The 57,671-nt window shown below is 37.5% G+C and carries 55 protein-coding genes (1 of these 55 cut by a window edge); 35 read left to right on the forward strand and 20 right to left on the reverse strand.

The genetic code is table 11. The annotated features are described in order from the left end of the window. The 5 genes from AAV97_RS18780 to AAV97_RS18800 all read left to right on the forward strand — a co-directional run. Window positions 1-361 carry the end of a glycosyltransferase family 25 protein gene (locus AAV97_RS18780; RefSeq protein WP_042089517.1) on the forward strand. Its footprint begins 419 nt before the window's first position, so 361 of the gene's 780 nt are visible here — the last part of the coding sequence; its start codon lies off the left edge, out of view; its stop codon occupies window positions 359-361. 12 nt (window positions 362-373) lie between these two features. Beyond that, window positions 374-1,147: a glycosyltransferase family 25 protein gene (locus AAV97_RS18785; RefSeq protein ID WP_042089516.1), complete on the forward strand. Its 774-nt coding sequence runs from the start codon at window positions 374-376 to the stop codon at window positions 1,145-1,147. Window positions 1,148-1,240: 93 nt separating this feature from the next. After that, complete coding sequence (locus AAV97_RS18790) at window positions 1,241-2,035, forward strand: glycosyltransferase family 25 protein (RefSeq protein WP_042089514.1); 795 nt, start codon at window positions 1,241-1,243, stop codon at window positions 2,033-2,035. A 102-nt stretch (window positions 2,036-2,137) separates the two neighbouring features. After that, the gene (locus AAV97_RS18795) at window positions 2,138-2,905 is read left to right on the forward strand and encodes a glycosyltransferase family 25 protein (RefSeq protein WP_042089513.1); all 768 of its coding nucleotides are present in this window, start codon (window positions 2,138-2,140) and stop codon (window positions 2,903-2,905) included. A gap of 86 nt (window positions 2,906-2,991) precedes the next feature. After that, window positions 2,992-3,999, forward strand: a complete 1,008-nt coding sequence (locus tag AAV97_RS18800; protein WP_046761409.1) for a capsular polysaccharide synthesis protein — start codon at window positions 2,992-2,994, stop codon at window positions 3,997-3,999. 14 nt (window positions 4,000-4,013) lie between these two features. Here AAV97_RS18800 and AAV97_RS18805 read toward each other — a convergent pair whose 3' ends face one another. From AAV97_RS18805 to AAV97_RS18820, 4 genes are all read right to left on the reverse strand, one after another. Continuing rightward, a complete protein-coding gene (locus AAV97_RS18805) occupies window positions 4,014-4,880 on the reverse strand; it encodes a lysophospholipid acyltransferase family protein (RefSeq protein WP_046761410.1) in 867 nt (288 codons plus the stop codon). A 10-nt stretch (window positions 4,881-4,890) separates the two neighbouring features. After that, entirely contained in the window at window positions 4,891-5,109 is a 219-nt protein-coding gene (locus AAV97_RS18810) for a hypothetical protein (RefSeq protein WP_046761411.1), read from the reverse strand. Window positions 5,110-5,247: 138 nt separating this feature from the next. Further along, entirely contained in the window at window positions 5,248-7,035 is a 1,788-nt protein-coding gene (gene aspS, locus AAV97_RS18815; protein ID WP_005030933.1) for an aspartate--tRNA ligase, read from the reverse strand. A 249-nt stretch (window positions 7,036-7,284) separates the two neighbouring features. Next, entirely contained in the window at window positions 7,285-8,055 is a 771-nt protein-coding gene (locus AAV97_RS18820; RefSeq protein ID WP_046761412.1) for a DUF4184 family protein, read from the reverse strand. Between the two features lie 121 nt (window positions 8,056-8,176). Here AAV97_RS18820 and AAV97_RS18825 point away from each other — a divergent pair, with 121 nt between their 5' ends. From AAV97_RS18825 to AAV97_RS18840, 4 genes are all read left to right on the forward strand, one after another. After that, window positions 8,177-9,436 carry an O-antigen ligase family protein gene (locus AAV97_RS18825; RefSeq protein WP_046761413.1) on the forward strand — a complete coding sequence of 420 codons (1,260 nt, stop codon included), beginning with the start codon at window positions 8,177-8,179 and terminating at the stop codon, window positions 9,434-9,436. 111 nt (window positions 9,437-9,547) lie between these two features. After that, window positions 9,548-11,650, forward strand: coding sequence for a zinc piracy TonB-dependent receptor ZnuD (znuD, locus tag AAV97_RS18830; RefSeq protein WP_046761414.1), 2,103 nt, complete (start codon window positions 9,548-9,550; stop codon window positions 11,648-11,650). A gap of 147 nt (window positions 11,651-11,797) precedes the next feature. Then, window positions 11,798-13,261, forward strand: coding sequence for a phospholipase D family protein (locus AAV97_RS18835; protein ID WP_046761415.1), 1,464 nt, complete (start codon window positions 11,798-11,800; stop codon window positions 13,259-13,261). 79 nt (window positions 13,262-13,340) lie between these two features. Next, complete coding sequence (locus AAV97_RS18840) at window positions 13,341-14,735, forward strand: tetratricopeptide repeat protein (protein WP_046761416.1); 1,395 nt, start codon at window positions 13,341-13,343, stop codon at window positions 14,733-14,735. 26 nt (window positions 14,736-14,761) lie between these two features. Here the strand turns inward: AAV97_RS18840 and AAV97_RS18845 are convergent, their stop codons facing one another. Continuing rightward, complete coding sequence (locus AAV97_RS18845; RefSeq protein WP_046761417.1) at window positions 14,762-15,208, reverse strand: hypothetical protein; 447 nt, start codon at window positions 15,206-15,208, stop codon at window positions 14,762-14,764. Window positions 15,209-15,375: 167 nt separating this feature from the next. Between AAV97_RS18845 and AAV97_RS18850 the strand changes: the two genes are divergently transcribed. Continuing rightward, window positions 15,376-15,873, forward strand: a complete 498-nt coding sequence (locus tag AAV97_RS18850) for an RcnB family protein (RefSeq protein WP_009585658.1) — start codon at window positions 15,376-15,378, stop codon at window positions 15,871-15,873. A gap of 152 nt (window positions 15,874-16,025) precedes the next feature. Here the strand turns inward: AAV97_RS18850 and AAV97_RS18855 are convergent, their stop codons facing one another. Further along, window positions 16,026-16,520 (reverse strand): phosphate-starvation-inducible protein PsiE, encoded by a 495-nt coding sequence (locus tag AAV97_RS18855; RefSeq protein WP_005030925.1) that lies wholly within the window; start codon window positions 16,518-16,520, stop codon window positions 16,026-16,028. A gap of 355 nt (window positions 16,521-16,875) precedes the next feature. On the opposite strand from AAV97_RS18855, the gene AAV97_RS18860 reads away from it, so the two are divergent. Then, a complete protein-coding gene (locus AAV97_RS18860; RefSeq protein ID WP_004827821.1) occupies window positions 16,876-17,220 on the forward strand; it encodes a hypothetical protein in 345 nt (114 codons plus the stop codon). A 64-nt stretch (window positions 17,221-17,284) separates the two neighbouring features. On the opposite strand, the gene AAV97_RS18865 is transcribed toward AAV97_RS18860, so the two are convergent. The 5 genes from AAV97_RS18865 to AAV97_RS18885 all read right to left on the reverse strand — a co-directional run bounded on the left by AAV97_RS18865 (window position 17,285) and on the right by AAV97_RS18885 (window position 25,445). Then, window positions 17,285-19,066 (reverse strand): acyl-CoA dehydrogenase C-terminal domain-containing protein, encoded by a 1,782-nt coding sequence (locus tag AAV97_RS18865; RefSeq protein ID WP_046761418.1) that lies wholly within the window; start codon window positions 19,064-19,066, stop codon window positions 17,285-17,287. Window positions 19,067-19,259: 193 nt separating this feature from the next. Further along, window positions 19,260-21,062 carry an acyl-CoA dehydrogenase C-terminal domain-containing protein gene (locus tag AAV97_RS18870; protein WP_010590750.1) on the reverse strand — a complete coding sequence of 601 codons (1,803 nt, stop codon included), beginning with the start codon at window positions 21,060-21,062 and terminating at the stop codon, window positions 19,260-19,262. Between the two features lie 759 nt (window positions 21,063-21,821). Next, complete coding sequence (locus tag AAV97_RS18875) at window positions 21,822-22,349, reverse strand: hypothetical protein (protein WP_046761419.1); 528 nt, start codon at window positions 22,347-22,349, stop codon at window positions 21,822-21,824. Window positions 22,350-22,515: 166 nt separating this feature from the next. After that, a complete protein-coding gene (locus AAV97_RS18880) occupies window positions 22,516-24,162 on the reverse strand; it encodes an acyl-CoA synthetase (RefSeq protein WP_042089500.1) in 1,647 nt (548 codons plus the stop codon). 233 nt (window positions 24,163-24,395) lie between these two features. Then, window positions 24,396-25,445, reverse strand: a complete 1,050-nt coding sequence (locus AAV97_RS18885) for an AraC family transcriptional regulator (RefSeq protein WP_046761420.1) — start codon at window positions 25,443-25,445, stop codon at window positions 24,396-24,398. 122 nt (window positions 25,446-25,567) lie between these two features. Between AAV97_RS18885 and AAV97_RS18890 the strand changes: the two genes are divergently transcribed. The 3 genes from AAV97_RS18890 to AAV97_RS18900 all read left to right on the forward strand — a co-directional run bounded on the left by AAV97_RS18890 (window position 25,568) and on the right by AAV97_RS18900 (window position 29,867). Beyond that, a complete protein-coding gene (locus tag AAV97_RS18890; protein WP_046761421.1) occupies window positions 25,568-27,334 on the forward strand; it encodes a neutral/alkaline non-lysosomal ceramidase N-terminal domain-containing protein in 1,767 nt (588 codons plus the stop codon). 12 nt (window positions 27,335-27,346) lie between these two features. Beyond that, window positions 27,347-28,621: a D-arabinono-1,4-lactone oxidase gene (locus tag AAV97_RS18895; protein WP_081409769.1), complete on the forward strand. Its 1,275-nt coding sequence runs from the start codon at window positions 27,347-27,349 to the stop codon at window positions 28,619-28,621. An 85-nt stretch (window positions 28,622-28,706) separates the two neighbouring features. Beyond that, window positions 28,707-29,867, forward strand: a complete 1,161-nt coding sequence (locus AAV97_RS18900; RefSeq protein WP_046761423.1) for an alanine racemase — start codon at window positions 28,707-28,709, stop codon at window positions 29,865-29,867. 60 nt (window positions 29,868-29,927) lie between these two features. Here the strand turns inward: AAV97_RS18900 and AAV97_RS18905 are convergent, their stop codons facing one another. After that, a complete protein-coding gene (locus AAV97_RS18905) occupies window positions 29,928-31,001 on the reverse strand; it encodes a hypothetical protein (RefSeq protein WP_046761424.1) in 1,074 nt (357 codons plus the stop codon). Window positions 31,002-31,257: 256 nt separating this feature from the next. Here AAV97_RS18905 and thrS point away from each other — a divergent pair, with 256 nt between their 5' ends. From thrS to AAV97_RS18940, 7 genes are all read left to right on the forward strand, one after another. Continuing rightward, complete coding sequence (thrS, locus tag AAV97_RS18910) at window positions 31,258-33,180, forward strand: threonine--tRNA ligase (protein WP_004827843.1); 1,923 nt, start codon at window positions 31,258-31,260, stop codon at window positions 33,178-33,180. Window positions 33,181-33,185: 5 nt separating this feature from the next. Further along, a complete protein-coding gene (gene infC / locus AAV97_RS18915; protein ID WP_080633117.1) occupies window positions 33,186-33,737 on the forward strand; it encodes a translation initiation factor IF-3 in 552 nt (183 codons plus the stop codon). A gap of 86 nt (window positions 33,738-33,823) precedes the next feature. After that, window positions 33,824-34,141, forward strand: a complete 318-nt coding sequence (locus tag AAV97_RS18920; RefSeq protein WP_009585718.1) for a hypothetical protein — start codon at window positions 33,824-33,826, stop codon at window positions 34,139-34,141. A 195-nt stretch (window positions 34,142-34,336) separates the two neighbouring features. Beyond that, the gene (locus AAV97_RS18925; protein WP_004827849.1) at window positions 34,337-34,954 is read left to right on the forward strand and encodes a glutathione S-transferase N-terminal domain-containing protein; all 618 of its coding nucleotides are present in this window, start codon (window positions 34,337-34,339) and stop codon (window positions 34,952-34,954) included. An 82-nt stretch (window positions 34,955-35,036) separates the two neighbouring features. Continuing rightward, complete coding sequence (locus AAV97_RS18930) at window positions 35,037-35,324, forward strand: hypothetical protein (RefSeq protein ID WP_004827851.1); 288 nt, start codon at window positions 35,037-35,039, stop codon at window positions 35,322-35,324. Window positions 35,325-35,358: 34 nt separating this feature from the next. After that, the gene (locus AAV97_RS18935; protein ID WP_042089491.1) at window positions 35,359-35,781 is read left to right on the forward strand and encodes a hypothetical protein; all 423 of its coding nucleotides are present in this window, start codon (window positions 35,359-35,361) and stop codon (window positions 35,779-35,781) included. Between the two features lie 343 nt (window positions 35,782-36,124). Beyond that, window positions 36,125-36,550 (forward strand): YqaA family protein, encoded by a 426-nt coding sequence (locus tag AAV97_RS18940; RefSeq protein ID WP_009585691.1) that lies wholly within the window; start codon window positions 36,125-36,127, stop codon window positions 36,548-36,550. On the opposite strand, the gene AAV97_RS18945 is transcribed toward AAV97_RS18940, so the two are convergent. The 3 genes from AAV97_RS18945 to AAV97_RS18955 all read right to left on the reverse strand — a co-directional run bounded on the left by AAV97_RS18945 (window position 36,547) and on the right by AAV97_RS18955 (window position 39,474). Continuing rightward, window positions 36,547-37,200, reverse strand: a complete 654-nt coding sequence (locus tag AAV97_RS18945; RefSeq protein ID WP_171249395.1) for an energy transducer TonB family protein — start codon at window positions 37,198-37,200, stop codon at window positions 36,547-36,549. The genes AAV97_RS18940 and AAV97_RS18945 overlap by 4 nt on opposite strands. Before the next feature lie 103 nt (window positions 37,201-37,303). Beyond that, window positions 37,304-38,089 carry a TonB family protein gene (locus tag AAV97_RS18950; protein WP_046761426.1) on the reverse strand — a complete coding sequence of 262 codons (786 nt, stop codon included), beginning with the start codon at window positions 38,087-38,089 and terminating at the stop codon, window positions 37,304-37,306. Window positions 38,090-38,223: 134 nt separating this feature from the next. Further along, window positions 38,224-39,474 carry an MFS transporter gene (locus AAV97_RS18955; protein WP_046761427.1) on the reverse strand — a complete coding sequence of 417 codons (1,251 nt, stop codon included), beginning with the start codon at window positions 39,472-39,474 and terminating at the stop codon, window positions 38,224-38,226. Window positions 39,475-39,698: 224 nt separating this feature from the next. Between AAV97_RS18955 and rpmI the strand changes: the two genes are divergently transcribed. After that, the gene (gene rpmI / locus AAV97_RS18960) at window positions 39,699-39,893 is read left to right on the forward strand and encodes a 50S ribosomal protein L35 (RefSeq protein ID WP_002054552.1); all 195 of its coding nucleotides are present in this window, start codon (window positions 39,699-39,701) and stop codon (window positions 39,891-39,893) included. Between the two features lie 11 nt (window positions 39,894-39,904). Beyond that, window positions 39,905-40,264: a 50S ribosomal protein L20 gene (rplT, locus tag AAV97_RS18965; RefSeq protein WP_004723060.1), complete on the forward strand. Its 360-nt coding sequence runs from the start codon at window positions 39,905-39,907 to the stop codon at window positions 40,262-40,264. A 44-nt stretch (window positions 40,265-40,308) separates the two neighbouring features. On the opposite strand, the gene AAV97_RS18970 is transcribed toward rplT, so the two are convergent. Continuing rightward, the gene (locus tag AAV97_RS18970) at window positions 40,309-41,178 is read right to left on the reverse strand and encodes a hypothetical protein (RefSeq protein ID WP_046761428.1); all 870 of its coding nucleotides are present in this window, start codon (window positions 41,176-41,178) and stop codon (window positions 40,309-40,311) included. A gap of 419 nt (window positions 41,179-41,597) precedes the next feature. Between AAV97_RS18970 and AAV97_RS18975 the strand changes: the two genes are divergently transcribed. The 4 genes from AAV97_RS18975 to AAV97_RS18990 all read left to right on the forward strand — a co-directional run bounded on the left by AAV97_RS18975 (window position 41,598) and on the right by AAV97_RS18990 (window position 43,752). Further along, complete coding sequence (locus AAV97_RS18975) at window positions 41,598-42,014, forward strand: hypothetical protein (protein WP_046761429.1); 417 nt, start codon at window positions 41,598-41,600, stop codon at window positions 42,012-42,014. A gap of 123 nt (window positions 42,015-42,137) precedes the next feature. After that, window positions 42,138-42,335, forward strand: a complete 198-nt coding sequence (locus tag AAV97_RS18980) for a hypothetical protein (RefSeq protein ID WP_046761430.1) — start codon at window positions 42,138-42,140, stop codon at window positions 42,333-42,335. 90 nt (window positions 42,336-42,425) lie between these two features. Next, window positions 42,426-42,956: an adenylate kinase gene (locus AAV97_RS18985; protein ID WP_042090121.1), complete on the forward strand. Its 531-nt coding sequence runs from the start codon at window positions 42,426-42,428 to the stop codon at window positions 42,954-42,956. 247 nt (window positions 42,957-43,203) lie between these two features. Further along, complete coding sequence (locus tag AAV97_RS18990) at window positions 43,204-43,752, forward strand: NADAR family protein (RefSeq protein WP_046761431.1); 549 nt, start codon at window positions 43,204-43,206, stop codon at window positions 43,750-43,752. 43 nt (window positions 43,753-43,795) lie between these two features. Here the strand turns inward: AAV97_RS18990 and AAV97_RS18995 are convergent, their stop codons facing one another. After that, window positions 43,796-44,833, reverse strand: coding sequence for a hypothetical protein (locus tag AAV97_RS18995; protein ID WP_046761432.1), 1,038 nt, complete (start codon window positions 44,831-44,833; stop codon window positions 43,796-43,798). 217 nt (window positions 44,834-45,050) lie between these two features. On the opposite strand from AAV97_RS18995, the gene pheS reads away from it, so the two are divergent. From pheS to AAV97_RS19010, 3 genes are all read left to right on the forward strand, one after another. After that, window positions 45,051-46,031 carry a phenylalanine--tRNA ligase subunit alpha gene (pheS, locus tag AAV97_RS19000; protein ID WP_004827876.1) on the forward strand — a complete coding sequence of 327 codons (981 nt, stop codon included), beginning with the start codon at window positions 45,051-45,053 and terminating at the stop codon, window positions 46,029-46,031. 128 nt (window positions 46,032-46,159) lie between these two features. Further along, window positions 46,160-48,541: a phenylalanine--tRNA ligase subunit beta gene (gene pheT / locus AAV97_RS19005; RefSeq protein ID WP_046761433.1), complete on the forward strand. Its 2,382-nt coding sequence runs from the start codon at window positions 46,160-46,162 to the stop codon at window positions 48,539-48,541. Further along, window positions 48,538-48,834 carry an integration host factor subunit alpha gene (locus AAV97_RS19010; protein WP_004827881.1) on the forward strand — a complete coding sequence of 99 codons (297 nt, stop codon included), beginning with the start codon at window positions 48,538-48,540 and terminating at the stop codon, window positions 48,832-48,834. Before pheT ends, AAV97_RS19010 begins: the two co-directional genes overlap by 4 nt. A 748-nt stretch (window positions 48,835-49,582) precedes the next feature. On the opposite strand, the gene AAV97_RS19015 is transcribed toward AAV97_RS19010, so the two are convergent. The 3 genes from AAV97_RS19015 to trxA all read right to left on the reverse strand — a co-directional run bounded on the left by AAV97_RS19015 (window position 49,583) and on the right by trxA (window position 52,176). After that, window positions 49,583-49,855: a hypothetical protein gene (locus tag AAV97_RS19015; protein ID WP_005030898.1), complete on the reverse strand. Its 273-nt coding sequence runs from the start codon at window positions 49,853-49,855 to the stop codon at window positions 49,583-49,585. Between the two features lie 381 nt (window positions 49,856-50,236). Further along, the gene (rho, locus tag AAV97_RS19020; protein WP_004827884.1) at window positions 50,237-51,505 is read right to left on the reverse strand and encodes a transcription termination factor Rho; all 1,269 of its coding nucleotides are present in this window, start codon (window positions 51,503-51,505) and stop codon (window positions 50,237-50,239) included. Window positions 51,506-51,849: 344 nt separating this feature from the next. Continuing rightward, a complete protein-coding gene (trxA, locus tag AAV97_RS19025) occupies window positions 51,850-52,176 on the reverse strand; it encodes a thioredoxin (protein ID WP_004827886.1) in 327 nt (108 codons plus the stop codon). Between the two features lie 293 nt (window positions 52,177-52,469). Between trxA and ppx the strand changes: the two genes are divergently transcribed. From ppx to AAV97_RS19050, 5 genes are all read left to right on the forward strand, one after another. Next, window positions 52,470-53,990 carry an exopolyphosphatase gene (ppx, locus tag AAV97_RS19030; RefSeq protein WP_005030896.1) on the forward strand — a complete coding sequence of 507 codons (1,521 nt, stop codon included), beginning with the start codon at window positions 52,470-52,472 and terminating at the stop codon, window positions 53,988-53,990. A 107-nt stretch (window positions 53,991-54,097) separates the two neighbouring features. Beyond that, entirely contained in the window at window positions 54,098-54,922 is an 825-nt protein-coding gene (locus AAV97_RS19035; protein ID WP_004827891.1) for an acetyl-CoA carboxylase carboxyltransferase subunit alpha, read from the forward strand. After that, entirely contained in the window at window positions 54,859-56,238 is a 1,380-nt protein-coding gene (gene tilS / locus AAV97_RS19040; protein ID WP_081409770.1) for a tRNA lysidine(34) synthetase TilS, read from the forward strand. Before AAV97_RS19035 ends, tilS begins: the two co-directional genes overlap by 64 nt. Further along, a complete protein-coding gene (proC, locus tag AAV97_RS19045) occupies window positions 56,235-57,065 on the forward strand; it encodes a pyrroline-5-carboxylate reductase (RefSeq protein WP_004827895.1) in 831 nt (276 codons plus the stop codon). Before tilS ends, proC begins: the two co-directional genes overlap by 4 nt. Before the next feature lie 25 nt (window positions 57,066-57,090). Continuing rightward, the gene (locus AAV97_RS19050; RefSeq protein ID WP_004827896.1) at window positions 57,091-57,660 is read left to right on the forward strand and encodes a YggT family protein; all 570 of its coding nucleotides are present in this window, start codon (window positions 57,091-57,093) and stop codon (window positions 57,658-57,660) included. Window positions 57,661-57,671: the final 11 nt, after the last annotated feature.

The following is a 57,671-nucleotide window of genomic DNA, read 5'->3' on the forward strand; positions in this document are numbered from 1 at the left end:
ATTAAAAAGTAAGAACTTAGGTACGGCTGGTTATATTTTATCTTTGCATGGTGCTAAAAGTTTATTAAGCTACATTCAAAAGTTAGATAAGCTAATCGCTTTAGATCATTTAATGTTTGAACATTTGATTTATGAAAATATTTTTTCAGTGTACCAAATGAAACCTGCTTTATGTATTCAGGATGTGACACTATATTCGTGCAAAGATAGTGTGAAGTTCGCAAGTCATTTGTACAAAGAGCGCTTAACAAGAAGAAAATATAATAAAAAGAAAGGTATGAATAAAATTATTTTAGAGCTTTATCGCATATTACATCAGCTAAAAAGCATCATTTTCTTTGGAACAGTCGGTTTTAAATAGTCAGAGTAATTTATGAAAAGTTTTGTGATCAGTTTGACGTCAGCAGAAGATCGAAGAGCCCATATCAAAGAGCAATTTGGCAACAAAGATATTCCCTTTTCTTTTTTTGATGCAATTGAGCCGATGCAATTAGATCATCAAGCACAGAAAATTGGTTTAGCGATACAGCAAAATAATCTGAGTCAAAATGAGTTGGCATGTTTATATAGCCATATTTCTCTATGGAAAAAAGCTGTAGATGAAAAAATGCAAGCAATCGCTATTTTTGAGGATGATATATATCTAAGTGCAGGCGCAGAACTATTTTTAAAAGATTCAAATTGGTTAACTGTTGACATTGTTAAAGTTGAAAAATCTTATAATCATGTAATTTTAGATTTAGAGAAAATACGCGTTTTTAAAAACCAAGATTTTGTACTGAGGAAATTAAAAAAAGCTCATCTTGGTGCTGCGGGTTATATACTTTCTTATAAAGGTGCTGTTGAACTTTTAGATTATATGCACAAGCAAGCGATTTTTGATCATGTAGATCAACTTATCTTTCGCAAGTATGTTTCAGATGGGGCTTTGGCTATATATCAAGTCAATCCGACTTTGTGTATTCAAGATTATTTATTAAATCCAAATAATCAAAAATTTAAGACGAGCTTGCAATGGCGTGATCAAGTTGTAATTAAACCAACTGGATTGCAAAAAATTTTTAGAGAAATAAGTCGCATATTTATTCAACTTATGGCTATTCCATTTAAAACAAAACTTATATTTACAAAAAGCTCAAAAGAATAGTTTATTTAAAATCAATCAAATAAATTTAATAGCAGTTCTAAAAGTGCTCAATTGTTATATAATCACTTTTGAATATATAGAGATCGTTTTTTTGTGAATTTTGTTATTAGTTTAGATTGTGCGCTTGAAAGGAGAGCACATATCGATTCAGAGTTTAAAAAACATTCAGTATCATTCAGTTTTTTTGATGCTATTACACCTTCTACGATTGTAGAAAGTGCCAAAAGCCTAGGTGTTAAAATAACAAACGCTGGTGTTTTAACACAGGGTGAGATTGCCTGTCTTTTAAGTCATGTCTCCTTATGGGAAAAGATTGTTGAAGAAAATATAGAATATATGGCGATCTTTGAAGACGATATACATTTTGGGGAAAATGTCCAAAGTTTTATCCATGATTTTTTATGGATTCCTAAGAATGTGCATCTCATAAAATTAGAGGCTTTTGATAGAAAGGTCGATCTTTCTTTTTTTCCAAAAGCTAGAGTGAATGATAGAGCATTGTATCAACTTAAAGCTAAGCATTTAGGTGGGGCAGGTTATATTCTATCTAATCAAGCTGCAAAATACTTTCTAGCATCTATACGTAATATGGATGAATTAGTTCCTGTAGATCACATATTGTTTGGTTGTAATGTAAAGTATGTAAAATATAAGACTTATCAAATGGTACCTGCTATTTGTGTCCAAGATTTTTATTTGCATAAAAAATATGATAATTTTCCTAGCCATTTGGAAGATGATCGTGCAATTCGACATGAAGCAGATCGAATAGAGCAATGTAGACAAAAAGCTGCGATGACTATAGGAAGTAAAATTCGAAGAGAAGTTTTCAGATTGCTTTATCAAGTTTGTAAATTGTCAGCATATCGATCAGTAAAATTTAAATAAATCTACTTTCTTTTTTTGGAATATTGATATAAAACAAAGCTTATTTAAACCAGAAATATAAATCATTCTGCTTTAATCCATATCTTGTTCCGGATGTAATATATGAATTTTGTTATAAGTTTAGCTTCTGCTAAAGAGCGTAGACTACATATCGTGAATGAGTTTCAAGCTCAAAATATTGAATTTATTTTCTTTGATGCGATTCAACCTGAACAGATTTCTTTGATGGAGGAGAAGTATGGAATTTCACTCATAAATAGTGGTTTGACTGCTGGAGAAAAAGCTTGTTTCTTTAGCCATGTAGAAATATGGAACATAGCTGTTTCTAAAAAAATGAAATATATCGCTATATTTGAAGATGATGTTTTTTTAGCTAAAAAAGCAAGTAGTTTCCTTAAAAATTGGGACTGGATACCTCCAAAAATTAATATTATTAAGTTGGAAATGTTTGAACAATATGTGTTAATGAGTATGAATAAAATACAATTGAAAAATGAAAGATTTTTGAGGGAGTTGAAAGAAAAACATTTAGGTACTGCTGGATATATATTGTCATTCGACGGAGCAAAGAATTATTTAAAATATATAAAAGATAAGAATATTGAATCACCTTTAGATCGATTAATTTTTGAAAATTATTTAAATGATGGATATGAAATTATTTATCAAATGGTCCCTGGATTATCGGCTCAAGCGGATAGAATTGGTAAAAGTGAATTTGAAAGTCAGCTTGAAATTGATCGTAAAAAAAATCAATTAACAAAGGATAAGCATAAACAAAAGCTTAGTTTAGTGCAAAAGCTGAAACGTGAAATTTTGAGGCTTGTTTATCAATTAAGACTAAGATTTTGTAAGATTGGGTTTTATTGATTTAATTTGATGGTTAAGTTTAATTCTAGATCTAAAATATATTTTAGATCTTAGGTGAAGTAGATTTTAAAATGAGTTGAAATTATATGGGCGATATATCAAATATTTTTAATTCAGAAACTAATTTTAAGAGTAATATTGATAGACTCAGTAAATTTCCATTCCGTATCTTTTATTTTACATTTGTTCCTAAAAGTTTTCGAAAAAAGCTCAACAGAAAAGCAAATATTTTGCAAAAAAAACATGTTGAATTATGTTGGGATATTTTCTTAGACTATTATTTTTCTAATCAATTAGAAAAGTATCAACTAAAAGAGAAAAAGCAATTTAATGATCAAAAAATTATTTGGCAATATTGGGGGCAAGGTATTCAAAGTGATTTACCTCATATTGTTAAATTATGTTTTTCTTCCGTTGATCAATTTAAAGCTGATTATCAAGTAATTAGACTTGATGAAAGTAATATAAAAGATTATTTGGATCTTCCAGATTTTGTTTGGGATAAAAGAAATAATTCTAAATTTAAACATGCCTTTTTTGCAGATCTTATCCGTCTTGCTTTACTCAATGTTTATGGTGGAGTTTGGTTAGATGCAACAATTTTATTAACCGCACCTATTGAAAGTGAAATATTAGATGCAGACTACTTTATGTTTCAAAGACATAGGGATACGCCAGAAAAACAGCTTTGGTATGATCGTAATCATGATTATTTTGATTGGTCCGATGAGCAAAATGTGAATGTTTTAAACAGCTTTATTGTTGGAAAAAAAGGCAATGAAGTTTTACAGATTTGTTTAGATGTTTTGCTGAATTTCTGGAGAACACAAGAGAATATTCCTCATTATTTTTTCTTTCAAATTATGTATGATGTTTTAATCAAAGATCGATTTAAATCCCAACAATGTGAAATTATAGATGACACTTTACCTCATTTGTTGCAATTTAAATTAAATGAGCAATTCAGCTCAGTGGAATACAATCAAATTTTACAACAGATAAATATTCATAAAATGAACTATATAGATAAAGTTGTAGAAAACTCATATTATGACTTTTTAACAAAACAGTTTTTGTCCAATGAGAACAGTTAATTTTATTTAATTTTTTATGGTTTATACAAATTCCGTTCACCCTCTAATTTACGGAAACGTTTATAGCCCCATAAATACTGTTCAGGTGCAACGTTAATCATTCGTTCCATTTCTTTATTGAGTGTATCAACAGAAAGTTGTACATCCTTGGAATTAATATCTGGAGACAATGCTGTAAAATGCAAATCAAAACCAGCGTAATCTGCACGACGAATACAGGTGAGTCCAACCACAGAACATTGGGTTTTCGCTGCTAGTTTAGACAGTAAGGTTGATGAAAAAGCCTTTTGTCCAAAAAAGTCCGAATATACACCGCCAGATTCTTTGGGAATATGATCTGGAAGTATGGCTGAAAAGCCACCTTGTTTTAAGTGTTTAAATAAAGCACGTACACCCGTATCATCTGTGGGAACTAATGTTGCTTTGAGTTGTTGTCTAGACTCTAGCATAAATCGGTCTAGATCTTTATTTTTACTCGGTTTATACATAATGACAGGATGTGTGTGCTGGTTCACCCAAGCATTCATCAATTCCCAATTCCCAAAATGAGGAACAACACCTAAAGTTCCATTGGGATTTTTTAACGCATTGAGAAAAATTTCAGCATTATGTACTTGTTTGATTTGATTTAAGGCAAATTCAGGAGGAGAGCCCCAAACTTTGATCGACTCTACATAGGTCATGCACTGACTTTTCAAACTGGCTTTAATCAATGCCTGGTGTTGCCGTTCTTCAAGCATAGGATAGGCAGCTTGTATATTGATTTCTGTAATTCGTTTTGCTGAGGAGTTACTGATAAATAATAAACTTCCTACTCCTCTCGCAATAGTTTGAATCATGCTTAAAGGCAAACGAGAAAAATTTTTAAGTAAGTTATACATGGATTAGAAATTAATCGCGATCAGCATTGCCTTTCAACACCAAATAGATCAGTGCCACAATAATAAAAAAACCAGCAATAAAACTACTCATACTGAAATAGAGAATACGTTGATAAGTATCTAAGTTAAATAACTGGTGATTGAGAATATAACGCATGAATCCCCATTGAACCACTGAAAATACAATGATAATGATTGTATGACGAAGTACATTAGGACGCATAGCCATCGGTTTTCACCTTAAAAGTTAACCTGCTCATTATGCCATTTATGAGAATTTATCTCAATTCGAACCTAAATAAATAAGATGCTACTTAAAAATAAAAAACCCTGTTAAAAAACAGGGTTTTTCATGCTGAATAAAGAATTAAGCTTCTTTGGTTTCAACTTTAGCTTTTTCACGTAAGCGAATACCAAGATCACGTAATTGATTTGGTTCTACTGGTGCAGGTGCTTGTGTAAGTGGACATTCAGCTGTTTTGGTTTTCGGGAATGCAATCACATCACGAATCGAAGATGAACCTGTCATCAACATAACCAAACGGTCAAGACCAAATGCTAAACCACCATGCGGAGGCGCACCGAATTTTAATGCATTTAATAAGAAGCTAAATTTCTCTTCAGCTTCTTCTTCGCCAATACCTAATGCTTCAAAAATCGCTTTTTGCATTTCTAAAGTATAGATACGAAGTGAACCGCCACCAATTTCAGTACCGTTAAGTACCATATCGTAAGCGACTGAAAGTGCTTGACCTGGATTGTTTTTCACCTCTTCAACACTTGATTTTGGTAGTGTGAACGGGTGATGAACAGAGGTCCATTTACCATCATCAGTTTCTTCAAACATTGGGAAGTCAACCACCCAAAGCGGTGCCCACTCACAAGTCGACATGTTCATGTCATGTCCGATCTTGATACGTAATGCACCCATTGCATCATTTACGACTTTGGCTTTATCTGCGCCGAAGAATACGATATCACCATTTTCAGCACCAACACGTTTTAATAGATCGAGTACGATTGGCTCGATAAATTTAACGATAGGTGACTGTAGCCCTTCAACACCTTTTTCAAGTTCATTGACTTTAATATAAGCCAAACCTTTTGCACCATAGATACCAACAAATTTTGTATATTCGTCAATTTGGCTGCGTGGTAAAGAACCTGCGCCTGGAACTCGTAGTGCAACAATACGACCTTTAGGATCTTTAGCTGGGCCTGCAAACACTTTGAACTCAACGTCTTGCATCATGTCGGCAACGTCTACAAGTTTCAAAGGAATACGCAAATCTGGTTTATCTGATGCATAGTCACGCATTGCATCTGCATAAGTCATACGCTGGAATTTATCGAATTTCACGCCAAGAAGTTCATTGAACATCTTCACAGTCATGCCTTCCATCAAATCCATAATATCGTCATCGTTTAAGAACGATGTTTCGATGTCGATTTGAGTGAATTCTGGCTGACGGTCTGCACGTAAGTCTTCGTCACGGAAACACTTAGCGATTTGGTAATAACGATCTACACCGCCAACCATTAACAATTGTTTAAATAATTGTGGTGATTGTGGAAGAGCATAGAAGCTACCATTTGAAACACGGCTTGGTACTAAATAGTCACGTGCACCTTCTGGAGTAGCACGTGTTAAAATAGGTGTTTCAACATCAAGGAAACCATGTTCGTCTAAGTAGTTACGAATTAATGTTGTTACTTTAGAACGGAAACGTAAGCGATCAATCATCTCTGGACGACGAATATCAAGGAAGCGATATTTCAGACGAATTTCTTCAGAAATGTTGGCATTTTCATCATTCAATGGGAATGGTGGGGTTTCAGATGCAGCAAGAACTTCGATTTCTTTACCTAAAACTTCAATTTGACCGCTCACCATATTGGCATTTTCAGTACCTTCGTAACGACGACGTACACGACCAACTATTTTTAATACATATTCTGAACGTGCTTTATCAGCGGTTGAAAATGCTTCTGGTGTATCAGGATCAATGACCACTTGAACGAGACCATCACGATCACGCATATCAAGGAAAATTACACCACCGTGATCACGACGACGATGTACCCAACCACACAGGGTTACAGTTTGGTCAATTTGAGCTTCGGTTAAAGAACCGCAATAATGAGTTCGCATCATAGCGTTAGAAATCCAACTATATGGGTTAAGGAAGCGAATACGTAAACAGCGCATCGCCTAAAAATGTAATGTGAGATTATGCCTCTTTGGGCGATGAGTCACAAGGACTTGTGCTAAAAACTACAACATTGCCTGATGAATTTAAGCCAATTTGTGTGAAATTTTGCTGACTCAACCTGCAAAGCTTAAACGAAAGTATTTAGTGTCTATTGACAATGCAAGCATGTATTTGTGACGTGTCAACAGACTCTAAACTGAGTCAAAATATTTTTTATGATTTAAATACAGAAAAAGACAGCAACCTAAGCTAAAGCAGATCATGGAAGCTTGAGTAAAAACTTTCATAAAGAAACCAATCAGTACATAAAGATCTGTTTGTTGGGGAATTATGCCACTTTCATTTGCTGTATGAATGTAATAAAGACAGCCACTAAAGAATGAAATTGCAAATAAAGATAGACAGAAAATGAATACTTTGCGGTTAAGTGGTTCAGAACTTCTATATTTAAAAAAATAGTGGAGTCCCATCCAGAATAAGAATGGTAAAGCAACAACTGAACAACCGATTTGTAGGACTTTATGCATTGGGTAAATATGGTCAAGGATTGAGACAGGTTGCGCTAAAAAGTCGTTAAAAGCAAAAGTTCTAAAATCTAAATGTGTTAAACCATCCCAAATAATATGGGTAGCAGTTCCTAATAGAATCGCCAATATCATCCAGAACAAAAATTTAAAGAAACTTAAAGCTGAATGGACATTAAGTGGCTTAGAAAGCCCCAAAAACTTGAACAATAAGGGGCGATACAGTACATACCACAATAGGCAAAATAACAATCCAACACACAAATCTGGATAAATTAGACCTTTAAACTGATGATTTAAATGGATTTCAGTTTGTACTAGCACACGATATAAATCAGGCGTCATTGTGCCAATTGCGAGTGCGGCAATTGGTAAACGATTACCTGAAAGTTTAGACAGTGGTGGCGCTAAAACAGCATGAGACAGTGTAAAAGGCATTGAAAATAGGTGGTTACAACTTATGGTAAAAAATTATTGGTTAATTTCATGTGTCTATCAATGAATTAAATGTAATTTCAAAGTAGAATATTACAAAAAATTGTGTAGATCTAAAGTGTCAATGTTAGAAAGTTATTATTTAATGATAAAAGATAAGAAACTTATTTTTTTAATTTCGATTCTTTTTTTTACTGTATTTTTTCATTATATTTTTAATGATAATTTTAGGCATTGGAATGTTTCTATCGCCTTTATTTTGATTTTTATTTATTTTTTTATAAAAGGCAGGGTGATAAAACCAAATTTTTACCTTATCGCATTTTGCTGTATAGGCTCAATCAGTGTCACATTGTTAAATCATTTACTTTTTCGACTCGATTCAGTTCCTGAAAATTTATTAAGTACTTATAAGAAAATTACCAATCAGTATATTTGGTTTATTCCATTTATTTTTTTACCCACAATTTATTATAAAAGTCACTTTAATGCTGAATATTTTTATCGGATATTATTTCTTGTTATTTTATTTTTGACACCATACTTATTGTATTGGGGGATAATGTTAGAGTTTGATCGAGGTCTTTTTAGTATCTTTTTTAATCCAGTGATTAGTTATGACATCGGCTTTATTTCTCTTACAATATTGTTGCTCTGTTATTCATTTTATTCAAAGGGTAAACAATCGTATTTATATTTAATTACCAGTTTACTCTGCATGTTTCTTTTAATCCTTCATGGTACTCGAGGTGCGTGGGTTGGGCTACTTTTTGTCTTTGCTTTCTTAGTTGTTTTTTATGCTAAGACGCAACTTAAAAAAATTATTTTAATGTTGAGCTTGGTGATTTGTTTTGTGGGGATCAATATGATTATTCCAAACTCACCATTACTGCAAAGGGTTGAAAATTTTCAATCAGATTCACTTAATATTCGAAATAATAACTATCAAAATAGCTCGGGAATTAGGTTATTCCTTTGGGGAAATTCAATTGAAATGTTTAAATCCAAGCCCTTCACTGGAATTGGAATGTACGACATTGAAGCTGAAAATTGTCGTCTCTATGAACGTGGTGATTTACCTCATTGTTTTCAACACATGCACAGTATCTATTTTCATGAATTGGCTGCCAATGGTTTGGTTGGATTGATTGGTTTATTGATGACTTTCTTGGTGGCTTTGATTTATTTTATAAAGAATATTTTTGTTAAAGATGGATTAATAAAAAATTTAGCAATTACGGGTGCATTATTTGTAATTTATTATATGTGTAGTGGATTGACCGAGTATTATTTATTTTTTCAAAATACCACCTATGTTTTTTACTGGATCGTTGCCTCACTTATGAGCTTTATCTATATTCATAAGCTTATGAAAGTAAATTAATTTTAGCTTTTACATAAAGGAAATCGATTTTGATTTCCTTTTTTTATTGCAAAAATATTGAAATGTTATAATATAACATAAATTCAAAACATCGAGCTTCGAGAGCACCTCATGTCTTTTTCTAAAAGCGTACTGACACTTTCAATAACAGCGATCATTTCGACCTCTATTTGGGCAGAAGATCAGACCAATACAGAGAAAAATCCACAACAATTAGAAACCATTACAGTTGTTGGTCATCCACTGGTTCCTTCTAGCCAAGATTTTGGTGCTGCAGATGAAACTGTTTCACGTGAAAAATTACAACAATCAGGAACAACTTTGGGGGAAGCGCTGAAAGATGAGTTAGGGGTTTACTCTAATACATTTGGTACAGGTTCGAGCCGTCCAGTCATTCGAGGTCAGGAAGGGGCTCGTGTAAAAGTTACACAAAATGCGACAGAAACGATGGATGTTTCTAGTTTATCGCCAGACCATGCTGTCACTGTAGATCCACAGCTTGCACAAAAAGTAGAAATTGTTCGTGGACCGTCCACATTACTTTATGGTGCAGGTTCAGTCGGTGGTTTAGTCAATGTGATTGATAGCAAAATCCCAACTGCAATGCCTGAAAATGGTTATGAAGGGAATGTGGGACTTCGTTATAACACAGGCAATGATGAAAAAATGGCACATGCAGGCGTCACCGTTGGACTGGGTTCAAATGTGGCTTTGCGAGTTGAAGGATTAAAACGTGATGCGAATGATTACATTACGCCAGACTATATGGTCACAGAGGAGCATGGTGATCACGCACATACAATGAAAGAACGTCGTGTAGGCAATACTTTCTCAGAATCGGATAATGTCAACGTCGGTTTGTCATGGATTGGTGAGCGTGGTTTCGCCGGAATTTCTTATAGTAATCGTAAAGATCAGTATGGTTTGCCTGGACACAGTCATGAGTATGAATCATGCCATTTGCATGGTTTATCATTACATTGTGGTGCGCATGATGATGGAAATGACGATGATCATGCTGGACATGATCATGGTGAAGAGGGTCATGATCATGCAGAAGCCGGTCCATGGATTGATATGAAAACGGATCGCTATGATTTCCGTTCTGAGTTAAATGAGCCATTTGCGGGCTTCAAGAAACTCAGAGCGCAGGCAAGTTATACAGACTACAAGCATGATGAAATTGAAGATGGTACGCCAATGACAACGTTCAAGAGCAAAGGCTATGAAGGTCGTGTCGAATTGGTACATAATCCCGTTGCTGCATGGGAAGGTGTTTGGGGTGTACAAGCAAGCCAACAAAAGCTAGATATTACTGGAGAAGAAGCTGTTCTTGCTCCAAATAAGACACAAAAATATAGTCTGTTTGGCTTAGAACACCGTCAATTTGGTGATTTCCATGTTGAATTGGGTACCCGTTTTGATCACCAAACTGTCGATGTCAATTCTGAACAAAAAGATTTCAATGGAAATGCATTCTCATATTCAGGTGCTGTAAATTGGGCTTTCTCACCGAATTACACGCTCTCTTTAACTGGTTCTCATCAAGAACGGTTACCTTTGGCGCAAGAGCTTTATGCGGATGGTAAACATTATGCAACCAATACATATGAATTGGGCAATGAAAATCTAGATAAAGAAAAGTCAAACAACGTTGAACTCGGATTACATTTTGACAATGACAAGCTCAGCTATCATGTGCATGTATACCACAATTGGTTTGACAACTATATTTATGCCAAAACGCTAGATCAATATGAAAACTTCCGTTTAATTAAATATAGCCAAGACAAAGCCAAGTTCTACGGTACAGAAGGTGAAGTTGCATATCAATGGAATGAAGTCTATAACACCAGTTTGTTTGGTGATTATGTTCGTGGCAAAATCGAAGATGAAAATGCTCCACGTGTTCCAGCAGGGCGTTTAGGTGCACGTGTAAATGCTGACTTTGACGATCATTGGTCTGGCTCTGCTGAATATTCGCATGTATTTAACCAAGACAAATTTGCGTCTTATGAGCAAGAGACCAAAGGTTATAATATGGTGAATGTCGGATTGGCTTATAAATACCCAATGTCAAATCAGCAAGAAGCAAAAATATTCTTTAAAGCAAACAATCTGTTAGATGAGAAAGTATATAATCACACTTCTTTCTTAGCGAACATTCCACAAATTGGACGTAACTTTGTGATAGGAATGGACTATAAGTTCTAAGTTATTTATTCTCATTCACCAAATCGTTATTGAAAAATAAAGGAATTCGACCTAGGCTCTAAGGGTCTGTTCATGATTGATCAATCTTTACTTAAACGTAAGTGATTGATCACTTGTACAGACCCTGAATTAGTCTAGGTCTTTTTTATGCGTATCTTTAATAGAATTCACAGCAAGCTGAATTGGTCAAAACGTCGCTATTTCGGCATTATTTTGAGTGTGTTGGCTTTGGGTTATCTCGCATCAGCGATTTACCACACCTATAAACCAATGCCGAAAGGTTTAAATTTTACTGGACCTTTGCGTCATGCAGATGTGAAATTCATTGCCGATGAAACCTATATTGATGCACAGGGTAAACAACAACTTGATCAGCATATTTTTGATCAAGTCTTACAATTGATTAAACAAGCAAAAACCACGATTGTCATAGATATGTTTTTGTTTAATAGCGAAGTAGGTGAATCAAAAGTTCAGCAACGTGCATTAACTCAACAGTTGACGCAAGCTTTAGTTAATCAGAAAGTTGTGAATCCAGCATTGGAAATTAAGTTTATTACTGATCCAATTAATTCGGTGTATGGTGGTATTCAACCTGAACAATATCGGCAATTACGCTTGGGGGGAATTGAGGTCATCGAAACCAATTTAACGCCATTACGAGCTTCGAATCCAGCATGGTCTGGGATTTGGTATCTGTGTTGTCAGGATATTGGAAATAATCCTGAAAAAGGATGGTTGAACAATCCTTTCGGTAAAGAAAAAATCACTGTACGTAGTTATTTAAACTTATTTAATTTTAAAGCCAATCATCGTAAAACCATAGTCGTGGATACGGATGAAGGCTGGAAAACGCTAGTCACTTCTGCCAACCCGCATGATGGAAGCTCTCGCCACTCCAATGTTGCTTTGTTGGTTAATGGTGCGATCGCAACAGATCTTTTGACATCAGAACAAGCTGTTGCGCATTTATCTGGTGCAGATACACCGTTTATTGTTTTTGGGAAATTGCCAGAAAACCCAAATGCTCCTCAAGTGCAAGTGCTGACTGAAAAAGCGATTTATGAGGCAGTTTTAAACATGCTGGCATCTGCAAAAGCCAATGATCAAATTGACTTAGCGATGTTTTATTTATCTGAGCGCAAGATTGTTCAAGCATTGATTGCTGCAAAACAACGTGGGGTAAAATTAAGAATTTTACTCGACCCCAATAAAGACGCTTTTGGTCGTCAGAAAAATGGTATTCCAAATCGACAGGTTGCTTCAGAATTACATAATGAAGGTATTGATGTCCGTTGGTGTAATACACAAGGCGAGCAATGCCATAGTAAGATGATTGTAAAACGCAACGCACAATCAGCAGAGTTGATTTTAGGTTCAGCCAATTTTACCGCACGTAATTTGAAAAACTATAATTTAGAAACCGATTTACGGGTCTTAGGCAATCCACAGCAGCAAGTATTTATTGATGCTGAACAGTATTTTAATACAGCTTGGTCAAATCTCAATGGTCGTCAAATGAGTGTGGATTACAGCAAATATGCGGATGATTCGAAACTGAAATATGGAGTTTACCGATTTATGGAGTGGAGTGGTTTATCCACCTTTTAAAAAAATATGTACCGAAATGAATGGTTTTCGGTACATAATCTTCAGCTGAGTATATTTTAATAACAAAGCTGAGCTTTTTATGAGAACTTTACAAACTTCATTTTTAAAATCCCTTTTTACATTTAGCCTTATTATTTCACCATTGAGTTTTGCTGAAAATCCTTTATTAACTCAAGCAAAAATATTGCAAACAGGTAGCCCAACTGTTTTAATCAATACGGATAAAGCAATTCAATTACTTCAACAGGCATCCGATCAAGGAGATGCAGAAGCTTACTTTTTACTTGCGAAGTATTATTCTAATTCAGCAGATTATCGGTTTTTACCTGAAAATAATCATTTATATAAAAAATTACGCTTAGAAGCTGCACAGCGTGGAAATTTTGATGCCTATTTATCATTGGATTTAGAAGCAGAAGTGGCTGAAGGCTTTGGTATTTCTAACGATATTAAGCAAAATTTATTAAAAATTCGCCCGAAAATTTTAAAACTTGCTGAACAAGGTGATACAGGTGCAATGCGTACTTTAGTTTATGCATTGGATAATGATGCTGACGGGTATAGTGATGAACAGTGTCAGTGGTTATTTCAGGCAGTCCAAAAAGGAGACACATTAAAAGCTGGAGCGCTGATTCAAAATTGTCCAGAGAAAATATTAAAAAGACTGGGGGCAAAGACTAAACAAGACTATGCAAGAGCTTATAAAGACAGTGATTTAGCTTATTTTAAAATGCTTCAGCAACGTTCTAATCAAGGCGATATTAATGCAAAAATCAAATTACTTGATGATTATGCTTCAGACTCATATTTATCAGACAAGGAGATTAAGCAACTAGAAAATTCAATTTTAGCACACTATGAAAAACAAGCTGCCAAAGGGGCAAGTGATGCATATTTGATGCTCGCATTAAAAAAAGACACAGATAAAGATAAGCAAGATTTGTATAGCAAAGCGGCTTTACTCAATAATCATGTTGCATTAACCGAGCTTGGATCTGATTATTTATTGGTGAATGATGAAGATCAAAAAGATATTCACAAGGGATTAGATTATTTAAAGAAAGCGGCTGCCCAAAACGATCCTGAAGCAATAAATTATCTTGGTGTTTGGTATTTCAATGAAGAAAATGAAGATTACGATGAAGTGCTTGCCCAAAAATATTTTAAGCAGGCTGCGGAATTAGGATCAGTCAATGCAATGGATAATCTTGCGCGTATTATGGATCAGCCTGAGGATTATCGTTGGGCGGTTTTAGCTTATGAAAACGGATCATCTGAGGAAGATACGCAAAGCAAAGCTTTAGAGGCGTATCAAACAGGTAAGGGAACAACGAAAGACCCCGTTAAAGCGAGAAAGCTTAAAACCTATATTCAGATGCGTGCGCAATTCAATAATAACCTCAGTGGTCTGATGAAAAGTTTGAATAATGATAGTGAGCAAGCTGAAACCGAATCTAAGAACCGAAAAAGATAGATTCGGTTCTCAGAATTTTACACAGATTATGGATTTGGCGGAATAATCTGATCCAAATCCTGATCAGAGACTTGATCCAACTCATGTAAATCGGTCTTTATTTTCCATTTTTCAAGGTCATCTACCGGCTTGGGTAAACGTGCTTCTAACCAATCACAGACCACATCTGGAGAAAAGTCTGAATGATTACATTGAATGACCCAGGCTAAAAACTGCTTTGCTTCACCATTCATATAGGGCGGTGGTGAAACAGGTAGAAACTGAGTAGGAAGTCGTTCATTTTTAGAAATGTAATTTAAAACATGACCCAGTTCTTGTACAGTTTGCCATGCGAGTGGATGGTCAATATTAATTTGAAACTTGAACCACCAAGCCTGTTTACCATCTGAACCATAGCTATCAATAAATGCTTCTTGCACACTTGGGACTTTGCAAAAAAATTGATGTAAACGGTCAAAGCACAGTTCAGCCACAATACAGCACTCATCAGATTAAAATCATATTTTATCAGATTGATGTCAGAATTTGCCCAAGTTGATGTATAAACAATTAAACAAGATAAATAATGCTTGTTATTTATCCATAATTTCTCTGGAATGATGTATTAAAATAATCTATCTGCTGAACTTTGGAGGTTGAAATGAAACAGATACTCAGTTTAAGTGTCTTGATGTGGATGCTTTCAGGTGTTTCGGCAACGACATGGGCAGATGGTAAAGATTGGGGCAACTATCGCAGTGTTGAACGCCCTCAAAAGAAATATCCGACCACGACGTACAAATACACAGATCAATATGGTCGACAAATGACGCAGGAAATTCCTGTCCGTCCACAATACCCGCGACCATATCCATCTTATCCAAGCTATCCAAATCGACCTTATCCTCATCCAAATCAACCCTATCCAAATTATCCACCACAAAATGGTGTGACGATTATTTATAACCATCAGTTTCCAACACGAACAGAGTATTCAGGCAATAGTTATGGTTATGTGAATGGAGAGGGTGGTCAGATTGAAAGCTCGCATTACACGTTAATTAGTGATTGGCGTCGTTATGGTTTACCTGATCCCCAGGTTGGAATGCATTGGATTTTTGAAAGTGGACGTTATTTACAAGTGCCGAATGACCGTTAATTCTGTTTACTATGGATTATGTTTGGAAATGAAATGTGAACACACTAATCTAAACATGATTGCAGCCTTCTTTGGCGATGTGAATCAAATTTGATGTTGATTTCACAACGCTGAGAAGGTTTTATTTCAGATATAGATAAAGAAATTTGATGTTAGGCTAACTCATCATCTTCGGGTCGTGGCGTTTTTCCATGTGCCAATGGTTTTTCACTATGTTTATCTCGAATCACAGAGGGATAAGTCCAAGATGCATAACGTACAATCAAGATTGCAATTGCCAAAATTAAAACTGAACCTGTAATAATCACCAAATCAATATCCGCTTTATGGTCATGTTGGATATCTGAAATCAATAATCGAGTCAGTGCTGTAATCGCGATATAAATTAAAAAACGCACAGGCATGTGATTGGTTTTAAAGTAAATCCCCACCATTGCCCCTAATTCTAGGTAAATAAATAAGAGTAAAATATCATCAATGCTGGCGTATTGTTTTACAGTCAAAATTTCGATGATGGTATGCACTGCGGACCATGCAATCATACAACCGATGATAAATAGGGCAATATAGTGAAAAGCTTCTACGGCAATATTGCCTAATTTATCGAGGAGGTTTTCTATTTTTTCTATACGTGGATCTTTGTTCATAACTTCCTCCATTTCTATGTTGTATTGTGAATTAAACATCATGCAAATTTCATGCACATCAAAGTTATATTTATTTTGTTTTTATCATGGATTTGTTTCAGCAACTTAAAGAGTAGGATCTATGATTACAAGTTGAAAATAAAGTTCACGTGATCAGCTATTTGATAAAATCGTCTTTCATTATAAATTCAATCAAAATAAAACAAACTTTTCACTATGGTGGAATCAGTGAAAATTCTTGTATCGTCTCAATACAAGACAAACCAATAGTGTAAAGTCATTAATATTCAGTCATGTTAGATTGTGATGTCGATAATTTTTTAAATTAAATGTTAATGATCAACGGATAGAAAAGATGAAAATAACCCGCATAGTTGCATGTTTCAATATTCTATTATTTAGCCAGTTTTCGAGTGCTGATACGATCAAAGTCCCTACAGTTGCAGAAGCAAAACAAGCCACAGCTGAGTTGTTGGGAACAGAAATCGGCGCAATGATTTCAGAAATAAAATTAGGTACATGTATTCCTGCTGTAAATCCTACACATCCAGAACAAATTGCATGTACGATTTCAGTCAAGTTAGGCGCTGCAACCAATGAAACACAATCTGATTTTTACCAAGACAAAGGTAAATGGGTTGCAATGCCTAGCGAGTCTCAGGATAAATTACCATTTCCAGATCCAAAACTACTTGAATGAATGATCAATGAAAAACGCCCGATGAATCGGACGTTTTGATTACTGGCTTCAATTCATTTTGAACTTAAGCTTGCGTCGTAAAATAGTCTTCACTGAAGTTCATTAATACTTCTGCACCTGCTTTGATTTTTGCAATACGTGCATGTAAATCAGGCAAAATACGTTGAATGAAGTAATGCGTTAATGCCAATTTATCTTGGTAGAACTGACCATCTTTATTTTTTGCAGCATTGGCAATGCGTGCAAACATATAGCTAAAGCTTAACAAGCCTACAGCGTGTAGATAGTCCACAGCAGTAGCATTAGCGAAATCTGCATTTTCTTTGGCACGTTCTAAAATGTGCTGAGTGATCATGTCCACTTCAGTCGCAACGTCTAAGGTTGCATCTTTGATGAAGTTAAGATCTGTGTCTAAATCATTAGCGAAATCACGGATTTCAGCAATATATTCGGCAATAAATTCGCCATTGCATTTAATGGTTTTACGACCGATCAAATCTTGTGATTGTACGCCGTTTGTACCTTCATAGATTTGGGCAATACGTAAATCACGTACGCATTGTTCCATGCCCCATTCACGAATGAATCCGTGACCACCGAAAACCATTTGCGCATCAATTACTGCATCAAAAGCAGTATCAGTTAAATAGGCTTTCGCAATTGGGGTTAATAGTGCAACTCGATTATTGGCTTTTGCTATCGCTTCGGCATCAGTAGAAAACTTAGTAATGTCGAGTTGTTGCCCAACATATACAGCAAAGGCACGAGATGCTTCATTATTGGCACGTGCATTCAATAACATGCGACGTACATCACCATGAACAAGGATGCTGTCTGCCGGTTTGTTTGGAGATTGAACACCATTTGCGCTGCGACCTTGCAGACGATCAGTCGCATATTGAGCTGCATTTTGATAAGCGTATTCAGAAGCACCAAGACCTTGAATACCCATCGACAGACGTTCGTAATTCATCATCACGAACATTGCAGCTAAACCTTCGTTTTCTTTACCGACCAAGTAACCTTTGGCAGCGTCAAAGTTCATGACACATGTTGCAGAGGCTTTGATTCCCATTTTGTGCTCAATTGAACCAGGACCAGCTGTATTGCGTTCACCTAATGAACCATCTGCATTGACAATAAATTTAGGTACGATAAACAGCGAAATGCCACGTGAACCTGCTGGAGCATTCGGTGTTTTTGCTAAAACAAGGTGAATGATATTTTCAGCTAAATCATGGTCACCACCAGTAATAAAGATTTTCGTACCCGTAATGTTGTACGAACCATCTTCATTTGGTTCGGCTTTAGTTTTGATGATCCCTAAATCCGTACCTGCATGTGGTTCAGTTAGACACATGGTGCCAGACCATTCACCTGAATAAATTTTAGGTAAATAGGTTTCTTTTTGCTCTTGAGAGGCATAGCTGTTTAACGCCATACCAGCACCCACAGAAAGAAGCGGGTAGAGCATGAAAGAAGGGTTGGTTGCAAATAGCATTTCGTCTGCAAGTACAGTCAGCATTTTCGGCATTGCCTGACCGCCCCATTCTTCATCTGCTCCTAAACCGATCCAACCACCTTCAGCGTATTGTTGGAAAGCTTCTTTAAAGCCAGCAGGTGTCGTTACTTTGCCATTTTCATAATGTGCGCCTTCTTCGTCACCAGTACGGTTGAGTGGAAGCGTAACATTTTGAGCAAATTTAGCCATTTCTTCTAAAATCGCTTCAGCCGTTGCTGCATCAACATGTGCAAGCTTTTCATTGGCTTGCCAGAATTGCTCTGCATTGAAAACGTCATTCAGAATGAATTTCATATCTGCAAGTGGCGCATTATAAATTGGCATGTTCGTTCACCTGTTTATTGTTTGAATCTGTAGACTCAGACCAGTCTAATCAACAATGATGAATGTTGTTAGATGATCTAAGTAAAATTACGGTCTATTTATAAAGAAAAAGGACTGTCAAAGCTATGACCGTCCTTTCTCTATTTCTGCACTCTTGAGTACAGTTTTTTTAATGTCTAATTCGACATTCTATTTAGAATGCAAAATCTTCAGCATCTAATGACATCAAAGGATCTAAGCCACCTGCAATCACATCTACATGTGAGCGAACACGTGGAAGAATCTTTTTGAAGTAGAAACGAGCAGTCTTGATTTTTGCGTTGTAGAAGCCAGTTTCGGTAGAACCTTCAGCTAATTTCTGTTGAGCAACAAGCGCCATGCGCGCCCACAAGAATGCAAGTGTTACATAGCCAGAGAAGTATAAGTAATCTACTGCTGCAGCACCCACTTCATCAGGGTTTTGCATAGCTTTCATACCGATCTGCATGGTTAAATCACCCCACTCTTTGTTCAGAGCAGCCAATGGTTCAACAAATTCTTTTAGATCAGCATTGTCTTTGTTTGCTTCTGCAAACTTATGGATAATCTTGGTGAAGTCTTTCAACATTGCACCTTGAGTTCCCAATACTTTACGACCTAGCAAATCAAGTGCTTGGATTTCAGTCGTCCCTTCGTATAAGCAAGAGATACGTGTATCACGTACAATTTGCTCCATACCGTGTTCAGAAATAAAGCCGTGACCACCAAAGACTTGTACACCATGTTTCGCTGATTCTGAACCTGTTTCAGTTAAGAATGCTTTTGCAATTGGTGTTAATAAAGACAAGATGTTGTCAGCGAATTTACGATCTTCTTCAGTAACGCCTTGTTCAACGATATCTGCATATTGAGACAAGAAGTAAACCAGTGCACGACCGCCTTCAGCAAATGCTTTTTGCGTCATAAGCATGTTGCGTACAGCAGGGTGAACGATGATTGGATCTGCTTCTTTCTCTGGTGATTTTGGACCAGAAAGTGAACGCATTGCTAGACGATCTTTGGCATAGGCAAGTGCGCCTTGGAAAGATGATTCAGATGCTGTTAAACCTTGAACCGCTGTACCGATACGTGCAGTGTTCATAAAGGTGAACATGCAGTGTAGACCTTTATTTTCTGGTCCAATCAAGAAGCCTTTCGCATTATCAAAGTTGATCACACATGTGGCATTACCATGGATACCCATTTTGTGTTCAATTGAACCACAACGAACGCCATTACGGTCTGCAATAGAGCCATCCGCATTGACATTGAATTTTGGTACGATGAATAATGAAATTCCTTTGGTGCCTTTAGGAGCGCCTGGTAAACGAGCAAGAACAATGTGAACAATGTTCTCAGCCATATCATGCTCACCAGCTGAAATGAAGATTTTCTCGCCAGAAATTGCATAACTACCATCTGCTTGTGGTTCAGCTTTAGAGCGGATGATACCAAGGTCAGAACCTGCATGAGATTCTGTTAGACACATTGTACCTGTCCATTCACCTGAAACCAGTTTAGGCAAATACGTTGCTTTTTGTTCAGCAGAACCATGGTGTTCGATAGTACGAACCGCACCATGAGAAAGACCAGGATACATGCCCCATGCCCAGTTTGCTGAACCTACCATTTCTGAAATAGCTGTTGCTAATGAGCCTGGTAAGCCTTGACCACCATGTTCTTCAGGAACTGAAAGAGAAGGGAAACCGAGTTCTACATATTTGTCATAAGCTGCTTTGAAGCCTGTTGGTGTAGTCACAACACCATCATCCCATTTACAGCCTTCACGATCACCGATCTGGTTTAAAGGAGAAAGTTCGTTTTCACAGAAATCCGCGCCAGCTTCTAAATACTGATCAATCAATTCACGGCTTACGGTTTCTTGGAACGCAGGGAGTTTAGCGTAATGTTCTTCTGCATTTAATAATTCATGCAAAACGAAGTGCATATCACGTAAGGGTGCTTTGTATTGTGGCATATCGGTTTCCTCAATACTGGTTAAACCAGATTTATAATCTTCATAAATACGATGTGTGTCTTCTATGACACATATTTGTTCTGCTACATCGTGCAACATCTTATAGTGACGTACAAGTATTTCATGGTTATTTCTCTGTGACTGTAAAGTCAAAGAAAAATAGCTTGAAACTTGTAAGTGCATTGAGTGTAAACAGTTTTCATTGAAAAATATGGATACAAATAGTCAAAATCGTAAAAAGTTGTGTCCAATAAAATGACTGTAAAAGTAGATGCTATTAGATGAAGGTTGGCTACAAAATAACTAAACTATTCAAGTAATGAAGAGTTTTATAAAAAACGGTGTTTTATGCTGATTTTGTGATGAGAACAAGCCATTACATTTACTCACTGATGTTACGCAGTAACTCTAAAATTAAATGTTGGAGCTAGAAGAATGTGGGTACGCGGAAACGTCATCCGCAATTGCTTGAGGCAGGACTCCTTCTAATAAGTAAAGTTTCTGCGAAACTTTGAATATTTTGACGATAGTGAACGAGTTCTGCGGTGAGCAGCGATGTCGCTGCTCAAGATGGTTGCCCTTGCGGAGCTTTGCTCCTCATGCCAAAACAAAAGTACCTTGAGCCGAAGGCTATTCCATAAATTTAAACTTTGGCTGTAAGACTCCGTCGTGTAAATTTAGCTTTTTCTTTTTCACCTACTTAATTTCAATCAAGTGCGTAACATCAGTTACTCATAGAATTTTTAAAATAGTTGAGCATTATTTAGATTTTTTAGCCCAGAGTTGTTCTACAATTTCTTCAGTTGAATATTCAAAGTATTTACCATTCTGATCTTTATTACGCTGAAATAGGCGATGATGAAAATATTTAAAATTGAGTTTTAAAAAATTATAGAAATAACCACCCGGAAAGACGGTGCGAATATAAAAAGAATGAATAAAATTATTTTTATGTTGAGTCGTAAAATCTGATTTTTTAATACGTTGTACAATTTCAGTTAGTTCTTGTTTTGAAATATCCTTAATGATTTTAGGCTCGGGTAGGCAAATATCAAAGCTTAAGTTTTCAATTCCTTCGGCTTCCCACCACTCCCAGAGATCATATTGGTTGATATCTTTAAGGGTGATTTGTGTAAGTTTTTCACTGAGTTTTTGATATTCCACGGAGTCTTCATCACCGAATTCATCACAAAAGCGGGTGTAATTTGCAATTAATTCGAGCACAGTCGGATAAAGTTGTTGTGCCGTTTCGAAGTCGGGTTCTATTTCTGTACGTAATTTATTCATGGCTTAGTATTTTATCGTATAAAACAAGGGACTAAAAAATCATCAACCTATCGGAGTCGCTTAGTCTATCATCAGGGCTTATCGTGTCCTCTCTTTTAGATCATTCACTTTGCTTAGACGAGCCAAAGATGATTTCTATGAAGAGAGAATCACGACATTTAAATCCTTACTGAAACTCACCTACAGCGCGTTCTTTTGCCCAGTCACGTAAGATAAATTTTTGTAATTTTCCTGTTGAAGTTTTTGGAATCTCACAAATCACCACACTCTTTGGTACTTTAAAACGTGCCAGATGTTGTTTGCAAAACTCAATCACTTCTTCAGGAGTTGTTTCTGCGCCTTGCTTAAGCTCAATAAAGGCGCAAGGCACTTCTTGCCAACGTGGATCAGGTTGAGCAACGACCGCTGCTGTCATAATAGCAGGGTGGGTATAGAGGATTTCTTCGACCTCTAAAGAGGAAATATTTTCCCCACCAGAAATAATGATGTCTTTTGAGCGATCCATGATTTTTGCATAACCATCTGGTTGGCAGACAGCTAAATCGCCCGTATGAAACCAGCCCCCCTTGAATGCTTCTTCAGTGGCTTGAGTATTTTTTAAATAACCTTTCATGACAATGTTGCCACGGAACATAATTTCCCCCATGGTCTTGCCATCATTTGGAACTGGCTGCATGGTTTCTGCATCGAGAACACGCATACCATCTTGCAAAGGATAAGGTACGCCTTGACGTGAATGTAATTGAGCTTGCTCTTGAATTGACAAATCACTCCATCCGGCTTGTGATGCACATAATGCAGAAGGACCGTAGGTTTCTGTAAGTCCATAAACATGATTCACTTGAACACCAATATGATGCATACCCTCAATAATCGCTGCTGGAGGTGCAGCACCAGCCACCATGACTTCAACATGATGTTTAAATTTAATTTGCTTATCTTTTGGTGTGTTAATCAACATTGACAAAACAATCGGTGCGCCACAGAAATAATCAACTTTGTATTGATCAATCAGTTGATAGACCAGTTCAGGATCAATTTTACGTAAGCAGATATTGGTGCCACCATTTGCTGCGATCGTCCAAGCAAAGCACCAACCGTTACAGTGAAACAAGGGAAGTGTCCAAAGATATTTACAACGAGGGGTCATTCCACAGGCAATAATATTACTCGCAGCATTGATATAAGCCCCACGATGGTGATAGACCACGCCTTTCGGGTTGCCAGTAGTTCCAGAAGTATAATTTAGGCTAATAGCATCCCACTCGTCTTGAGGTAAGTGCCATTCAAAATCAGTATCACCCCCTTGAAGCCACTGTTCATATTCGATTTGACCAATGCGAGAAGCAGAGTCATTTTTGTCATATTCAACGTCAGCAACATCAATGATATAGATATTCTGAGACAGCATGCCTACAGCTTCTTGCGCCAATGTCGCAAATTCAGGGTCAACCAAAAGCACTTTAGTTTCAGCATGTTCAAGCATAAATGCGATGGTTTTGGCATCTAAACGGGTATTCAAGGTATTTAATACTGCGCCAGCCATTGGGACTGCAAAATGCGCTTCAATCATGGCTGGAATATTCGGTAAGAGAACAGAAACCGTATCATTTTTCTCGATGCCTAGATTTCGTAATTGATGCGCAAATTGGCGACAACGTTGATAAGTTTCTCGCCATGAAATATGACGATGACCATGAACAATTGCATCCTGATCAGGATAAATATAAGCAGCGCGTTCTAAGTAACGTAAAGGTGATAATGCTACAAAATTTGCAGGTGTGCGTGGTAATTCGTCATATGCACTGACCATGTTGAGCTCCGTCTCTATTTGTTCTAATGTCCATGCTTAAAAGATAGGCATAAGATGATTAAAATTCATTTATGCTTTAGTCGAGTATTTGTAAAATGTAAATATGTTTACATAGTGTTGTCCTGTTGAGCGTTGGAAGTTTATTTTCAAAAACATGAATTAAATAAATATTTTAAGAAATTTTTGGCTGTTGGAACATGTGTATACTGTATGTATATTTACCTATTTAAATACTAAGAAACTGAACTTAAGAGTTTAGTTTTTTTATACTCACTTGGAGAAAATCCTGTCCATTTCTTGAATGCACGACGAAACTCTCGAAGCTCACTAAAGCCTAAATTAAAACTGATTTGGCTGATTGATTGATTGTCTTCAAGCCATTGTTTGGCTTTTTTTTCTAAGACTTGTTGCTTTAAGTGCTGAAAACTCAGACCATCATTGAGTAGTAAGCGTCTTAGGTGGCGTTCGCTTAAATGGAAATGCTGTGCAGCTTGGTGCATATCAAAACGCTCTGGCAAATGGCTCTCAATTAAATGTTGTAATACCTGAACTATGCTGTGTTGGTTGATTTGATTAAATTGCTTTAATGCTTGCTGACACATTTGAATCGCAATTTGATAGTTGACTGGACTATGATTTTTAAGTGTTTTGGCTAATAGGGTATTTGGAAATCGAATTAAATTCCTGTTGCTTTTAAAAAGTATAGGGCATTGAAAAATACGTTGATAATCTTGTGAATAAGCAGAATGATCATAACTCAGTTCTAAACTAATCAGTTCATAATCTCGATCTAACATCATGTTTAAACAGGTCATGATGCTGGCAAAAACTTCATCGCAAAAAAATGCTTTGAGTGGACCACAATCACTGCGTTCTATCAGCTCGATTTCACAATAGTCTTGACTCAAATGAACACTCAAATCCAAAACACTGCCTGAAATAGGGTGGTACTGCAAAGCTGTTTCCAGTGCTTCTGCAACAGTTTTACACGCTTGCATTGCAAAACCCAAAATACCAATAGAAATTTGACCCTCATGGCTACCCAGCAATAAACCTAAATGCTTTTGTTGAGTACAGTTGAGTGCATCTTGAATAACGCCACAAAGTTCCGAAAATGCAACGAAACCTTGCCCTTGGCGGATCTGTTCCAAATCAAGATTGTGTAATTTAAACCAATCTGCATATTGCCAATGTCGTTGTTCACCATAATGAATCAAACTCGTGAGTATCATTGGTGGGATGTAAAATTGTGAATTGCTAAATTCCGTTTGTTGTGAGCCCATAAAGTCCGTTTAGCCCCCCATATTGTTGTTGCTTTTACCCTAGCTGGTATCGCATATTTTTGATTAATATTCAATCTGGTTCTGCTGATGTATCACATAAAAAAGATAAAGGAATACCATATATGTTTAGGGTAGGCTGGGCAAAGCAAGAGATTGAAATCCAACCACAAGGTTATGCCATGTTTGGTTATGGCATGTGGTCACATCGCGCTTATGTAAAACGTACAGCCTTATTTGCACGAAGTTTCAGTATTCGCCGTTCAGACTCAGAACAACCCCTATTATTTTGCTGTTTGGATTTAGGTTGTATTACCTATGCAATGCGTGAAGGTGTAGTTAAAGCTTTAACTGAAAAGTTGAACGAACAATTTAATCCGCAACGATTGGTATTGATGGCGACGCATACCCATTCTGGACCAGGTGGCTGTGCCTATGAAGCATTATATAATATGCCGACGCCGGGTTTTGTTCCTGAGCATTTAAATGCTGTGATCAATGCTGCTTTGACCAGTATTCTTCAAGCGATTCAATCGGAACAAGAAACAGAAATTTTTTATCAAACCTGTCAATTCCCTCAAGATACACCAGTCGCATGGAATCGATCATTAGATGCCTATAATCGCAATCCAGACGTGATACATCGAACTGAGGCTGAAACACATCTTGCTTTAAATCGTGAAATGCAATTAATTGGATTTTATCGTGATCAGCAACTTGTTGCATTTATCTCATTATTTGGCGTACATGCTACCTGTTTGGGTAATCAACTCAATGCACATGATGGTGATAACAAGGGATATGCTGCGATACAGAGTGAAGAGTATTTATTGCAACAAGGTGTGCAAAATCCTGTTGCAATATTTGCACAAGCCACAGCTGGAGATGTATCTCCACATTTTCATGGTCCGAAACAAAATATAATTCGCAGTCGAATCAAAGGTGAAAAAGAATATCAATATGCCCAACAAAATGGGCGCTATCAAAGTGAGTTAGCCATCAAGGCTTTAACTAAAATAGATCTTCAAAATTCCGAGAATCAAAATAAAAGTGCGATTGGAAGCATGTGTCTAAAAGGCGGTATAGATGCCATTTTGAGTTATGTTGATTTAAGTCAGGTTGAAATCCCAAGCGAGTTCAGTCAAAAGTCTGAGAAGATGAGAACCAGTGCTGCTTGTCATGGTGTTGGATTTATGGGCGGAACACCCGTTGATGGTCAAGGTGCGTCAAAGCCTATCATTAAAATTTTAACACTGCTGTCAAGGCAAGTACGTAAGAAACGTTTAGCAGATCCAAATGCACCAGATTATGCAAAATATAAAGCATTGTATGACGCTCAATTTCCCAAAGATATTGTGCTTGAAAGCCCTGACAATCAATTATTGGGTAAGCCGCTGGATTTCACCCCGAGTTTTGTTGATCCTCTTATTGCAGAAATGAATCGACAAGTGAAAGCAGGTGCGATTCAGACCAGTCCACTTGTTCCGAGTGTTATTCCTTTACAGATTATTCACATTGGTGCATTAGCATTGGTGTGCTGTCCGGGAGAGATTACCACGACAGCAGGGCAGCGTTTGATTCAAACAGTGGCAAAGCAACTGACAACTCATCAGATGATTTCAACCACGGCTCTAGTGTCTTACTGCAATGATTATATGGGATACATTACCACACAAGAAGAGTATCAAGAGCAAGCCTATGAGGGCGCGCACACCTTATATGGGCAGTGGACACATGCTGCAATTCAATACAAGTTTCAATATCTTGCAAGCCAATTAATGATTGATGAGTCGCAACGCAAGTTTGATCAAGTCACTCGCCCTACAAAAATTTCACAACACGAAATAGACCTGAGAACAAATCATGGCAGTGTAAAAACCGCAGTACGCTAAAGGATCAGCATTATGAATCAGCAAAAATGGAACAATTGGTCTAGGTTTCAACATTCTCAACCAGAACATATTTTAAAACCCAGTAGTATAGATGAATTAAAAAATATTGTTCAAAACCATCATAAAATTCGTGTGGTAGGTGCTGGTCATTCATTTACCCCGTTGGTTTGTACCGATGCGACACTATTGTCCTTAGATCATTTTTCTGGTGTAGAGAACGTAAATACAGCATTAACACAAGCCAATATTTGGTCAGGAACACGTTTGTTTAATTTGGATCAATATTTAGAACCAATACAACAGTCTTTAATGCAACAAGGGGATATTGATCAACAAAGCTTGGCTGGGGCAGTATCGACTGGAACACATGGAACAGGTCTGAATTTGCACTGTATTTCTGCTTATGTGGAAGCCTTCGAACTCTTAACAGCTTCAGGAGATATACTGACGTGTAGTCGCCAAGACAATCCCAATATTTTTGAAGCAGGGCGTGTATCTTTAGGAAGTTTAGGAATACTCACCAAGATCACCATGCAAAACAAACCTCGTTATAAGTTGAAGGAGCATGTGCGACTTTGTTCAGTTAACGAATTTTTTGAAAATATCGATCTTTGGAAAACGCAACATCGCCATATTGAGTGCTTTGCATTTTCACACGCAGACCAATTGATATTAAAAACACTCGACATCACAGATGAGGATATTCAACCGAGAAAATTATCATGGCCATCAGAAGACGCCTTACTTACGATATGCTGTGGTTTGACGAAATCTTTTCCTGCATTGAATCCAAAATTGCAAAAATTATTAGGTGTCTTTGTCAAACCCACCACATTCGTCGATTGGTCCAGTCAAATTTTTCCGACTCCACGCGAAACAAAGTTTAATGAGATGGAATATCAGATTCCAATTGAGTCTGGTATGGAATGTTTAGAAGCAGTATTAACCGCGCTAAAAAATGCTAAAGCACAAACATTTTTTCCAGTAGAGTTTCGTTTTGTCAAAGGCGATGATATTTGGTTGAGTCCGTTTTATCAGCAAGATTCGATTTCAATTTCAGTTCATCAATATCACAAACAAGCTCCAAACCAATTATTTGATGAAATTGAACCGATTTTTCAGCATTATCGAGGTCGCCCACATTGGGGGAAAATGCATAATATGGGGGCTTCACAGCTCCAAGCCTTATACCCAAAGTGGGATGATTTTATGCAGTTAAGGGCTCAGTTGGACCCTACGCAAAAGTTTTTAAATCCGTATTTAGAAAAGTTATTCCTTACAGCGTAATTCAGGGTATTGGCGCAATGATGCATCAATAAGATTGAATCAAGTGGGTATACCGCAAATGAATAGTAAAATATAAGGATATGCGATGAATCATTTTTTTGAACAATTAAATCGTGATTTAAAACAATCCGCAGATGCGCTACCGCAATTGATCATTGATGGTCAAGCTTTGGAGCAAAATTTGCAATATGCAACAACCAAGTTTAAATACGCAACCCATTTACAACCTCGTCTTGTGGTCAAATCTTTAGCATGTATGGAATTGCTCAAGACGGTAAGTGCTAAGTTGTCCACACAACGTTTTATGGTTTTCCATTTACCTCAATTGCTGCCGATTTTGGAAAATTTTTCAGAAGCTGATGTTTTACTGGGAAAGCCGATGCCTGTAAGACTTGTACAGCAGTTTTATACCCAGCATCCTCAATCGGAACACGCCAATATTCAGTGGTTGGTAGATACCAAGGCACGTTTATTACAATATCTTGAAGTGGCGAAAGTTTTAGCAATTCAGCTTCAAATCAATATCGAGATAGATGTGGGTTTGCATCGTGGAGGTGTAGACTCAAAAGCGCAAATGATTGAACTACTCAGGTTGATTGAGCAGCATCCTGACAATTTAAAATTTTCAGGGTTGATGGGTTATGATGCCCATGTAACAAAACTACCATCCGTCATTAAGAAAGTTGAGGTGGCGTATCAGGAGTCGCAAGCAACTTACCAACGCTACAAAGATATCATTCAACAGCAATTTCCTCAGCTTTGGCATGCTCATCTTTGTTTTAATGGGGGAGGAAGTCCCACATTTTATCTGCACGTAAAACAGAGTGTGTGTAATGATCTTGCTTTTGGTTCAATGTTGCTTAAACCAAGTGACTTCGACAGTGAAGGGTTGCGTGTTTTGCAGGCGTGTCTATGGATTGCAACACCTGTACTAAAAGTATTGCCATATTCCCAATTACCGGGTTTAACGATCTTGAATAAGCTTCCACATCGGTCTAAAGCATTATTTGTTTATGGGGGCTATTGGATGGCTGACTATGTTTATCCTCAAGGTATTCATCCTCATGTGTTATATGGGCGCAGTACCAATCAAGAAATGGTGAATGTACCAAAAACAACTCAAATCGAAGTTGATGATTTTGTATTTCTACGACCGACTCAAAGTGAAGCCATTATTCCTCAGTTTGCTCAGATTAATTACTATCTAGATCGAAGTTTTAAAAAATGGCTAAGCTTTAGAGAGTGAATATATAAGAAAAACCGCCATAGAAATGGCGGTTTTAAAAATAACAAATGATAGATCAAATCAAAGTGCTTGATTTAGCGCATCCGCTAAAGTTTGTACTGCTGTTTTATTGAAGTAAGTTTCTGACATATCAAGTTTGTCTTCTAATGGATCCATTTGATCCTTTATTAAATCTCCAGAAATAACTTGATATGCTTGATATATTTTTCCATTCATTTCTACGCCAGTATAGTTATCAACAAAGCTCTTGGAGATACCTGTAGTTGGATTGATTGGATAGACAACTTTATAACCTGCAAATTGATCTTTATGCCAAATGTATCCAGATGGAAGTTCAGTGTTATCAGTAAACTCTTCTAAGGATTTATAATCAGTTAGATCACTGTCATTAAATGTAATTGTAGGTGTATTAAATATTGATTGTTCAACATAGCTGAGTTTAGAACCAGAAGGAAACTTTGTTTGATTTGCTAATAATTTTTCTAAAGAACCTTTATGGTTGTTGATTATAATCTGGGCTAGGTCTGAATTTATATAACGCTCTACATTACCAGCATTTGGATAGTCGTAATATTTAAAGAGATCAGCAATGGTCATTCCCGAAATATCGATGTGTTTTAAATTTAATTTAATTTGATTTTCTATATGAATCGTACACTTATCGGTAAAACTATTGAATACTACTGAGTTGTCATCTTGGCTGATGAGATACCCTAATGGAAAGCCAATCGTCAAATTGTTTTGTTTAAAGCTTGTATCGAGTTTAGATTTCGTTAAAAGATATGATTCTAAAAAATCAATATTTATTTGCTTTGGTTGATTTTTAAGTAAGGTCGTGAGATTTTGGTATATCACACCATTCGTAAGCTTATTTGAATATAATACGATAACATCATCATCACCACTGTCATTGGGTTGTGTCTCTAGAGAATAGATTTCATCACTAAAAAAGCCTTGTCCAGTCGTTTTAAGATTTTTGGGAAGTCCATTACTACATTCAATTTTTTCAGATTGGCTTTGTGTATTGGCTATATTTGATGTTTGTTCGTTATTGCTAGAACCTCCACCACAGGCTGTTAATGCCAAGCCAACGAGTATTGCTGAACTAAGTTTAGTTAAGTTTATCGAATTCATTTAGTTATCCATTCGTTTTATGTTTTTAAAGTCAATAAAATGTCACGCGGCGATGATAAATGACTGTTTCGACAAAATCAAAAACTAAAATTTAGATTAATTGAAGACAAAGGTTTATAAATATTCAGCAAAGGTGTAAAATTTGACACACTTTTTATTTTGTTCCACCGATTTTATCTTGAGGATCTTCCTCGATCATAATCTCGCGGTGACATGCTCCATTGTACGGGGCATCACTCCTTAAGGATTTTTAAATATGCCTATTATCACATTGCCAAATGGCGATCAGAAAAGTTTTGATCATGCTGTTTCCGTTATGGAAGTTGCTCAAAGTATTGGACCTGGACTGGCTAAAAATACAGTTGCAGGGAAAGTAAATGATCGCTTAGTCGATGCAAGTGATTTAATTACCGAAGATTCAACATTACAAATCATCACTCCAAAAGATCAAGATGGTGTCGAGATTATTCGTCACTCTTGTGCACACTTGGTGGGTCATGCGGTAAAACAACTCTTTCCAGAAGCTAAAATGGTGATTGGTCCTGTCATTGAAGAAGGTTTCTACTATGACATTTGGATGCCTCGTCCATTTACATTAGATGACATGGCTGCGATCGAAGAGCGTATGAAAAAGCTTATCGATCAAGATTACGATGTCATTAAAAAAATGACGCCTCGTGATGAAGTCATTGCTGAATTTACTGCGCGTGGTGAAGATTATAAATTGCGCTTGATTGCAGACATGCCTGAAGAAACTCAAATGGGCTTGTACTATCATCAAGATTATTTAGATATGTGTCGTGGTCCACACGTTCCAAATACTAAATTCTTAAAATCATTTAAACTCACTAAAATCTCTGGTGCATACTGGCGTGGTGATGCGAAGAATGAACAATTACAGCGTATTTACGGTACAGCGTGGGCAGATAAAAAAGAATTAGCTGCTTATATTAAGCGTATCGAAGAAGCTGAAAAACGTGATCACCGTAAAATTGGTAAAGCCTTAGACTTGTTCCATATGCAGGAAGAAGCGCCAGGTATGGTGTTCTGGCATGCCAATGGCTGGACGATTTACCAAGTGCTTGAACAATATATGCGTAAAGTTCAGCAGGATAATGGCTACCAAGAGATTAAAACACCACAGATTGTAGACTTTACACTGTGGGAAAAGTCTGGTCATGCTGCAAACTATGCAGAAAATATGTTTACGACACATTCAGAAAGTCGTAACTATGCTGTAAAACCTATGAACTGCCCATGTCATGTGCAAGTGTTCAACCAAGGCTTAAAGTCTTACCGTGATCTTCCAATTCGTTTGGCAGAGTTTGGTTCATGTCACCGTAATGAACCATCAGGTTCGTTGCATGGCATTATGCGTGTACGTGGTTTTACCCAAGATGATGCGCATATTTTCTGTACAACTGAACAAATTGGTAAAGAAGTTGCAGACTTTATTAAACTCACATTAGATGTTTATAAAGACTTTGGCTTTGAAGACGTTCAAATGAAGTTGTCTACTCGCCCTGAAAAACGTGTCGGCGCCGATGAACTTTGGGATGTCGCAGAAAAATCTCTAGCAGATGCGCTAGATGCTGCGAACCTAACTTGGGAAGAACAACCCGGCGAAGGTGCTTTTTATGGTCCTAAGATTGAATTCTCACTGAAAGATTGCTTAGGACGTATCTGGCAGTGCGGTACAATTCAGTGTGACTTTAACTTGCCGTTACGTTTAGACGCTTCATATGTAACAGAAGATAACGATCGTGACCATCCTGTGATGTTACATCGTGCAATTCTTGGCAGTTTTGAGCGTTTTATTGGTATACTAATTGAACACTACGCAGGCTTTATGCCACCATGGTTGGCTCCAATCCAAGCATGTGTCATGAATATTACAGATTCTCAAGCGGAAGCTTGTGAACAAGTCGTCGCAAAACTCAAAGAAAATGGAATTCGAGCAATTTCAGACTTGAGAAATGAGAAAATCGGCTTTAAGATTCGTGAGCGTACATTAGAGCGTATTCCGTACTTATTAGTACTCGGAGATCGTGAGGTCGAGGAAGGTACTGTGAATGTCCGTACTCGCTCTGGAAAAAATTTAGGTACTATGTCGATAGATGCATTTGTTGACCTAGTGAAAGCAGCCGTAGCCGAACGCGGCCGGTATATTGTGGAGTAAGAAAGATTAAACAGCCTGACCGTAACCAACAACAAGGTGCTAAAAGCAATCGTCCTGCATTAAATGATGAGATCAAAGCTAAAGAAGTGCGTCTCGTTGCTGCAGATGGAGAGCAAAAAGGCATCGTTTCACTTGCTGAAGCTTTGCGTGCTGCTGAAGAAGCTGATCTTGATCTTGTTGAGATCGTGGCGAATGCAGAGCCACCTGTTTGTAAAATCATGGATTTCAACAAACATTTATTTGACCTGAAGCAAAAGCAAAAAGATGCGAAAAAGAAACAGCATCAAGTTCAAGTGAAAGAAATTAAGTTGCGCCCTGGTACAGACGTTGGTGATTACAATGTTAAGTTGCGTGCTATTCTGAAGTTTCTTGAAGAAGGCAACAAAGTCAAAATTACTCTACGTTTCCGTGGTCGTGAAATGGCTCACCAACAGTTGGGTCTTGCGCAATTACAAAAAATTGAAGCAGACGTCGCTGAATCAGGTGTAGTTGAACAAGCACCAAAAATGGAAGGTCGTCAAATGGGTATGTTACTTGGACCTAAAAAGAAAAAGTAATGTTACATTTGTAGAAAAGAGCACTGCTTAAAGCGGTGCTTTTTTTATTATTGAAAAGAAAATATGTTAAATGTTGAGGAATAAAGATGTCATCAATCCAAAATTCAAACCAACTATCGAGTATTAACCAGAAAATTATTCAAGAGGGTGAAGTTCTCCCAGCGGTTACTTTGAAAGATGGGACTAAAGTGCAAACAGGAACTGTAGCGACCATGTTGCACAATATTGATTTATATAACCAAGGTTTAAGAGGGGAAGTTGAACAAGAACTGATACTTGCCATTCCAACTTTGATCAAAGTTGGATTATTTGATTTATTTAGTCCTGATGAATGGATGTCAGGAGATAATTTAGGACGTCGCTTTGTCGGAGAAAAAGCCAAGCAATTTTTAGCATCACAATGATCAAGATATTTTAAATATAAATGTCATAGAATGAGAAATCATCTTGTTAAGAAAAAGCGAATAACTGAATTTAAGAATAGATTATTAAAATAATCTATGTCTATTGCCTACAGATGACGAAGAATTCATGTTATAAAAGAAAACCATTAACGTAATAAAATTCAGAAAATACGTGAAAATGAAGAAGGACGGAATATGATTGATCTCTATTATTGGGGAACCCCCAATGGCCATAAAATTACCATCGCGCTTGAAGAAATGGGATTGGATTATCAGATTTTTCCAATTAACATTTTAGAAAATGATCAATTTCAACCTGATTTTCTGCGTATTTCCCCAAATAATAAAATTCCAGCGATTGTCGATCAAAATGGTCCCAATGGCGAAGCTATTTCAGTTTTTGAATCAGGTGCAATACTACAATATCTGGGTCGTAAAACAGGTTTGTATTATCCAAGCAATGAACAAGACCGTGTTGAAGTGGAACAATGGCTGATGTGGCAAATGGGTGGTTTTGGACCCATGTTGGGGCAAAATCATCATTTTGGAAAATTTGCCAAAGAAAAAATACCTTATGCAATTGAGCGTTATGTTACTGAAACAAAACGTTTATATGGTGTTTTAAATAAACAACTTATCGGACAAAAATATGTTGCAGGCGAATATTCAATCGCCGATATGGCAATCTTACCGTGGGTTTTGCGTTATGAATGGCAACAAATCGACTTAAATGATTATCCGTATGTGAAAGAGTATGTAGAACGTTTAACTGCTCGACCAGCGATACAGAAAGCACTCTCGATCAAAGTGTAAAATTCATTTTATGTTAAAATAAGAAACCACCTTGTGTGGTTTTTTTTAGATGTAAATTTTTGCACAATTGAAAGGTTTGGTCATGAAAGATTTCTTTTTAAATTTTACGAAAATATTAGAGACCAATCCAAAAATTTATTGGAGTGTCATTGTTGGTATCGTTGCTTGTCTGATTTTATATATTGCTGAAATTGTGCATATTCAAAATATACTGGGTCAAATGCAGGGGCAGGATGTTCAGTTGATCCGAGCTGTAATCGATCCCATTGCACAACGGTATCAATGGTCACGTATTGCATTGATTATTGTTGCTTTAATAGGGGCAATTTTTCAGTATCGTAAAACCAAAAAAATGCTAAATTTAGCATGATTAAACTGTTAGTCGTATATTCATCAGGAGGAGTATGAAGCAAAAATTTGTTTGGCATTTCCTTATTTCTTTGGGTGTAATGTTAATCACAGCAATGCTTTGTGGTATCTTGCAGTATCACTCTGCATATGATTACTTCTGGTTTATTATTTTGAGCATTGTGAGTGTTTCAGGCTTGGTTTTTGCTATTCTCTTTGGCTTTTTTCAAAGTACATTAAAGCAAAGTCTTTTGAATACCACGATTTTAGTCGTTTTGCTTTCGCTTTATTTTATTGTTTTATTTTACGGTTTTATTCATATTAAAATCGATTGGCAAGCGATTTCAGAGGGTAAAGCTCAACTTACATTGGTGCAGAAATTTTTTAAATCAGAACTTTCATTTTGGTTGGCTTTTCTTATTCCCTTTATATTGTCATTCTTGACTTATACCTTAAAACCTAAACCCAACTTTAACTAAGGGCTGTGGACATTTCATAAATGGCTTGCGTTGTAGGTTAAAATTGAGCAGGTATGAGGAGTATACTCCGCAAGGAAATGAAGAGAATAGCGAGACTATTTTTAAGTTTCATAGCGTAGCCTGAGATAATTTTAGCCACAACCTTGAGCAAGAACAAAGCACTGCTTTGTTTGCAGCGCAAGGCGCAGCGGGGACTAGCGTGTTTTTTGTCGCTTCGTCGTTCCCTTGCGAAACAGTGTTTCTCATCATTTAGAATGACTAAATTTCGTATTTCGCGCCTAGAATCGCCTAAAAAACACATCTAGTCGCAAACATAGACGAATTGTCCACAGACCCTAATCTTATGGCTTATTTGCTGTTATTTCTTTCTGCATTTGGTGCAGCGACGCTATTACCTTTACAGTCAGAAGCCGTGTTGGTTGGGCTCCTAGTACAAACACAGTATTCCGTGTATTTGCTTCTAATCGTCGCAACCATTGGAAATGTATTAGGCTCATGTGTGAATTGGTATTTAGGACTGAAAATAGAACAATTCAAAGATAAAAAATGGTTTCCTGTTTCTGAGAAAAATATGCTCAAAGCGGAAAAAATATATCAAAAATATGGTTTTTGGTCCTTACTATTCAGTTGGACCCCTGTGATTGGTGATCCAATTACGCTTATCGCAGGATTAATGAAAGAAAAATTTTGGCGTTTTTTGTTGATTGTAACAATTGCTAAAGGAGGTAGATATTGTGTGATCTACCTGATTTTTAGTGGATGGATTTAGTTGCAGTCTTTAGGATCGAAACTGATATAGTCTTGATGTGTCGTTTTAAAAATTTGCCACCACTTTTTATCTGATGTGATTTGAGCATTCATAAAAGCAGAAATAACCTCAGTATCAATTTGGTTAATTTGGGTGCTGTGAATCAATTTAACATCAGAAACTTTATCTTTTCTTGACAATTTAAAAGAGAAATCAATATGCCGTTTTTCCCCATTTAAAAGTGCTGGATTAACTGCTAAATAGGGTTGTTTAAGATAGCGAAAGCTGGTTGGTTTTCCCTTTGTTTGAGCTTGCCAAACCTCGCTATCAAAACGAAAGAAACAACGTCTTGCTGATGGGTTAGATGAGTTTTTAACTGCTTCAAAATTAAAGTCTTGTCTAGCCCATATCGGAGAGTTTGTGGGTTTAAATGATGCCTTATGTACAGCATATACAACCTTATCGTCTAAACTAGTTAAGCCAGAGCTTTGGATAATTTTTACGTCTGTCACACGTCCGCTAGGATCGGCTGAAATAAGAAGATCGATATAGCGACTTTGTCCATGTAATTCGTAGTCACGAATCTTTAGTTTAGGTAATTTATGCCAAACTGCTTCATCATCTGGGTAAGTAGCGGGCGTTTTTATGTGCGTTTGTTCAGCATATCCCATAAATAGACTACTCAGAGAGAGTAATATGACAGCAAGATAAAGTTTGTTCATTGTATTATTTAAATTTTTGAAATAAATAGATTGATCAACTCAAACAACAAATCTATTTGAGTTGATGATTAAACTCGTTGCAATCGTTGATTTTAAATTGAATTTCATCATTAAATGAACGTGGTTTAAAAGTCCATAAGGTTCGATAAGAGCGTTTTACTTGTATTTGAGTTTGCTCAACAGCTTGGATAACCTGTTGGTCAATCGCATTTACACCTGATAATTGAGTTAATTTGACACGCTTTATATTGCCTTGTTGATCAACTTTAAACTTAAATTTGACTGTTCGATCTTTGTTTTTGAGTAAAGCTGAGTCAAGCGAGAGCTGAGGCTGTTGCGTATAATGAAAGGCAACTGACTTATCTTGAGTTTGCTTTATCCAGTGTTTTGAATTAAACGCAAAGGTACATTCAGACAGTTGTGCATGAGCCTGTGTATTGTCTTGGGCATTATCCATATTTAAAGTAAACGTTTGATAACCCACAATCGGTATGGCTTTACCATTTTTACTATATGGTTTTACCTTGGCAGCCTCTACAGCATCAATGAGTTTTTGATCGAGAGCCGTGATTCCTGTACTTTCTTGCACTTCAGCATCTGTGACTTGTCCTAAACTGTTGGCGCTCACGCGGATGATGGCAGAACGATCCTGTGTTTTTAATTCTGCTGTTTGATATTGGACTTGAGGAAATTTAACCCATTGTATACGTGTCGTGAGGTGTAATGGGGCATTGCGGTCAGATTGTTCTCCTTTAACTTTTATTGTTGGGAGTTTTTCTGCGCTATGTCCATAAGTTGAAAGGCACATCAGACCAGTGATTAAAAGAGCTTTATTCATAAGTTTAGCTTTCCATGCAACTGAGTGTGCATGAGGTTAATTTAATTGCGCAAAGTATTTATCGAATTTGCTCATCTCGCAATAGAAAATGCACCCTAAGGTGCATTTTTTACGATTATTTATGTCAACAATCGCTATTTTTGCCCTTTGGTAATATCGACTGAAAACAAATCAGCGGTTTTAATCCAGCTGATTGCAACGACTGCCATGGTCATGCATCCGCCAAATATCGTTGCTGTGATCGTTCCTAAGTACTTGGCGGCAAGCCCTGATTCAAAAGCACCCAGTTCATTACTCGATGAAACGAACATCCCATTCACAGCTGCAACTCGACCACGCATATTTTCAGGAGGGTAAACTTGTAAAATAGTTTGGCGCACCACCACGGAAATACTGTCACATGCGCCAGTCATGCCTAAGGCAAACAAGGAAAGCCATAGATTGTTTGAACATGCAAAAATGATGGTAAAGATTCCGAAACCAGCAACCGCAATCAGCATATTTCGCCAAGCGTGATGTGTTGGTGGGAACTTAGTGAGTGCAATCATCGTGATGAGCGCGCCGATCGATGGCGCTGCACGTAGATATCCCAAACCTTCAGGACCTACTTTCAGAATATCTTCAGCAAAGATCGGAAGTAAGGCGATGACACCACCAAACAACACTGAAACCAAATCCAGCGAGATCGCCCAAAGTACAATCTTAGTTTTCCAGATAAATCGAAAACCTTCGCTTAAACTGTCCCAAAGATTGTCTTGTTCCATGGTCGGGAAAGTACGCTTTTTTAACAGTGTGATTAAGCAAAAGCAGATAAATAAAAGCATGGATACAGAAAGTAAGCTATTTTCCCGTCCAATTCCAGCAAGCATAAAACCGCCCAGCATGGGACCAATAATGACACCACTTTGCCATCCGATCGTGGTCCAAGTTGCACCATTTGCATAGAGTTCACGGGGAATTAAAAATGGTTTTAATGATGTTGCAGATGGATTATAGAAACCACGAATAGTACCCAAAGCAAAGATCACAGCATAAATGCCCCAAGACAGGGTGGTGACATCAATCTGTCCATGATCGTAACTGTGAAATAAGTACCAAAGCACTAAGGGTAAAGGGAAAGAAAAGAATAAACATACTTTCATAATACTTTGTTTATTCAGCTTATCGGCAAAATAACCACCCCATAGGGACAATGCGATAAAAGGAATCGCCTCAGCCAATCCAATCAAACCGAGTGTAAGTGGATCTTTGGTAATTTGATACAGTGAATAGGCGACAATAATTTCTTGGATCAAAATTGCCAGTGTTAAGCAAAATTGATTGATCGTGACGATGGAGAAATCTCGATAGCGAAGCGCAGCAAAAGCATCCTGTGCAGGGGTCATAACTGTCCAGTTTTATCATGATGTGACGATTATAAAGATTAAATACAGATTTTCCTTATGAAAAATGATGAAATTTTCATCGGAAATTACACTGAATAACTGATAAATAGTGCAAGGTTTTGCTTTTGTTTTGTACAGAGATGATTTAGAATATTGCCTCCCTTACCTGCAGGTCGTACTCGCAATGGTGCGAACGTACCGAACAGGTGTTTAAAGAGGTTGTTATGGCTAAGTTAAAAACTCGCCGTGGTGCAGCTAAGCGTTTCAAAGCGACTGCTAACGGTTTCAAGCGTAAACAAGCGTTCAAACGCCACATTTTGACCAAAAAATCTGCTAAACGTATTCGTCAATTGCGCGGTTGTGTCATGGTTCACGTAAGTGACATGAATTCAGTTCGTCGTATGTGCCCATACATCTAAGGAGATTATAAATGGCTCGTGTAAAACGTGGTGTACAGGCTCATCGCCGTCATAAAAAAATTCTTGCTCGTGCTAAAGGTTACTATGGCGCGCGTTCACGTGTTTATCGTGTAGCGTTCCAAGCAGTAATCAAAGCAGGTCAATACGCTTACCGTGACCGTCGTCAAAAGAAACGCCAATTCCGTGCTTTATGGATTGCGCGTATCAATGCTGGTGCTCGTCAAAATGGTTTGTCGTACAGCCGTATGATCGATGGCTTGAAAAAAGCTCAAGTGATCATCGACCGTCGCGTACTTGCTGACATTGCTATGCATGACTCAGTTGCATTTGCTGCTTTAGCTGAAAAAGCTAAAGGTGCATTAGCTGCTTAATCATCTTTGATGATTGAAAAAAGACCGCTTTGTAGCGGTCTTTTTTATGCTTGAATGTTGGCGTTTGAGTAGTGATTTGCCGCATTGACAATAAGAGATGGATAAAAATTATTTAAGGCTTGTACGGCTTGATCAAATAACTGTAGTTCATGACGAGTTGCTTGATTACACCAGGCTTGATCATTTCTCGTTTCACTTTCTAGTAGATAATTTTTATAAAGATTTTCAGCATGAGTTAATAAGCTTGCTGCATAATTGTTTGTGAAGTCCTTTGGGAAAAGATCAAAATGTGTATTGTAATTTTGATGGTCCTTAAATTGAATATTTGCAAGGTGTTCAATCTGATTTGCAGATCCCAATGTAAAAGCGACTTCATTGATATAAACGCAGTCAAAATAAGATTGCGAAAAATGTTTCCAGTCTATGGCTTTTAATTCTCCCAAATTCTCAATAAAACTTTCATTTAAGTCGAACAGTGTATAGGTTGCGATTCTGTCTGTGAGCGCATTGACATTGTTAAAATAAAAATCAGCATCATTGTTCTGGTGGTGTAGATACCATAGCTCTTTTTCCTCACAACCGATTAAAATTTGTGGGTGATCATGCCGGTACTGAATTAAAATCATATAGTTATAAAAGTGATCAGACAGATAAAAAATAGGGGATTCTTGTATTGTCGATGCTAATCGGGGCGCGTGGATCAAACTTAATTTATACGCGCCTTTGTGCTTTAAGTGATAAAGCATGAGTTGTAATGAACCCGCCAAAAGTTGACCACAATGAAAATCTCTAAGAATTGGATGTAAAATTTGAAAATGAGGCATTTTGTTTAAATCATCTTGAAGATGATCATTGAGAAATTGGTTGCCATAAATCACCAAAGCCATTTGTCTATAAATTAAATTGAAGTTCATGATACTTCCTTATGCAATTTTTCTTACTTATTTGACCAGATGGAGAGGAAAATAATAATAAGGGTGAATACAACAAATCTGGCAATTTCATAATGTGTTACTAGTCAAAACGCACCGTATAAAAGCCCAATTGTGATAGCACAAAATAAGATCAAGTAGAATATAGAGGTGACAATAAAACTTGATTGGTCTTCACGAGTTTCCAAATCACGGACCAGAAATAAGCGATTAGTCGCTGAACATCATGGATGCTGGCGATGGTGTTCACTCCTTGGTTGATTCAAGTAAAGTTGGGCATTATGTTGTAAGACGAAATTAAATTGCCAATAGTTATTTTGCATGGCAAACGAATAAGCTTAGGTTTATTGTTGAGCTATCAATATAGCATTAATTTTTAATCAGAAGGTTACGGAGCATCTATGCGTAGGCAATACCATTTCCGTCTTGTGGGTACAGACACATATATTTGGGATGTACACTGTTTGGTTAGATTAAGCCGATATTTGCCCATTCATGAGGTTTTATTATCCGAGATACAGGAACTGAACGAACCTTATTGGTTTCCAGATAAACATCCCACGACACAGCAAATAATTGAACATTTCCAACTGATCCAAGAGGCTGATTTAGCTTATCCTATTATTCTGTCAGCAGATGGAAGAGTCATGGATGGAATGCATCGAGTTGCCAAGGCAAAATTACTCAACCACCAAAACATTAACGCTGTTCGATTCGATATTACGCCACCACCGGACTATATCAATGTGGATGAAGATGATTTGGATTATGAGGATGAATTGATTGATGAACCAGCTAGACATAAGCCTTCTGAATGATGAATTTGAATATTTGCAGTTGAAATGTACCGTTATTACATAATTTCAACGTGAAATTATTATCGATTTTAAAATAGCTCGCATAGAGTAGAATGATAAAAGTGAAAATATTCTGGAGTATTTATGCGTGTAGAAATTGCGGGTTTACAGCAAGGTGCTATTGAAGTCGAATTACAATTATTGCCAAGAATTGGTGAAACTTTAAAAGTGATGTATGGTGCAGATGCTGAGGTAAAAGGTGAAGTAACTGCTGTAGAACACTATATCAATCAACATGCCAATGACCATAAAGTGATTTTGACGATTCGTCCACTTTTCTAAAAGTTGATCATTCAGCTCAGAAAAATTTTTAAAATCTTGGTGATAAAAAGTAGCTGTCAGGCTACTTTTTTATTTAAGAAGTGAATTCCAATGAATAAAATTAATGTGGTGGGCACCTCTGCTGTTGGTAAAACCACTTTTGCAAAAAAGCTTGCTGATAAATTACAACTTCATTATATCGAACTAGACGATTTGTTTTGGTTAGATGATTGGGAGGAAACTTCAGACCATGCTTTTTTCTTAAAAATTCAACAGGCAATTGAATCGGCAAAGCATGGTTTTGTAATCGATGGAAATTATACGCGAACAACACATGTTAAATGGCAGACCATTGATACTGTTATATGGTTAGATTTTCCTTTTCATATCAATCTTTACCAATCTATAAAACGTGCCATATCTCGGGCAGTTTTTAACAAGAAGTTGTGGCAACATTCGAATAATCGGGAAAGTTTTGGCAAAATGTTCAGTGCTGACTCAATTATTTGGTGGATGATCAAAACTCATCAAAAAAATCGCCAGCAATATATTACAATGATGAATGATCCTCAATATTCACATATTCAGTTTATACATCTGAAATCTCGAAAAGATTGCGATCAATTTTTACGCTCGCTCTAAGTCCTTTATGCTTGGCTAAATTTTATTAATCATCCTAACGGGCTTGATGATGAAGGATTTTAAATAATTTTTGTGATTTTTTGATTTGGAAATGATCTGTATGTTTTATTGAGATGCATCAAATACCATAAGTGCTGGTTATTAAAGCGATATATTGAAACAGACGTTGGATGAGTGACTTATAGCGATTATGATGATTGCGTGATATCAGTTAAAAATAGAAGTGAAAGACAGACAGGAAAATAAAATGAGTGATTCTCAGTTATTAACAACTTTACAAGAACATATAAAGCGTGGACAAAAATATAGTTATTTGTGTTTTTGGGGGCATCGTCAAAAGACACCGGAAAAGATAGACAAGAGCTGTTTAAGCCAATGGTATCCTGCAAAATTTGAAATTGATGGTGTGGATTATCAAAATACCGAACTGTACATGATGGCGCAAAAAGCTAAACTGTTTAAAGATGAAAATATTTTTCAGCAAATTCTTCACACTGATGATCCGAATAAAATAAAAGCATTAGGTCGTCAGGTCAAAAATTATCAAGATGAAATTTGGATTGCACATCGTTATGAGATTGTGGTTCAAGGAAATCTGGCAAAGTTTTCCCAAAATAACCATCTCCAACAATTTTTGTTGAGTACCTCTGAGCAAATCATTGTTGAGGCTTCACCTGTAGATCAGATTTGGGGGATTGGACTAGCTGCTGATCATGCAGATGCGATGAACCCACTGAAATGGAAAGGTTTAAATTTATTAGGGTTCGCATTGATGGATGTGAGAAAGCAACTTTAGGGTTACTTTCTCATGAGTACAGATTTTATTTGGATGTTAAGCCTTATAGTCCAAAATAATAAGCAGCCAGACAGATAAGAATAGTCACGATAATTAAAGCAAAAACGCCTGTCTTTGCTGGTTTGTGCTCATGCTGTGTATGGGATGGATGAGAACTAAACGATTGGCGTTTGTCTGTCTTTATATCCTCAATATTGTCAAATGGAGATGCAATAGCTTTCGGGGTTAAACGCGCAGATTGATAGTGATTGGCAACTTTGACAATAAATTTTGCTTTTAAATCCTCAATCTTTTGCAAGAAGTGACGCAAATTCATTTGTTGTTCTGGGCTCAGACTTTGTTCACTCTCATCAGAGGGATGTTTTATTTTTGCCGAAATAAATTCTTCGAGCGCATCGAAACGATACAGTGTTTCATTGGCATAATCTGCTTGATCATCGCTAGGAATAAGGGCAAGTTTAAGACTACTATCATCTACAATATATTCGCTACTATTTAAGCCATAATAAGGTAAGTCTTTGTTGATTGGTTCAGGAAAACCTTTGGCATATTGGCTATCAAATAATTCATTGTCTGTATAAACCTGAATATCATCCCAATTTGGGGTCACAAGATCTTGTTCAATACGCTTAATGAGTTTCGCATTAAGATCATAACGCCAAAATATTTCTGTTCGAATATTTGGACGTTGTTGTTCTGGTGCCTCATAGTCATTGTCAGCGCTATACCATTCCGGTAATTCTTTACCAAAAATCCAAGCAGTTTTCTTTTGAGATTCGTGACTGACAATAAAATGAGGAATCGCCAATAACTCAACATTGGCATTGGGGTTCTGCTCATCATTCAAAAGACTTGAGCTATGTAAACTGATGCGATTTACCCCTTGCTTTTTTAGACCTTCAAGCCAAATTTGAAAGTGTTGTGCTAGAAGATGTTGGGTGGTTAAATCTCGAAAGCCAAAAGCGTGGTGATTAAAAATGGCATGATTGACCCAACGAGAAAAACTAATTTCTTGGGTCAGATATTGATTGCCATAAGTGACGAGTGCAAGTTGACGTTTCCAGATTTGATCAAGTGCCATTTTTTATAGATCTCAGCGACATTGGATTTATTTTATACCGTTTATAAATCAGAGTTCTAGCGTTTCAACAGTATTCGCACAGGGAAATATACAAATTATCGAGAATTAGTTGTGACTAATCGTATTTTTCGTCAGGAGGAAACTTCATCCAACTGCATAAAAACTGTTAGAATATGCAGTTATATTATTTTTCTAAAATATTGCTTTGAGAGTTACTATGTCACTGGAAGCCCTGACCACTGAAGCGCTCGCTGCGATTGCAGCAGCTCAAGACCTTGCAACACTCGATCAAGTACGAGTGCAATTTACAGGGAAAAAAAGCCAGCTTGCGGAACAATCTAAGGCACTGGGTAAAATGGACCCTGAAGAACGTAAAGTTCAGGGTGCAGCAATTCATGCTGTGCGTGAAGCCATCTCTACAGCATTGACTGAGCGCCAAGATGAATTACAAAAAGCAGCGCTAGAACAAAAGCTTGCAAGTGAAACCATTGATATTACCTTGCCTGGTCGTGGACAGGTTGTAGGCAGTATTCATCCTGTTACTCAAGTTCAGGAACGTATTTGCCAATTCTTTACCAAAGCTGGCTTTACTGTTGCAACAGGTCCAGAAGTTGAAGATGACTATCACAACTTTGAAGCACTCAATATTCCAGGGCACCATCCTGCACGTGCAATGCATGATACTTTTTATTTTGATGCCAATCATTTGTTGCGTACGCATACTTCAGGTGTGCAAGTCCGTACTATGGAAAACAATCAACCTCCGATTCGTATTGTATGTCCTGGTCGTGTTTATCGTTGTGACTCTGACCAAACGCATTCACCTATGTTTCATCAAATCGAAGGTCTGTACGTTGCTGAAAACACCAGTTTTGCTGAATTAAAAGGCTTGTTGATTAACTTGTTGAACGAGTTTTTTGAAAAAGACTTAAAAGTTCGTTTCCGTCCTTCATATTTCCCGTTCACTGAGCCAAGTGCGGAAGTGGATATTATGGATGAGCGTGGTCGCTGGTTAGAAGTTTTGGGGTGTGGAATGGTACATCCTAATGTATTGCAAGCCGCGGGTATTGATCCTGAAAAATATAAAGGTTTTGCTTTTGGTTTGGGGGTAGAGCGTTTTGCAATGTTACGTTATGGCATTAACGATTTGCGTATGTTCTATCAAAACGATGTGCGTTTTTTACGCCAATTTGCTTAACAAATTTATACCTCTCCCTAACCTCTTCTAAACAAAGAGGGAATGTCCTAGACAAAAGACGAAGGGTTCTCCCAATTTTCAAAGGGAGTTAGAGAGGAATTCATAAATATTGAATATAGGTTTTAGAAATGAAAATTAGCGAAAATTGGCTTCGCACATGGGTTAACCCAGCAATTGATAGTGATACTTTATCTGACCAACTCACGATGTTGGGACTTGAAGTTGATGAGCTTGTACCAGCCGCTAAACACTTTACTGGTGTTGTGGTGGGGGAAGTTTTAACGGTCATTCAACATCCTGATGCAGATCGTTTACGTGTAACCACTGTAAACATTGGTTCAGGAGAACCTCTACAAATCGTATGTGGTGCACCGAATGTACGTGTTGGCATGAAAGCACCGGTTGCGACAATTGGTGCAGTACTTCCTGGTGATTTTAAAATCAAGAAAGGTAAGCTACGTGGCGTTGAATCACAAGGGATGCTATGTGGTGCTTCGGAAATTGATCTTGAAGATAAAATTGATGGGCTTTTAGAGCTTCCTGATGATGCACCGGTTGGTGTAAACATCCGCGAATATTTAAATCTGGATGACCATGTCATTGATATCAGTATTACCCCGAACCGTGGAGACTGTTTTAGTATTCGTGGTGTAGCACGTGAAATTGGTGTAATTAATCAACTTCCAGTGACAGCGCCTGAAATTACAGAAGTGGCTGCAACCATTGCAGATCAAAAACAAGTCCATGTCAGCACTGATGGATGTCCACGTTATTTAGGTCGTGTTATAAAAAATGTAAATACCAAAGCAGCTACCCCTGAATGGATGGAGCAGGCTTTGGCTCGTTCAGGGATTCGTCAACACAGTATTTTGGTGGATATTACCAACTATGTATTGATGGAACTAGGACAGCCTTTACATGCTTTTGATGGTGGTCAAGTTCAAGGTTCAGTCCATGTACGCCAAGCAACAGCAAATGAAAAACTTGTTTTATTAAATGAGCAAGAAATTGAATTGACTGAAGATGTTATGGTCATTGCTGATGATGCTAAAGCGCTCGCTATTGCAGGGATTATGGGGGGATTATCTTCTTCTGTAACAGATGCAACGACAGAGATCTTTCTTGAGTCTGCGTTCTTTGCACCATTGCATATTGCAGGTCGTGCGCGCCGTTATGGCTTACATACTGATGCTTCTCAACGCTATGAACGTGGTGTGGATTTTGAATTGCCAATGATCGCGATGCACCGAGCATCACAATTGATTCAGAGTTTAGCGGGTGGTGAATTTGGTCCAATCACTGTGGCTGAACGTACCGCGCTTTTACCTAAACGTGAAGCCATTGAATTAACTCAAGCACAAGTTGATCAATTACTTGGTTATTCTGTTGAATCAGCATTTATTACTGATGCACTTCAACGTTTAGGTTGTGTTGTAACAGTCAAAGCTGAAGGCGAGTGGACTGTTGTACCTCCATCACATCGCTATGATATGGCAATTTATCAAGACTTAATTGAAGAAGTTGCTCGTATTCATGGTTATGACAATATCCAAATTAGTTTGCCTGTGATTGATGTCAAGCTTGCTAAACATCAAGATCAGTTTGAATTGCCACAATTACGTCAAACACTGGTGACTTTGGGCTATCAAGAAGCAATCAGTTTTAGCTTTGCTGATTTAAAGCTGGAGAAGCAATTAAATTCTCAAGTTAATCCATTGGCATTGGCAAATCCAATTTCAAGTGATTTGGCTGTAATGCGTTCTACTTTGCTTTCAAGCTTAATCCCTTGTGTTCAATACAATATTAACCGCCAACAAAGCCGTGTGCGTTTCTTTGAGTTAGGTTTACGTTTTGATTATCAAAATGCTCAAACTATTGATGACTTGAATCAGATTCCAACTTTGGCAATGATTGCGGTGGGCTCAAAACAAGCTGAATCATGGCATGGAAAAGCTCAAGCAATGGATTTCTTTGACTTTAAAGGAGAGGTTGAAGAAGTTTTAGCTGCTGGACGGGTTCAAGTTGAATATGTGCGTTCTGAGCGTGAATGGTTACATCCAGGTCAGTCAGCAGAGATTTTAATAGATGGAAAATCGGTTGGTTATTTGGGACGTTTACATCCATCTTTAGAAAATGCACTGGATTTGAGCACGACTTGGGTTGCCGAACTTGATCAATCGGCTGTTTTGCAAACTTATGTATCTAATTTTACAGAATTATCACGATTTCCGTCGGTTAGACGTGATATTGCGCTTGTAATTAGTGATAAGATTAATGTCAGTGAAATTCAGCAACTTATTGAAAAAACCGGTGGGGAGCTTTTAGACTCTACATGGTTATTCGATGTGTATACAGGGCAAGGTGTTGAGCAAGGTAAGCGCTCTTTGGCATTTGCATTGTTATGGCAACATCCATCACGTACACTTGAAGATGCTGAAATTAAATCCGGTATGGATCATATCATTCAAGTGTTAGAAAGCACTTACCAAGCGACATTGAGGGCCTCATGACAGCATTAACAAAAGCAGAAATGGCTGATCATTTAAGTGAGCTTACGAGTTTAAACCGTCGTGAAGCAAAACAAATGGTCGAGTTGTTCTTTGACGAAATTAGCCAAGCATTAATTGCAGGCGAACAAGTTAAACTTTCAGGTTTTGGTAATTTTGAACTACGTGACAAACGTCAACGTCCAGGTCGAAACCCAAAAACTGGCGAAGAAATTCCAATTTCGGCACGTCGAGTTGTTACGTTCCGCGCAGGACAGAAGTTTAGACAACGTGTAGGCACAGAACAAGAAGGTTAATCAACCCACTTGATTTTGTAAAAACCCCAAGCCATTTTGCTTGGGGTTTTTTATTATTTACGCATACGAGAGCTTAAAAATAAATTAAACTATAGCTAATCTGTTGAAAAAACCATACAGTAAATATAATTTCTAGATCAATAAAATCAATGTGATCAATATATTGTTTAATGATATAAAGCTTTCACTGCCAGGCTTTAGCGCTAAAGTTTAAATCGTTTTGCGTAAGCGATGACGCTCATTACTTAACCCGTTTCTTGTTTAACCGCATTATTGCGCAAACAAAGTAGTATTTTGTTTTTGCTCATATATCTTTAGCCATCATATGGCGTCCATGTGGCTTCACGATGGAAAGATGGTCTATGATTTAAAAGTATGATCCTAGCCAAAATAAATGAATTGGCAGATCTTTTAATCCTTTGTCTCAAAGTATATAGATCATTGACTATAAATGATTGATATCAAATTATTGGTATGAATAGTCTGAGGCTTTGATTATAAAAATAATGTTCGTTTTTTAATGATTAAAAGTGAGATGGAGGATTCATCACTTGAGTGTATTTCAATATAACATACTTGACAGTATTGAATCGAAGCAGGGCGTTTTAAATTGGCTGGATAAGTTCATTCAATGAATTAGGGCATGTGTTTCGAATCAGTTCGCAGATTTGAGCATAATCATTGATTTGAAAGCAAAAAAAAAGAGAACCAAAGGTTCTCTTTTTTTTGATAATAATCTAAGCGATTATTATTGAGCAGCTGAAGCAGCAGCTGAAGCGTCAGCAGCAGCAGCAGTAGCGTCAGAAGCAGCAGCAGTAGCGTCTGCAGCAGCAGTAGCAGCAGCGTCAGTTGCAGAAGCAGCAGCAGCATCAACAGCAGCAGTAGCTTCAGAAGCAGCTTCTACAGCTTGAGAAGCAGCAGCGTTTGCGTCAGCAGCAGCTTCTTCAGTTTTTTTAGCACAACCAACGAAAGCTAAAGTAGTAGCAACTGCAGCAGCAATAGCGATTTTTTTGAATAACATGGCATCACTCTCATAAAATTAATTGAGACAAAAAACCCAAGTTAGCCTGTTTTTTGCTTTTTGCATGAGCAGTCTAACTGGTATGCGAATATGCTATCACTGCGCATTTTGAATTGCTACTGTCTAGATGAAAAAAACTGACCAAATTGATGAAAAAATGATGCTTTTTTAACAGTTAATTACAATTAATTCGCACTTTTAGATTGGATTATTGATAATTAAGTTATTAAAAAATATAAAAAATATGCGAGAATGATTTTTATATTCAATTATTTGCAAAATGCTGTTACGCCAAAAATCAGCAATTGTATATTTATGTAAATTCTGTCAACCAAAAAAAAGGTCACTATATCAGTGACCTTTTTTGACTTTTCATACCAATCAGTTGGCAGCTTTACGCTTCATTTGATCGAAGAAATCGTCATTGGTTTTGGTTTCTTTCATACGATCTAAAAGGAATTCCATCGCCGCTAACTCATCCATTGGGTGGAGAAGCTTACGTAAAATCCAAACTTTGCGTAAGTTTTCTTCACTCATGAGGCGTTCTTCACGACGAGTACCTGATTTCTTGATATTCATGGCAGGGAAGACACGTTTTTCAGCAATACGACGATCCAAGGTAATCTCTTGGTTACCCGTACCTTTGAATTCTTCGTAGATCACTTCATCCATTTTACTGCCTGTTTCAATCAATGCAGTTGAAATGATTGTCAGTGAGCCGCCTTCTTCAATGTTACGTGCCGCACCAAAGAAACGTTTCGGGCGTTCAAGTGCATGTGCATCTACACCACCAGTCAATACTTTGCCTGATGACGGTACAACAGTGTTGTAAGCACGTGCTAAACGCGTGATTGAATCTAGCAAAATCACCACATCTTTCTTATGTTCAACAAGACGTTTGGCTTTTTCAATCACCATTTCGGCAACTTGTACATGGCGTGCTGGAGATTCATCAAATGTTGATGCAACAACCTCGCCACGAACAGTACGTTCCATTTCAGTCACTTCCTCTGGACGTTCATCAATCAAGAGAACGATAAGGAAACATTCAGGGTTATTACGGACAATGGATTGAGCAATGTTCTGTAACAACATTGTTTTACCCGCTTTAGGCGGCGCAACAATAATTGAACGTTGACCTTTACCAATAGGAGCAACCAAGTCAACAACACGTGCTGTTAAATCTTCCGTTGAACCATTTCCTAGTTCCATTACCAATTGCTCAGTTGGAAACAATGGAGTTAGGTTTTCGAATAAGATTTTATTACGTGAATTTTCAGGTGTGTCATAGTTAATTTGATTAACTTTTAATAATGCAAAGTAACGTTCACCTTCTTTGGGTGGGCGAATCGTTCCCGTAATCGTATCACCTGTGCGTAGGTTGAAACGACGGATTTGTGATGGGCTAACATAAATGTCATCAGGACCTGCAAGATAAGAACCTGCAGCCGAGCGTAGAAAGCCGAAACCATCAGACAAAATTTCAAGAACACCATCACCAAAGATTTCTTCACCATTCATTGCATGGCGCTTTAGGATGGCAAAAATGATGTCTTGCTTACGGTTACGAGCCATTCCTTCAAGGCCCATAAACTCAGCAATTTTAATGAGTTCGCCAATCGGTTTTTTCTTGAGTTCAGTTAAATTCATAAATGGTCAGATTGAATAAGGATGTGTGGAACACAGATAAAGAGAAAAGAAGCAAAAGTCGCCAACAGTGCAATAGGTGAGTTGATGTTGTATAGACACAAAAACAAACTCAGAGTCTATGTAGTTCTTTCGAGGAGAAATATGTAAAACAATTTCTGTTGCCGAACGGCGATCTTATGTGTTGTCCTTTAAGAAACAGGCAGAGAATCCTTATGTTCCTTGAGCATGAAATATAAGTGAGATCAACAAGTTTGTCAAATTATAGTCGAAAAAAAATACGCCAGAAAATCAAGCGTATTTTTTGTTTTTGCAGATTTATACAAATAATCTATAAATTCAGCAAATTAAATATTTTCTTCGATGAAAGCGGTCAGTTTAGATTTCGGCACCGCACCGATTTGTTGAGCAACCACTTCACCATTTTTAAACATCAATAATGCTGGAATGTTACGGATATTATAGTTAACCGCAGTTGCTTCGCATGCCGTCACATCCACTTTAACAATCTTTACTTTGCCTTCAAATTCTGTAGAAAGTACTTCAAGAACAGGTGCAATCGCTTTACATGGTGCACACCAACCTGCCCAGAAATCTACAATTACAGGAATATCTGATTCAAGAACGTCTGCTGCGAAGTTGTCATCAGTTGTGTTTACGATATTGCCAGACATGGATTTTGCTCCAAAAATATTTTAAAGATGAATCAATCTATGAAGCTAAGTATTACATAGACATCTTTAACAATGTAGGGGAATGTTTAAATTTTCATTCTTATTTGTGAGAATGTCCAATTGATGCTCACGATATTTACAATCGGTTCCTTAGAAAACTCAATCTAATTGTCACATAATTGTCATATATGCTGAAAAAATAATGACTCATCAAATTGTCTAAATAAATGGCTTTTAAAAAGCGTGCATGTGAATTAATCTAAGCAACAATTCAGTATGAGTTTGTATAAATAATGTCTGATTTTTTGATTGATGAAGAATTACTTGCTGCCATCGATATGGGGTCGAATAGTTTCCATTTAGCAATTGCTCGAGTGGATCATGGTGAAGTTAAAAAAGTTGCTTCGATGTCAGAAAAAGTTCAGCTTGCTGCTGGATTGGACGAGAATAAAAACTTAACTGAAGCAGCGCAACAACGTGGTTTAGCCTGTTTGGCACGTTTTGTAGGAAGATTGAGTTCAGTGCAACCGAATCGTTTACGGATTGTTGCGACGAACGCTTTACGTCAAGCAAAAAATGGGCATGAATTCATTCAAAAAGCAGCTGAAATTCTACCTAAACCGATTGAAATCATTGCAGGACGAGAGGAAGCACGTTTAATTTATTTAGGTGTGTCTCATACCATGGTCAATAGTGGGCGCCGTCTGGTGATTGATATTGGTGGTGGTTCTACAGAATTAATTATTGGTGAAGAATTTGAGCCAATTCATACTGAATCTTTACAAATGGGATGTGTGGCATTCACAAAAGCCTATTTCCCTGAAGGTGATATCAACAGTAAAGCTTTTGAAAAAGCAGTTGTTGCTGCACGTAAAGAACTATCTTCTATTGCCAATACATATAAGGCAGCTGGATGGGACACTGTGGTGGGTTCGAGTGGAACAATCAAAGCGTGTCGTCAAATTGCTGTCAATATGGGATGGAGTGATGAACAAGAGAATTTAACTCGAGAAGGTTTAGAAAAATTAAAAGACAAACTTTTAAAATTTAAACATATCTCCGATATGGAGTTTGATGGATTAAAAGAAGATCGTCGTGCTGTTTTACCTGCGGGTATTGCGATTCTCTATGCTGTTTTTGAAGTACTGAATATCGATAAGCTGGTTTACTCTGATGGTGCATTACGAGAAGGCGTCATGTATGACTTGCTTGGGCGTTTTCAACATGAGGATATTCGAGACCGTAGTGTGCAAGCGATGGTGGGGCGTTATGGTGCAGATGCCAAGCAAGCTGAACGTGTGGTTGAAACAGCACAACATCTCTTTAATGGTGTAGCAAATACCTTACATTTAAATAGTGATGACAGTGATCTATTGCGTCGCGCAGCTTATTTACATGAAATTGGTTTGGCGATTAGTCATAGTGGTTATCAAAAACACAGTGCTTATCTCTTACAGCATTCCGACATTCCTGGTTTCTCACAAATTGATCAGAATCATTTGTCACATTTGGTCGCTCACCATCGTCGTAAATTACGTACCGATGCCAAACTTGATGTGCTAAAAGTAGGTGGAAACAAGCTACTACACCTATGTTTGCTCCTCCGTCTCGCTGTTTTACTCAATCACAGTCGCAGTGATGAGATGCTTCCTGCCATTGAATTGACAGTGGATAATGCGCAACAATGGCAACTCAGCGTTTCTGGCGATGCCAAGCAATGGCCTTTACTGGTTGCAGATTTGCATGATGAGCAAGTGCAATTTAAGCATTGGGACATTGAATTGAATATTCAGTCGGAACAGTTTATCGATTAACTAAAGGTCTTGTGTTGATTGAATGAATTGTATAAACCATTCAATAGCACTTGATCCTGAACTTCCGATGTGTGAGGCATCGGTGAATTAGGGATAATACTCGACTTATGAAAAATAAAGCTGCTCAATCTAAAGCTTGGAAAACGGTTCAAATTGCACGTCATCCTGAACGCCCGCAATTTTTGGATTATGTAGGCGAAATTTTTACTGAATTCGATACCTTACATGGCGATCGTCTTTATGGTGATGATGGTGCAATGGTTGGCGGATTGGCGCGTTTTAATGGTCAGCCTGTCATGGTCGTTGGTCAGCATCGTGGTCGTAGTACCCGTGAAAAATTACAGCATAACTTTGGGATGTGTAACCCAGAAGGCTATCGTAAGTCACAGCGTTTGCTGGATATGGCAGAACGTTTTAATCTTCCAGTATTCACATTTATTGATACGATGGGGGCATACCCAGGCATTGGTGCTGAAGAACGTGGTCAAGCAGAAGCGATTGCAACCAGTCTTGCTCAACTTTCAAGCTTAAAAGTTCCTGTTATTGCAACAGTTTTAGGTGAAGGCGGCTCTGGTGGGGCTTTGGGAATTGGTGTGGCAGATCGTGTGGTTATGCTTTCTCATAGTATTTATTCAGTGATTTCACCAGAAGGCTGCGCTTCTATTTTATGGAAAACAGCGGACAAAGCGGAACAAGCCAGTGAAGCACTTGCACTTACAGCAGACAAACTCAAAGAGTTAGGTGTAGTTGAATATGTTGTCGATGAAGGCGAGGGAGCACATTTGCAACCATTTGAGGTTATGGAAAAACTCAAAGATGTGTTAAAACAAGCGCTTGATGAATTACAGCCTATGACTGCGGAAGATCGATGCGAAGCACGTTATCAACGTTTAATGAAGTTTGGCAGCGACAATTTAGGTCTCGCTTCTTAAAACAACACGCTCAATTTGCTGAAAATACGCATTTTCTCATCGGATGTAGTGGTGGCATGGATTCCATGTTATTGCTGCATTTGATGGTGCAGTTTTTCCCTCATCACGTTCGTGCAATATACGTCAATCATCAGCTACAAACAGCCAGTGATGAATGGGCTGATTTTGTTGCTCAACAATGTACCATCTTACAGATTCCTTATATTATTCAAAATGTTCAAGTTGCAGAAGGCAATCTTGAAAATCAAGCGCGTCAAGCCCGTTACGATGCTTACCTTCAACATATAAAAACCGACGAAGTATTGGTGCTCGCCCATCATCAACAAGATCAAGCTGAAACCCTGATTTTACGCCTATTATCAGGTGCAGGTGTTGCTGGATTATCTGCGATGAAATCAAAAGATCAGCGCGAACGATTGACCATTTGGCGCCCCTTGTTGGATATCTCACGTGAGCAGATTTGCCAATGGGGGCAACAGTTACAGATTGCCTATGTCAATGATCCGACTAATCTAGATACCCAGTATGATCGTGCGTGGTGTAGACATGAACTTTGGCATATTTTGCAAAGCCGTTACCCCAAAATGCAACAAGCATTGGCGCGCACCAGTTATTTGATGCAAGATGCCAATGAAATTCTCAATGAAGTGCTACAACAAGATCTTAGTTTCTGTGGAAATGAAGAAAAGCTTGATTTAATAAAACTCAAGCAATTGTCATTGGCAAGACAGCGCCAACTTCTATCTACATGGATGAAGGGACGGGACACCTATCGACCTGCTTTTGAAATGGTGCAGCGCCTACAGGATGAAGTGATTGACTCTAAAACAGATTCACAAGCAGCATTACATTGGAATCATTTCTATTACTTGCGTTACCAAAATCATTTATATCGCGTTGAACAGCAACACTATTTAGCAGCTCAATCGAAACAGCAAGTTCCCGAGCAAACATATCAATTTCAACTTCATCAGCAACTACAATTCACATCTGGTGTATTTCAAATTGAACGCTCTAAAATAGGTCTGTCTTTTGCATTATTTAATCAGAAGCTGACATTGAAACCACGTTTAGGTGGTGAAAAAATTCATCTTTATGGCAGAATAGGCGCTTGGCCTTTAAAAAAGGCGATTCAAGAAGCACATATTTTTCCTTGGATGCGTCATACAATTCAAATATTAAGTGTAGATAATGTTATGCTTGGGGTGTTTACACCAAATGGTTTTTGGTTGGCACAGTCTGAATACTGTGAAATCGGTGGTTGGCAACCAAATTTAATCTCTAAGATAAAAACTAAGGTCGAGTGTGATTCATGAGTGCAGCTTTAAATTGTAATATTACTTTCATTGGTGGTGGGAATATGGCTCAAGCCCTAATTGGTGGCTTATTGAGTCGTGGCTTACCTGCTACACGTATTACAGTTTCTGATCCCTTTGAAAAAATTCGACTGTTGTTACAAGAAAAAGATGTCCATGTTACTGAAGACAATATAGAAGCGATTAAACATGCAGATATTGTTGTATTTGCAGTAAAACCTCAAGTTTTAGGGAGCGTGCTTAAGCCCTTGAAAGGTTTACTTGATGATAAATTGCTGATCTCTATTGTTGCAGGTGCTGAAATTAAAACGATTTCAGATTTGACGGGCAGTGAGCGAATTGTCCGTGTAATGCCGAATACTCCTGCATTGGTTCAAACTGGTGCACATGGTATCTATGCCAATCCAGAAGTGAGTGCAAAAGACCGTGAATTGACCACGCAGGTTCTTGCGGCAACTGGTTTAACCCTTTGGGTAAATTCAGAGGCACAGATTGATGCTGTAACCGCAGTTTCGGGTTCAGGTCCTGCATATTTCTTCTATATGATGGAAAGTATGATACGTGCTGGTAAAAATATGGGGTTGGATGAAAAGGTGGCAACGGCATTGACTTTGCAAACCGCATTGGGTGCAGCACAAATGGCAATTACCAGTTCAAGCGCTCCATCTGATTTACGTAAAAATGTAACTTCCCCTAATGGGACAACTCAAGCGGCTTTAGAAGTATTTGATCGCGCTCAAATCTCTCAAAATATTCAAACAGCTTTGGCTGCTGCGCAAAAGCGTAGTCAGGAATTGGCTCAAGAATTAAGTGACAGTATTAAATAATTTTTGATTTTAGGAACGTTCAAGTATGGGTGCAAATTCTGCGCAAATTTTTGGCATTATTATTAACGTAGCGATTTTGCTCGTATTCTTTCGTTTTTTAATGCAATTGGCGATGGTCAGTCCATACAACCCTGTGGTGATGTCGACAGTCAAAGCAACCAAGATTGTAGATCTATTTAGCCGAATTTTTCCGACGATGGCGAAAGGGCGTGTCAATACGGCTGCTTTGGTTTTAGTGGTGGTGTTATATCTACTCAAAATCTTTGGCATGATGTATTTGCAAGGTGCAATGCCAAATAGTCCTGTACACCTCATTATTCTCACTTTTGTGACCATGATTCAGGACTTAATTCGCTTTTGTCGTTATTTAATTTTTGCGACGATTATTTTGAGTTGGGTGGTGATGTTTACTCAATCAAGATCGCCTTATATTGAAGTGATTCAAGAGTTGGCTGAGCCATTATTGGCGCCGTTCCGTCGAATTATGCCAAATATGGGGATGATTGATCTTTCTCCTATTTTGGCTATCTTGGCATTGATCATTGCTGAAAAAGTCATGGAATATGCTGCAATTGCGCTACTAACTGGTCTTTAATAGGCAGTATT

This window comes from Acinetobacter sp. Ag2 (genome assembly GCF_001005515.1).
Classification (GTDB): Bacteria; Pseudomonadota; Gammaproteobacteria; order Pseudomonadales; family Moraxellaceae; genus Acinetobacter; species Acinetobacter bereziniae.

Excerpts from the sequence above, each read along its gene's own strand:
- AAV97_RS18980 (WP_046761430.1), top strand. The coding sequence starts at position 42,138 with ATGCGTGTAGAAATTGCGGGTTTACAGCAAGGTGCTATTGAAGTCGAA.
- AAV97_RS18855 (WP_005030925.1), bottom strand. The coding sequence starts at position 16,520 with ATGAACAAAGATCCACGTATAGAAAAAATAGAAAACCTCCTCGATAAA.
- znuD (WP_046761414.1), top strand. The coding sequence starts at position 9,548 with ATGTCTTTTTCTAAAAGCGTACTGACACTTTCAATAACAGCGATCATT.
- AAV97_RS18995 (WP_046761432.1), bottom strand. The coding sequence starts at position 44,833 with ATGGCACTTGATCAAATCTGGAAACGTCAACTTGCACTCGTCACTTAT.
- AAV97_RS18800 (WP_046761409.1), top strand. The coding sequence starts at position 2,992 with ATGGGCGATATATCAAATATTTTTAATTCAGAAACTAATTTTAAGAGT.
- proC (WP_004827895.1), top strand. The coding sequence starts at position 56,235 with ATGAGTGCAGCTTTAAATTGTAATATTACTTTCATTGGTGGTGGGAAT.
- AAV97_RS18835 (WP_046761415.1), top strand. The coding sequence starts at position 11,798 with ATGCGTATCTTTAATAGAATTCACAGCAAGCTGAATTGGTCAAAACGT.
- AAV97_RS18900 (WP_046761423.1), top strand. The coding sequence starts at position 28,707 with ATGAATCATTTTTTTGAACAATTAAATCGTGATTTAAAACAATCCGCA.
- rho (WP_004827884.1), bottom strand. The coding sequence starts at position 51,505 with ATGAATTTAACTGAACTCAAGAAAAAACCGATTGGCGAACTCATTAAA.
- AAV97_RS18805 (WP_046761410.1), bottom strand. The coding sequence starts at position 4,880 with ATGTATAACTTACTTAAAAATTTTTCTCGTTTGCCTTTAAGCATGATT.
- AAV97_RS18925 (WP_004827849.1), top strand. The coding sequence starts at position 34,337 with ATGATTGATCTCTATTATTGGGGAACCCCCAATGGCCATAAAATTACC.
- AAV97_RS18905 (WP_046761424.1), bottom strand. The coding sequence starts at position 31,001 with ATGAATTCGATAAACTTAACTAAACTTAGTTCAGCAATACTCGTTGGC.
- AAV97_RS19035 (WP_004827891.1), top strand. The coding sequence starts at position 54,098 with ATGAAAAATAAAGCTGCTCAATCTAAAGCTTGGAAAACGGTTCAAATT.
- pheS (WP_004827876.1), top strand. The coding sequence starts at position 45,051 with ATGTCACTGGAAGCCCTGACCACTGAAGCGCTCGCTGCGATTGCAGCA.
- AAV97_RS18895 (WP_081409769.1), top strand. The coding sequence starts at position 27,347 with ATGAATCAGCAAAAATGGAACAATTGGTCTAGGTTTCAACATTCTCAA.
- rplT (WP_004723060.1), top strand. The coding sequence starts at position 39,905 with ATGGCTCGTGTAAAACGTGGTGTACAGGCTCATCGCCGTCATAAAAAA.
- AAV97_RS18885 (WP_046761420.1), bottom strand. The coding sequence starts at position 25,445 with ATGGGCTCACAACAAACGGAATTTAGCAATTCACAATTTTACATCCCA.
- AAV97_RS18950 (WP_046761426.1), bottom strand. The coding sequence starts at position 38,089 with ATGAATAAAGCTCTTTTAATCACTGGTCTGATGTGCCTTTCAACTTAT.
- AAV97_RS18870 (WP_010590750.1), bottom strand. The coding sequence starts at position 21,062 with ATGCCACAATACAAAGCACCCTTACGTGATATGCACTTCGTTTTGCAT.
- AAV97_RS18850 (WP_009585658.1), top strand. The coding sequence starts at position 15,376 with ATGAAACAGATACTCAGTTTAAGTGTCTTGATGTGGATGCTTTCAGGT.
- AAV97_RS18920 (WP_009585718.1), top strand. The coding sequence starts at position 33,824 with ATGTCATCAATCCAAAATTCAAACCAACTATCGAGTATTAACCAGAAA.
- AAV97_RS18860 (WP_004827821.1), top strand. The coding sequence starts at position 16,876 with ATGAAAATAACCCGCATAGTTGCATGTTTCAATATTCTATTATTTAGC.
- AAV97_RS18810 (WP_046761411.1), bottom strand. The coding sequence starts at position 5,109 with ATGGCTATGCGTCCTAATGTACTTCGTCATACAATCATTATCATTGTA.
- AAV97_RS18825 (WP_046761413.1), top strand. The coding sequence starts at position 8,177 with ATGTTAGAAAGTTATTATTTAATGATAAAAGATAAGAAACTTATTTTT.
- AAV97_RS18975 (WP_046761429.1), top strand. The coding sequence starts at position 41,598 with ATGCGTAGGCAATACCATTTCCGTCTTGTGGGTACAGACACATATATT.
- aspS (WP_005030933.1), bottom strand. The coding sequence starts at position 7,035 with ATGATGCGAACTCATTATTGCGGTTCTTTAACCGAAGCTCAAATTGAC.
- AAV97_RS18935 (WP_042089491.1), top strand. The coding sequence starts at position 35,359 with ATGAAGCAAAAATTTGTTTGGCATTTCCTTATTTCTTTGGGTGTAATG.
- AAV97_RS18875 (WP_046761419.1), bottom strand. The coding sequence starts at position 22,349 with ATGAATAAATTACGTACAGAAATAGAACCCGACTTCGAAACGGCACAA.
- AAV97_RS19015 (WP_005030898.1), bottom strand. The coding sequence starts at position 49,855 with ATGTTATTCAAAAAAATCGCTATTGCTGCTGCAGTTGCTACTACTTTA.
- AAV97_RS18865 (WP_046761418.1), bottom strand. The coding sequence starts at position 19,066 with ATGCCAATTTATAATGCGCCACTTGCAGATATGAAATTCATTCTGAAT.
- AAV97_RS18945 (WP_171249395.1), bottom strand. The coding sequence starts at position 37,200 with ATGGGATATGCTGAACAAACGCACATAAAAACGCCCGCTACTTACCCA.
- AAV97_RS19010 (WP_004827881.1), top strand. The coding sequence starts at position 48,538 with ATGACAGCATTAACAAAAGCAGAAATGGCTGATCATTTAAGTGAGCTT.
- ppx (WP_005030896.1), top strand. The coding sequence starts at position 52,470 with ATGTCTGATTTTTTGATTGATGAAGAATTACTTGCTGCCATCGATATG.
- AAV97_RS18970 (WP_046761428.1), bottom strand. The coding sequence starts at position 41,178 with ATGAACTTCAATTTAATTTATAGACAAATGGCTTTGGTGATTTATGGC.
- AAV97_RS18820 (WP_046761412.1), bottom strand. The coding sequence starts at position 8,055 with ATGCCTTTTACACTGTCTCATGCTGTTTTAGCGCCACCACTGTCTAAA.
- AAV97_RS18990 (WP_046761431.1), top strand. The coding sequence starts at position 43,204 with ATGAGTGATTCTCAGTTATTAACAACTTTACAAGAACATATAAAGCGT.
- AAV97_RS18890 (WP_046761421.1), top strand. The coding sequence starts at position 25,568 with ATGTTTAGGGTAGGCTGGGCAAAGCAAGAGATTGAAATCCAACCACAA.
- AAV97_RS18985 (WP_042090121.1), top strand. The coding sequence starts at position 42,426 with ATGAATAAAATTAATGTGGTGGGCACCTCTGCTGTTGGTAAAACCACT.
- AAV97_RS18955 (WP_046761427.1), bottom strand. The coding sequence starts at position 39,474 with ATGACCCCTGCACAGGATGCTTTTGCTGCGCTTCGCTATCGAGATTTC.
- tilS (WP_081409770.1), top strand. The coding sequence starts at position 54,859 with ATGCGAAGCACGTTATCAACGTTTAATGAAGTTTGGCAGCGACAATTT.
- AAV97_RS18795 (WP_042089513.1), top strand. The coding sequence starts at position 2,138 with ATGAATTTTGTTATAAGTTTAGCTTCTGCTAAAGAGCGTAGACTACAT.
- thrS (WP_004827843.1), top strand. The coding sequence starts at position 31,258 with ATGCCTATTATCACATTGCCAAATGGCGATCAGAAAAGTTTTGATCAT.
- trxA (WP_004827886.1), bottom strand. The coding sequence starts at position 52,176 with ATGTCTGGCAATATCGTAAACACAACTGATGACAACTTCGCAGCAGAC.
- AAV97_RS19050 (WP_004827896.1), top strand. The coding sequence starts at position 57,091 with ATGGGTGCAAATTCTGCGCAAATTTTTGGCATTATTATTAACGTAGCG.
- AAV97_RS18930 (WP_004827851.1), top strand. The coding sequence starts at position 35,037 with ATGAAAGATTTCTTTTTAAATTTTACGAAAATATTAGAGACCAATCCA.
- pheT (WP_046761433.1), top strand. The coding sequence starts at position 46,160 with ATGAAAATTAGCGAAAATTGGCTTCGCACATGGGTTAACCCAGCAATT.
- AAV97_RS18785 (WP_042089516.1), top strand. The coding sequence starts at position 374 with ATGAAAAGTTTTGTGATCAGTTTGACGTCAGCAGAAGATCGAAGAGCC.
- AAV97_RS18940 (WP_009585691.1), top strand. The coding sequence starts at position 36,125 with ATGGCTTATTTGCTGTTATTTCTTTCTGCATTTGGTGCAGCGACGCTA.
- AAV97_RS18880 (WP_042089500.1), bottom strand. The coding sequence starts at position 24,162 with ATGGTCAGTGCATATGACGAATTACCACGCACACCTGCAAATTTTGTA.
- AAV97_RS18840 (WP_046761416.1), top strand. The coding sequence starts at position 13,341 with ATGAGAACTTTACAAACTTCATTTTTAAAATCCCTTTTTACATTTAGC.
- rpmI (WP_002054552.1), top strand. The coding sequence starts at position 39,699 with ATGGCTAAGTTAAAAACTCGCCGTGGTGCAGCTAAGCGTTTCAAAGCG.